This is a genomic window from Lunatimonas sp., from assembly GCF_020832325.1.
Classification (GTDB): Bacteria; Bacteroidota; Bacteroidia; order Cytophagales; family Cyclobacteriaceae; genus Lunatimonas.
This window is the reverse complement of sequence record NZ_JAFIEU010000047.1, coordinates 1-57,671: the sequence shown is the minus strand read 5'-3', so window position 1 is coordinate 57,671 and position 57,671 is coordinate 1. Positions and strand designations below refer to the sequence as shown.

General features: G+C 46.1%; 38 protein-coding genes (1 of these 38 running past the window's edge). 27 read left to right on the top strand and 11 right to left on the bottom strand.

The window, feature by feature from the left end; genetic code table 11:
- On the top strand, positions 1 to 829 hold the 3' portion of the coding sequence (locus JJU34_RS18165; RefSeq protein WP_228693839.1) for a M81 family metallopeptidase. Its footprint begins 650 nt before the window's first position; only the last 829 of its 1,479 coding nucleotides appear in the window; the start codon falls outside the window, past its left edge; its stop codon occupies positions 827 to 829.
- A 43-nt stretch (positions 830 to 872) separates the two neighbouring features.
- On the opposite strand, the gene JJU34_RS18160 is transcribed toward JJU34_RS18165, so the two are convergent.
- Positions 873 to 1,964: a bile acid:sodium symporter family protein gene (locus tag JJU34_RS18160; protein ID WP_228693838.1), complete on the bottom strand. Its 1,092-nt coding sequence runs from the start codon at positions 1,962 to 1,964 to the stop codon at positions 873 to 875.
- Between the two features lie 420 nt (positions 1,965 to 2,384).
- Between JJU34_RS18160 and JJU34_RS18155 the strand changes: the two genes are divergently transcribed.
- From JJU34_RS18155 to JJU34_RS18135, 5 genes are all read left to right on the top strand, one after another.
- Entirely contained in the window at positions 2,385 to 5,585 is a 3,201-nt protein-coding gene (locus JJU34_RS18155) for a SusC/RagA family TonB-linked outer membrane protein (RefSeq protein WP_228693837.1), read from the top strand.
- A gap of 60 nt (positions 5,586 to 5,645) precedes the next feature.
- Positions 5,646 to 7,130: a SusD/RagB family nutrient-binding outer membrane lipoprotein gene (locus JJU34_RS18150; RefSeq protein WP_228693836.1), complete on the top strand. Its 1,485-nt coding sequence runs from the start codon at positions 5,646 to 5,648 to the stop codon at positions 7,128 to 7,130.
- An 81-nt stretch (positions 7,131 to 7,211) separates the two neighbouring features.
- A complete protein-coding gene (locus tag JJU34_RS18145) occupies positions 7,212 to 8,954 on the top strand; it encodes a hypothetical protein (RefSeq protein WP_228693835.1) in 1,743 nt (580 codons plus the stop codon).
- Positions 8,944 to 10,536 carry a sulfatase-like hydrolase/transferase gene (locus JJU34_RS18140; RefSeq protein ID WP_228693834.1) on the top strand — a complete coding sequence of 531 codons (1,593 nt, stop codon included), beginning with the start codon at positions 8,944 to 8,946 and terminating at the stop codon, positions 10,534 to 10,536. Before JJU34_RS18145 ends, JJU34_RS18140 begins: the two co-directional genes overlap by 11 nt.
- A 65-nt stretch (positions 10,537 to 10,601) precedes the next feature.
- The gene (locus tag JJU34_RS18135; protein ID WP_228693833.1) at positions 10,602 to 13,331 is read left to right on the top strand and encodes a DUF6797 domain-containing protein; all 2,730 of its coding nucleotides are present in this window, start codon (positions 10,602 to 10,604) and stop codon (positions 13,329 to 13,331) included.
- A 135-nt stretch (positions 13,332 to 13,466) separates the two neighbouring features.
- On the opposite strand, the gene JJU34_RS18130 is transcribed toward JJU34_RS18135, so the two are convergent.
- On the bottom strand, positions 13,467 to 15,035 hold the full coding sequence (locus JJU34_RS18130; RefSeq protein WP_228693832.1) for an L-serine ammonia-lyase, iron-sulfur-dependent, subunit alpha: 1,569 nt from the start codon (positions 15,033 to 15,035) through the stop codon (positions 13,467 to 13,469).
- A gap of 191 nt (positions 15,036 to 15,226) precedes the next feature.
- Between JJU34_RS18130 and JJU34_RS18125 the strand changes: the two genes are divergently transcribed.
- From JJU34_RS18125 to JJU34_RS18100, 6 genes are all read left to right on the top strand, one after another.
- A complete protein-coding gene (locus JJU34_RS18125; RefSeq protein ID WP_228693831.1) occupies positions 15,227 to 16,102 on the top strand; it encodes an AraC family transcriptional regulator in 876 nt (291 codons plus the stop codon).
- A 254-nt stretch (positions 16,103 to 16,356) separates the two neighbouring features.
- Positions 16,357 to 18,594, top strand: a complete 2,238-nt coding sequence (locus JJU34_RS18120; protein WP_228693830.1) for a S9 family peptidase — start codon at positions 16,357 to 16,359, stop codon at positions 18,592 to 18,594.
- Positions 18,595 to 18,666: 72 nt separating this feature from the next.
- On the top strand, positions 18,667 to 19,602 hold the full coding sequence (locus JJU34_RS18115; RefSeq protein WP_228693829.1) for a dihydrodipicolinate synthase family protein: 936 nt from the start codon (positions 18,667 to 18,669) through the stop codon (positions 19,600 to 19,602).
- A gap of 28 nt (positions 19,603 to 19,630) precedes the next feature.
- Complete coding sequence (locus JJU34_RS18110; protein WP_228693828.1) at positions 19,631 to 21,031, top strand: aminopeptidase P family protein; 1,401 nt, start codon at positions 19,631 to 19,633, stop codon at positions 21,029 to 21,031.
- Positions 21,032 to 21,179: 148 nt separating this feature from the next.
- A complete protein-coding gene (locus JJU34_RS18105; protein ID WP_228693827.1) occupies positions 21,180 to 21,566 on the top strand; it encodes a hypothetical protein in 387 nt (128 codons plus the stop codon).
- A gap of 851 nt (positions 21,567 to 22,417) precedes the next feature.
- Positions 22,418 to 24,997 carry a TonB-dependent receptor gene (locus JJU34_RS18100; protein ID WP_228693826.1) on the top strand — a complete coding sequence of 860 codons (2,580 nt, stop codon included), beginning with the start codon at positions 22,418 to 22,420 and terminating at the stop codon, positions 24,995 to 24,997.
- A gap of 169 nt (positions 24,998 to 25,166) precedes the next feature.
- Here JJU34_RS18100 and JJU34_RS18095 read toward each other — a convergent pair whose 3' ends face one another.
- Together JJU34_RS18095 and JJU34_RS18090 are read right to left on the bottom strand one after the other, a co-directional pair.
- Positions 25,167 to 28,403, bottom strand: coding sequence for a carboxypeptidase regulatory-like domain-containing protein (locus tag JJU34_RS18095; protein ID WP_228693825.1), 3,237 nt, complete (start codon positions 28,401 to 28,403; stop codon positions 25,167 to 25,169).
- A gap of 175 nt (positions 28,404 to 28,578) precedes the next feature.
- On the bottom strand, positions 28,579 to 28,728 hold the full coding sequence (locus tag JJU34_RS18090; protein ID WP_228693824.1) for a hypothetical protein: 150 nt from the start codon (positions 28,726 to 28,728) through the stop codon (positions 28,579 to 28,581).
- A 79-nt stretch (positions 28,729 to 28,807) separates the two neighbouring features.
- Here JJU34_RS18090 and JJU34_RS18085 point away from each other — a divergent pair, with 79 nt between their 5' ends.
- Both JJU34_RS18085 and JJU34_RS18080 read left to right on the top strand, forming a co-directional pair.
- Positions 28,808 to 30,007 (top strand): DUF5009 domain-containing protein, encoded by a 1,200-nt coding sequence (locus JJU34_RS18085; RefSeq protein ID WP_228693823.1) that lies wholly within the window; start codon positions 28,808 to 28,810, stop codon positions 30,005 to 30,007.
- 25 nt (positions 30,008 to 30,032) lie between these two features.
- Entirely contained in the window at positions 30,033 to 31,160 is a 1,128-nt protein-coding gene (locus tag JJU34_RS18080; protein WP_228693822.1) for a family 20 glycosylhydrolase, read from the top strand.
- A 14-nt stretch (positions 31,161 to 31,174) separates the two neighbouring features.
- On the opposite strand, the gene JJU34_RS18075 is transcribed toward JJU34_RS18080, so the two are convergent.
- Both JJU34_RS18075 and JJU34_RS18070 read right to left on the bottom strand, forming a co-directional pair.
- A complete protein-coding gene (locus tag JJU34_RS18075) occupies positions 31,175 to 32,557 on the bottom strand; it encodes a sigma-54 dependent transcriptional regulator (RefSeq protein ID WP_228693821.1) in 1,383 nt (460 codons plus the stop codon).
- 75 nt (positions 32,558 to 32,632) lie between these two features.
- Entirely contained in the window at positions 32,633 to 32,968 is a 336-nt protein-coding gene (locus JJU34_RS18070; RefSeq protein WP_228693820.1) for a hypothetical protein, read from the bottom strand.
- 228 nt (positions 32,969 to 33,196) lie between these two features.
- On the opposite strand from JJU34_RS18070, the gene JJU34_RS18065 reads away from it, so the two are divergent.
- From JJU34_RS18065 to JJU34_RS18035, 7 genes are all read left to right on the top strand, one after another.
- Positions 33,197 to 35,197 carry a hypothetical protein gene (locus tag JJU34_RS18065; RefSeq protein WP_228693819.1) on the top strand — a complete coding sequence of 667 codons (2,001 nt, stop codon included), beginning with the start codon at positions 33,197 to 33,199 and terminating at the stop codon, positions 35,195 to 35,197.
- 30 nt (positions 35,198 to 35,227) lie between these two features.
- Entirely contained in the window at positions 35,228 to 36,097 is an 870-nt protein-coding gene (locus JJU34_RS18060; RefSeq protein WP_228693818.1) for a DUF2490 domain-containing protein, read from the top strand.
- A 17-nt stretch (positions 36,098 to 36,114) separates the two neighbouring features.
- On the top strand, positions 36,115 to 36,516 hold the full coding sequence (locus JJU34_RS18055) for a hypothetical protein (RefSeq protein WP_228693817.1): 402 nt from the start codon (positions 36,115 to 36,117) through the stop codon (positions 36,514 to 36,516).
- A gap of 25 nt (positions 36,517 to 36,541) precedes the next feature.
- Positions 36,542 to 37,180 carry a hypothetical protein gene (locus tag JJU34_RS18050; protein ID WP_228693816.1) on the top strand — a complete coding sequence of 213 codons (639 nt, stop codon included), beginning with the start codon at positions 36,542 to 36,544 and terminating at the stop codon, positions 37,178 to 37,180.
- Positions 37,181 to 37,420: 240 nt separating this feature from the next.
- A complete protein-coding gene (locus JJU34_RS18045) occupies positions 37,421 to 39,382 on the top strand; it encodes a hypothetical protein (protein WP_228693815.1) in 1,962 nt (653 codons plus the stop codon).
- A 14-nt stretch (positions 39,383 to 39,396) separates the two neighbouring features.
- Positions 39,397 to 40,224 (top strand): DUF2490 domain-containing protein, encoded by an 828-nt coding sequence (locus JJU34_RS18040; RefSeq protein ID WP_228693814.1) that lies wholly within the window; start codon positions 39,397 to 39,399, stop codon positions 40,222 to 40,224.
- Positions 40,225 to 40,251: 27 nt separating this feature from the next.
- Positions 40,252 to 40,725, top strand: coding sequence for a hypothetical protein (locus JJU34_RS18035; protein WP_228693813.1), 474 nt, complete (start codon positions 40,252 to 40,254; stop codon positions 40,723 to 40,725).
- Here the strand turns inward: JJU34_RS18035 and JJU34_RS18030 are convergent.
- Positions 40,710 to 43,550, bottom strand: coding sequence for a TonB-dependent receptor (locus JJU34_RS18030; protein ID WP_228693812.1), 2,841 nt, complete (start codon positions 43,548 to 43,550; stop codon positions 40,710 to 40,712). The two genes, JJU34_RS18035 and JJU34_RS18030, sit on opposite strands and share 16 nt — an antisense overlap.
- A 372-nt stretch (positions 43,551 to 43,922) precedes the next feature.
- Between JJU34_RS18030 and JJU34_RS18025 the strand changes: the two genes are divergently transcribed.
- Positions 43,923 to 47,075: an AsmA-like C-terminal region-containing protein gene (locus JJU34_RS18025; protein WP_228693811.1), complete on the top strand. Its 3,153-nt coding sequence runs from the start codon at positions 43,923 to 43,925 to the stop codon at positions 47,073 to 47,075.
- 16 nt (positions 47,076 to 47,091) lie between these two features.
- Here the strand turns inward: JJU34_RS18025 and JJU34_RS18020 are convergent, their stop codons facing one another.
- Entirely contained in the window at positions 47,092 to 47,592 is a 501-nt protein-coding gene (locus tag JJU34_RS18020) for a hypothetical protein (protein WP_228693810.1), read from the bottom strand.
- A 524-nt stretch (positions 47,593 to 48,116) separates the two neighbouring features.
- Here JJU34_RS18020 and JJU34_RS18015 point away from each other — a divergent pair.
- From JJU34_RS18015 to JJU34_RS18005, 3 genes are all read left to right on the top strand, one after another.
- Positions 48,117 to 48,692, top strand: a complete 576-nt coding sequence (locus JJU34_RS18015; RefSeq protein ID WP_228693809.1) for a zeta toxin family protein — start codon at positions 48,117 to 48,119, stop codon at positions 48,690 to 48,692.
- Positions 48,682 to 48,870 (top strand): hypothetical protein, encoded by a 189-nt coding sequence (locus tag JJU34_RS18010; protein WP_228693808.1) that lies wholly within the window; start codon positions 48,682 to 48,684, stop codon positions 48,868 to 48,870. Before JJU34_RS18015 ends, JJU34_RS18010 begins: the two co-directional genes overlap by 11 nt.
- Positions 48,871 to 49,423: 553 nt before the next feature.
- The gene (locus tag JJU34_RS18005; RefSeq protein ID WP_228693807.1) at positions 49,424 to 50,677 is read left to right on the top strand and encodes a dipeptidase; all 1,254 of its coding nucleotides are present in this window, start codon (positions 49,424 to 49,426) and stop codon (positions 50,675 to 50,677) included.
- 1 nt (position 50,678) lies between these two features.
- Here the strand turns inward: JJU34_RS18005 and JJU34_RS18000 are convergent, their stop codons facing one another.
- Together JJU34_RS18000 and JJU34_RS17995 are read right to left on the bottom strand one after the other, a co-directional pair.
- Positions 50,679 to 52,046, bottom strand: a complete 1,368-nt coding sequence (locus JJU34_RS18000) for a Gfo/Idh/MocA family oxidoreductase (protein ID WP_228693806.1) — start codon at positions 52,044 to 52,046, stop codon at positions 50,679 to 50,681.
- Between the two features lie 105 nt (positions 52,047 to 52,151).
- A complete protein-coding gene (locus JJU34_RS17995; protein ID WP_228693805.1) occupies positions 52,152 to 52,382 on the bottom strand; it encodes a hypothetical protein in 231 nt (76 codons plus the stop codon).
- A 199-nt stretch (positions 52,383 to 52,581) separates the two neighbouring features.
- Between JJU34_RS17995 and JJU34_RS17990 the strand changes: the two genes are divergently transcribed.
- Complete coding sequence (locus JJU34_RS17990) at positions 52,582 to 53,949, top strand: nucleoside hydrolase-like domain-containing protein (RefSeq protein ID WP_228693804.1); 1,368 nt, start codon at positions 52,582 to 52,584, stop codon at positions 53,947 to 53,949.
- Positions 53,950 to 54,043: 94 nt separating this feature from the next.
- The gene (locus JJU34_RS17985) at positions 54,044 to 55,525 is read left to right on the top strand and encodes a putative collagen-binding domain-containing protein (RefSeq protein ID WP_228693803.1); all 1,482 of its coding nucleotides are present in this window, start codon (positions 54,044 to 54,046) and stop codon (positions 55,523 to 55,525) included.
- Between the two features lie 88 nt (positions 55,526 to 55,613).
- Here JJU34_RS17985 and uxaC read toward each other — a convergent pair whose 3' ends face one another.
- The gene (gene uxaC, locus JJU34_RS17980) at positions 55,614 to 57,047 is read right to left on the bottom strand and encodes a glucuronate isomerase (protein WP_228693802.1); all 1,434 of its coding nucleotides are present in this window, start codon (positions 57,045 to 57,047) and stop codon (positions 55,614 to 55,616) included.
- Positions 57,048 to 57,671 lie beyond the last annotated feature (624 nt).

Sequence of the window (57,671 nt, the reverse complement as noted above, 5' to 3'; positions counted from 1 at the left end):
TCGTTTGGCGGATGAGGTTGCAGCTTTGCCTAGCGTTCTATCAGTCAGTGTTTTGCTGGGATTTCCGTATGCGGATGTAGCGGAAATGGGAAGCAGTTTCATCGTCGTTACAGATCATAATCCCTCCGAAGCTGCTAGATTGGCAGGCAGGTTGAAATCCTATTTAGAAACCTATCATCACCTGTTTTCCGGCAAAAAGATCGGATTACCTGAGTTGCCGGCCTTGATCGAAAAGGCCGAAAAGCCACTGTTGTTATTGGATATGGGCGACAATGTAGGCGGAGGTTCTCCGGGTGATAGCACGTTTCTGTTGGCCTTTTTGGAAGAAAGTGATTTTGGACGGGGTTTTATGTGCATTTACGATCCGAATGTAGTGGATCAATTTAGCCGGGTTCGTGTAGGCGATAGCTTGACTGTCGAGATTGGCGGCAAGACCGATCGGCTGCATGGAAGCTCGGTTGCTGTTACCGCGGAGTTGGGTGCGATGGTTGACGGGAAATTTTTTGAGTTTGAACCTAGGCATGGAGGGCAAGTATCGTTTGATATGGGACTGACGGCCATTGTTCAAACGACACAAAACAACACGCTGATGCTGACATCCCGGAGAATTGTCCCCTTCAGTTTACAGCAGCTTTTGGCCTTTGGCTTGGATCCAAACAGCTACCAGGTGATCGTAGCGAAAGGAGTTCATGCACCCTTGGCCGCCTATATGAGTGTTTGCAAAGACTTGATTCGGGTAAATACCCCCGGTGCAACGACCGCGGACATGTCCAGCTTACGCTACTCCAATCGAAGGAAGCCCTTGTTTCCCTTCGAACAAATTGGTTGATTCCGTTGCTGTTTTGCTTAGCTAAAGGTTCTGGTAAGGCTATTTAGGTCACACGGTCGTTTTCCTTGGCCGTATTCCAATAGGAGGCTAGGAGCGAAGAGGTGAACCCCATCAAGGGGCCACAGACAGCCGATGCCAGCCCTACGGTGGCGATCTTCCCCATGGTTTTGGCGATACCCGAAACCAAGCCTGCATTTTGCATGCCGGTGGTAATGGCGATGGTGCGGCAGTCCTGTGTTTCCAATTTGAAGAGTTTGGCCGCCCAGTACCCGGTTACATAACCCAGCACATTGTGAACGAGGACAGCGAGCAGTAGCATCATGCCCATGTTTAGTAAACTTTCCTGCCCCGCAGCCATGATGATTGCCACAATCAACACAATCCCGAACATGGACACGTAAGGCATTGCCTTATCCAACCAATCCGATTTTCCGGCAAGGAACTTGTTAAAAAATAGTCCAGCGCCGATCGGGATCAACACAATCTGAATGATATTCCACATCATGGCCATGGGGTTGATTTCGATATATCCTTCCGCCAGAAACTTCATCAAAAAAGGAATGATAAAGGGTGCGATAAGGGTGGAGATGGAGACGATCGTTATGGTCAAGGCGACGTTTGCTTTAGCCAGGTAACACATTACGGGGGAGGCGACCGAGGTCGGGGCACAGCCAAGTAAGATGATCCCTGCGGCTATCTCTTCCGGAAAACCAGTAAGAGACACAATTAGAAACGCCAGCCCGGGCATAAGAGTAAACTGGCATCCAACACCGATAAACACGGCTTTTGGGGATTTTATCAATGCCAGAAAATCTGCCAGCCCCATGGACGTTCCCATGCCGAACATGATTAATTGAATCAGCGGCGTGATCAATTCGGCCGTTTCAAAATCTCCAATAGTCAGGAAAAATTTGGGATAAAAAAGGGCAGCCGAAACTACCGCCAAAATCAATAGGGTAAAGGAAAGCCCCCGAAACCATTTAAAGCCTTTGACCCCAAAAGAGAGAGAAGCCAGTGCTGTGATCAAAAAAGGTCCCGCGGGCCGCAGATTTTCTGATGCAAAATAATACAATGCGAATGCTAGGGAAGCAATCGCAAAACCCAAGGAAAGACGGTATGCACTCGGAGTTTTCAACGGACTGAATACAAATAGAATGTGTTTGCCGTATAATGTAATGTGTTTTTTTCGAAATGTAATCCGAGTACCATACAATAGCTCATTTTACCATATAAGCGGAAAAATTGCGGGAGGCGGACTTTCTTACGGGTTAAAGAAAAACGTATTTCTTTCCTGATGATCGCTACTATTCGGAGAGTTGCCTTATTTTCAAGCCAAGAAGTGCCAAAACTTTCGATGGGTATCAGGATACGGTTCAAGGATAAGATACCATATTTTTTGGCTAACATGATGGACTGTTTCTGTTTTTATCTCCCTTAACTTTAATCTCCAATACAAATCTAACCAATTATGAAACCAAGCATGGTTTATGGATGGCACGGAGAGAAATTCTTCACCGTTCATGGTTCATGCCACTGTAACACAAAGTAAATACCTATGAAAGCAACATTTACCCATTTACAACGAAGCAGCCTGGTTGCCCTTGCGGTTTTCCTGCTGTTTATCTCCGGATTCGTGCCGGAAGCATTTGCCCAGCGGCGGGTCAGTGGATCCGTCCAAGACCAGTCAAACGTAAAATTGCCTGGAGTTACCGTTTTGGCCGTTGGTTCTACTGTTGGTACGGTTACGAATATTGACGGTCAATTCGATTTAACAGTGCCTGCGGGATCGGACAGGTTGTCTTTTTCCTTTATTGGATTTGAAACCCAAACGATTGAAATTGGCTCTCAGTCAGTTTTTAGCGTCACCCTTCGGGAGGACTCCAAAAGCTTGGATGAGGTGGTAGTGACAGCTCTAGGTGTGCAGCGGGAAAGAAAGGAACTCGGCTACACGGTACAAGCTTTGGGTGCGGATGATCTCTTGGCAACCCAGGACAATAATTTTTTGAATGCCCTTAGCGGGAAGCTCGCCGGTGTGCAGGTCAGTCAGAGTGGTTCGCAAATCGGTGCATCTACTCGAATAGTAATCAGGGGGAATGCTTCGTTTGCGGGAAACCAGCCTTTGTTTGTAGTGGATGGCGTACCGATGGATAATACCAGTAGTAATTTGGACGGAAACGGCGGCCGTGATTTTGGAAATGCCATTGCCGATATAGACCCGGAAAATATCGCCTCGCTGACCGTTCTTAAGGGAGCCAATGCAGCGGCATTGTACGGAAACAGAGCAGCTAATGGGGTAATCTTGATTGAGACCAAAAAAGGTAGCAAAGGTCGACAGGGCTTGGGTGTAGAGGTAAGTTCTTCCATGGTGTTTGATCAGCCGGCGTTTTTTATGAATTTCCAAAATGAGTACGGTATAGGTCAGCGGGGAGGAGAGTACGACTGGCAGATGTATCTGCAGAATAACCCAGGATCCAATCTTTCCTACAACGAATACGCCAAGCAGTTTAGCTATAACTACGTCAATGGCATTGGTGGCGGGGTGAACGAAAACGCAACCTCTTGGGGTCCTCGCTATGACGCTGGATTGCTCCTCGACCAGTGGATTAAGGGTCCAAATAGCCCTTGGGTCTCGAATCCCAATAATATTAGAAACAACTATTTCCAAACTGGAACGAACCACGTCAATCAGGTCGCTGTAACGGCTAGTGGAAAAGAAGCGCATGGACGCGTAGCATTTTCTAATAGAACCATGCAGGGTATATTCCTGAATACAGATCAGACCGTTAATACGTTCAATGCAAACTTCTCTCTGAATCCCCACGAGAGGCTGACAGTTGGGTCTACCTTTAACTATGTAAATAGAAAGAGTGACAACATTCCCGAGGTTTCCTACGGATCCATGACTCGCTTGGCTTGGGGAGCGTTTCGGCATATCCCGCTAGATGAAGTAAGAAAAGTATACGAAGAGCATGGAAACGAATTGGGTAGCGGATATAACCTGAATGTGAATAATTTCTTTTATGATTTGGATCAAACCAACTCGTTGAACAGGGAACGTTTCTTCGGAAATATCACGGCTGCCTATGAGATAAACGACTGGTTGGTAGCGAATACCATTGTAGGGCTGGATTATTACAACGAAGAGCGAAAGCTGATTACGCTGTCGCGAACACGGGCAAATATCAATAACCGAAGAGGCGGTCAGTTTTCGCAGTGGGATGAAAACCGGCAGGAATTCAACACCGATATCCGTCTGGATGTAAATAAGGATTTGAATAGTAAACTCAATCTGATTGGTCTGGTAGGTGGTAACTTCAGGTTAAACAAGTTTAACAGCATGTTTCTTAGCGCGCCGGATTTGATCGTGCCGGATTTATTTAACATCGGAAACGTACGGGGTACACCCGGGGTGGGCATGATCGACTACCGCAAAGAAAACTACAGTATCTACTCTTCAGCAACGTTGGGATATGACGGTTACCTCTTTTTTGGTGTGACAGCACGAAATGATTGGAGCTCTACACTTCCCGAGGCCAACAGATCCTATTTTTACCCTTCTGCCAACCTGTCCATCAGCTTGACCGATGCGTTTGATATTGGTTCTAAGAACTTTAACTACATGCAGTTTAGAACCAGTTTGGCCCAAGTGGGTGCAGATACGGAGCCCTATCAATTAATGGGTACCTACAGTACTTCCCTTTTCAACAACGTGGCGCTCTTTAATTCTCCGGCGGTGCGGCCTCCGGCCAATTTGAGACCGGAAATGACTACCTCATTTGAGGTTGGTGCCGATTTTAGGTTCTTTAGCGACCGACTTTCATTCGATGCGACTTACTATCGGCAGGTGACAGAGGATATGATCTTGAATGTTCCCACTGCCCGTTCTACCGGTTTTGCTTCCCAATTGATCAATGCAGCTAAGATTGAGAATACCGGTATAGAATTGATTGTGAGGGGACTGGTGATGCAAAAGGGCAGTTTTAGTTGGAATAGTACGGTAAACTGGGCAAGGAATAGAAGCTTGGTAGCCGAACTTTACGAAGGCTTGGACAACATTACCATAAGCCCCGGTTTTGGCGGTGCGCGATTGGTGGGCACACCCGGACAGCCATGGGGTGATATTAGCGGATTGCCCTTTGTCAGGGACAATGCTGGCAATATTGTTATTGCACCCAATGGTACCCCCGCAACTACCAATCAGCAGGAGATTTTGGGTAACGTCACACCAAACTGGATAGGTGGATTGCAGAACACCTTTACGTACAAAAACTTCGTTTTCGGAGCATTGTTGGATGGCCGTGTGGGCGGGGACTTCTTTAGTGGGACCTACTGGCATTCCTTTCCGACCGGTGCATTTGTGAACACGGTACAAAATAACGTTCGGGCAGAGGGTATCGTGGTACCAGGCGTGAAAGGAGACGGTTCACCAAACGACGTAAGGATTTCGGCCCAAGACTATTACAATGGCGCCTGGGTATGGAATAACCACGAGTACTCTATCATCGACGGTTCCTTTTTAAAACTTCGCGAGTTAACCTTTGGCTACACGCTTAGAGCATGGAAATTTCAAAACATGAACTTCTCTGTATTTGGTAGAAACCTAGCCATCCTGCACCGAAGTGCGAAGGCAAAAGAATTGGGACTGGATCCTGAGGCCGCTGCCCAGATGGGTGGAGGAGAGCGAGGTACTGGATTTGAAAATTTCATGGCGCCTACCACCAGGTCTTACGGGTTTAACATCAGGCTGAATTTCTAATTCGCTTATGTTTTCAGCATAAACGGTTTAGACATCTTGCCTATCTAAAATGAATTAACTATGAGAAGTTATAAAAACAATTTCATTCGAGCATTCTTCTTTTGCTCCTTATTGATCTCCACATCCTGTATGGATAGTTGGACAGAAATGAACATCAATCCTAACCAACCCTCTGTTGTTCCGGCTACCACCATATTTGGCTCCGGCATGACGGTGACGGCGGGTCAACTATTTGGAGAGCGGATCGGTATCTATTACGCCGGCACTTGGTCTGGACAGTTGGCTGCTATTGGCGCGGGAGATTATGAGTTTAGGGTGGACATCAACAATGGACAGTGGGACAACCTATACCGTGCGATGGCGTATTTTGCTGACGCGCGCAGAAACGCCTTAAGGGAAGGCAATACCAATCTTGCTGCTGTTTCCCTGATTATGCAGGCCTACACCGCCCATCAGGTGTCCGATATGTGGGGAGATATTCCCTACTCGGAGGCATTTAGACTACAGGACGATGACATCCTAAATCCCCGCTTTGACACCCACAAGGAGGTATATACCCATATTCTTAATGAATTGGAAGAAGCCCAAGGTTTGCTAAGCGCATCCGGCCCGGCCATCGGAGAGGGGGACTTCCTATATAGGGGAGACATCATGAAATGGAGAAAATTTGCCAATTCCATCCGTTTGCGGGTTGCCATGCGCATGTCTTTGGTAGAACCTGCTGCTGCAGCGCAGGTGCTAGGCCAAATATTCGGGAACCCTTCTGCTTATCCAATTTTTGAGAGCAACGCCGACAACGCGTATTTATGGTGGCCAGGTATTGCAACCAACAACTTGGAGCCTTGGAGGGCCCGATTGGGGGTGCCAACGAATAAGCAGGACCAATACCGCACAAACCACGACCTGATCCAGCCCATGTCTGATCTAAACGACCCTCGTCTACCCGTTTACGCTGATCTCAACCTGAATGGTTTTTTCAACGGATACCGAATGGGCATTGGCCAGACAGGTTTTCCCCTAAACAACAACCAAAATGTATCCCATATCGGCAACAGGTTCGGTTACGATGACAGGGGATTTTCACCGTTCATGCACGCAGCGCAAGTTTGGTTCATTCGTGCAGAGGCACTGGAGCGGGGGTTGATATCTGGAGGTAGCGCACGGGAAGCCTACGAGCAGGGAATACGTGTTTCCATGCAGGAAAACGGCATTTCCACCGAAGCTGCAAACGCATACCTACTGGAACCTGAAGTCGCATGGGGCGCCGGTACTAATTCAAATCTGGAAAAAATCCGGATGCAAAATTGGTTGAGCCTTTATAAGCAAAGTGTGGAGGCCTGGGCGGAGGTCCGAAGGACGGATGTGCCAAAGTTAGTGAATGTAACCAACGACTATGCCATGAGCCACAACCGTCCTCCATTTAAAATGGCTTATCCTGCGAATGAAATTGCGTTCAACGAAAATTTTCCAATCGACCGGGTTGTTGAAGTAGATATTTTCTATGGAAAGCAACTTTGGTGGGATACCCGAGAAGGGGTATTTTAAAAAAAACATACCGTCGTGTGTTCAATACGGGTTTTGGGATTATCCCAAAACCCGTATATTTCTATATCAAAAGACCGACTTATGATGCTTGATTTTCCAAGATATGTATTGATTTTATCCGTGTTATTCGTGACGGTAATACTGCCAGCGCGTTGGTTTTCCATCTCTGAATTGCCTATGGTGGACGGCAGCGCTGAAATATCCAAAGGAGGTAATGGGTTGCATGGCTACATAGGATATCAAACGCCCCGCCGCCCCGATGGATTTGGTGCCGGCATTGGTTTTTATACGGCGGTGTGGCCATTAGTGGAAAAGCCGCTAGCGGGATTTCAAATAGGATTACCAGGGAACTGGATTACTCCGGACAATCCGGACAATAAAGATATTCCTTGCTGCCCCGAGGGGACCATTGCCAGAACTTGGGCCCCTAGAGGACCCACTTGGTCCAGTGTGTTTCAGACACAAGAGGGAGGTCTGGGTTATTGGAGAGGAAATCGGTACCATTACGGTTCCCCCAAGTTCAGCATGAACGGTGTGCCGGATTGTTACAATTCAGAGATTGCGTCTCCTGGATGGCCGTTCTTTTATAGGGCAGAGGCATTGCCAGAAGAGCAGTTGGGCATTGCCCAATTGAGCAGCCGGATACTCGTGCCACCGGATGGAATCACCTTTGAAGGAGACCTTCAGGGTAAGTTCCTTGGCTACACCCATATGGCCCTGCCCCTTACCGAGGCAAAACCGGGACCACCGGCCACGGGAGATCACAGTTGGACGCTCTTTTTAAATGCTGAAAACTTCAAAGGTCCTGTGGCATTTTATATTCCTGAAATGTGGAGTCGTCTGTCCAAGGATTACCCAATCATTGAAGGCATGGGCCTGGATGCCCGCGAAGGCATCATGGGTGGAGGAGGTGCCATGGAAATCAATACCGTACCGTCATTTGAGTGGACGGACGAAAATGGCGAAGTATACGTTAAAATTCCCCGTCTACAATTTCCGTTAGATGAAAACGGCCGGTCGGTATTGGTTCAGGATGTGACCTATTACTCCAAAGACGCTTTGTTCAATTGCCTGTTGGAGTGGAAAAAATCCGGAAAGACTTACTCGGGTAAATTCGATGAAAATCATGCATGGAAACCAACACTTAGCCCTAGACCCATCAAATTGGATCAACGGGATGCTAAGGAAAATGCGCAAAAGGACCTAACCAATCTGGATGGGGTTTTTGAGACCATTACCACGGATTCCAATGCATTTGGGCTGGCCTGGAGGGATAATCCTTATGCCGAAGCGGGGCATTTCCCCCAGTATTTTAAACAGCATGGAAACGAGCGGGTACCTGTTCGATTGGATGAAGTACCGAAAGCCTTGGCGCAGATGGAGTTTCCCGGAGCGGAAACCGAAGCACAGTACATAAACTGGCGAAATGGCAATGAAATAGTGAAGGGGAACTTTATCATCGAAAAGGAGGCTCCGTATTCCACGCCGAGTACCGGAGGCTGGGTAAGCCCAGGTCCCGCATCGGAGGCCTTTACTGCCCTACTGAAAGATGGGTCCATGGTTACCTACAAATGGTATCGTTTTGTGGATCAGCCTTCCTTTCAGCATTTGGGTTGGTCGGATGCGGAAAAAAAGCGTCTTCAGGCTTTTGTGGAGCAGTTACATCGGTATTGGAGCATCGATCAGGAATATATGGCGCCTCCTTCAACAGGAAGCCTCGTAGCAATAGATCCGGCATTGATCGTAACTCCGCCGGCAGGTATGGAGTATGGCTACGTACCTATTGTCGTACGTCAAGAAAAAAGGTTGCTCAGTGAACACTGAAATTTCAAACCGAGCGACACAAACAGATCTTTCTGACTTGCATGCAGGTTGGATACTAGGGTTTTTCTGGGCAGTCGCCCAGTTCGCCTGTCTATTTCCAATTGCGGTAGTCGCAGCGCCTAGCAACGAAGATAGACCCAATATTTTGATTGTATTAGTCGACGACTTGGGTTATGGCGATTTGGGGTGTTACGGACATCCGATCATGAAAACTCCCCATTTGGATAGGTTTGCGCAAGAGGGGGTGAGGATGACGGACATGCACTCTGCTGCAACCGTTTGCTCACCGGCCCGGGCTGCACTACTTACTGGCAGGAATCCTTATCGTAGTGGATTTTACAACATTGCTGGTTTTTTTGGCACCACGTTGCAGCGAGAAGAAGTAACTTTGCCACAGCTGCTAAAGGAGGTGGGATATGAAACAGCTTTCTTTGGCAAGTGGCACCTATCCCGTTTAGAGTCAGAAACTGAGCTATCGGTCAATGAAACCGGGTTCGATTATTCGCTGGCTACCTCGGTAAACGCCTTTGGGACGGGGCCTAGAAACCCGGAAAAATTTATCCGCAATGGTCAGCCCACTGGAGCTCTTGAAGGATGGTATATTGATATCATTTCCGATGAAGCCATGGAGTGGATTTCCAATAAGCGGGATGACTCTAAGCCGTTTTTTATGGTACTTTCAAGTCACGAACCGCACACACCCATTGATCCGCCGGCGAGCTTTAAAGCGATGTATCCTGATCTTACCGAAGAACAGGTTCTAGCACTAGGTCATTATGGAGGTGTAACACGTCCAGATCAAATAGACTTGGAAAACCTCCGGGAGTATTATGGGACTGTTTCCCAACTGGACGCGACGTTTGGGAGATTGATGGAATTTTTAGAGGAGGAGGATTTGGCAGCAAATACCCTTGTGGTGTTTACCAGCGATAATGGTCCGGAATACCCCGTTACTTTTGAGGAATCAAAGGGAGCATGGGAGGACCCATTGCGTGATAAATGCTATGGCAGTCCGGGCACGCTTCGTGGAATGAAGCGATTTCCGTACGAGGGAGGCCACCGTGTCCCTGGAATTGTGCGTTGGCCCACTCGAATTCCTGCAGGAACAGTAAGCGACAAGCTATTTAACGGCACCGATTTTCTACCGACGCTGTGTGCGTTGGCAGGATCACCCCTACCTGAAGACCGAAATATAGACGGAGTGGACGCATTCAATGCATTTTTGGGTAGAGAGTATTTGCGGCCAATTCCTGCGGCATGGTTCTTCTTGCTAGATGCTTCCCATATGCCAGGGATGGCCCAGATGGCGATGAGGGTAGAGGAATATGTTTTGGTAGGTAAGTTTTCCCCACGAATGAGTGAAAATTTACCAGCAGAGGCTGGAACGTTTCCTGTCGTGGATTGGCTAAAGACGACGGTTCCTGTGGAGTTTGAGCTATTTGATATCCAGCAGGACCATGCCCAGCAAGTAGATTTGTCGCATTCGGAGCGAGAACAACTATTGCATTTGATTCCCCAGATGCAACGATTGTGGTTGGATATTCGAGATGAGGGACCTTGGTGGGGCAGATTGTCGGAATAATAAATTAATTTAACGGTATAGAAATTAAGTGTATAAAATTTGTAATGGTAAAACTAACTTTAAGTTTGATACGTGTAGTTGCTTGCTTCGCTTTGTTGGTTTCGGTCGCGGTACTGGTAGCATCCTGCGGTAAGGGGTCGGAGACGGACAAGGGTGAATCTGAGTCAGTGGGTAACTTTATTTTATCTATGGCAGACCTTCCGGATTATGAACGGGATATAGACCATAAAACCCTATTGGAAGGCCTCACCAATCGACAGGATGAAGCCCTTCGGGTGGGTGATTATATTTACAACAACAATTGCTTCAATTGTCACGGTGATGCGGATCAGGAAGGTTCGATCCCCACAGCGTTTAAGTTTTGGAATGAAGCATTCAAAGTTGGGAAGGATCCCTACTCAATGTATCAAACGCTCACCCGGGGTTACGGTTCCATGCCTCCCCAAACCCATCTGACGCCGTTGGAAAAGTACGATATTATCTACTATATCCGTGAACGATTTCTTAAAGAAGACAATCCGGACCAATATACGGAAATAAATGATGCTTACTTGGCGACGCTTCCTGAGGGAACCAATACCGGCCCTTTGCCGGGTGCATTTCATCCTTGGGCGGATATGGATTACGGAAATTTCCTGATTAATACCTACGAGCTTGCCGGACAGGATGCCCCGGTACGTCCCAGGTCAGGAGGTACACCGGCACCTCTACCGGACGAGGATTTTTCATATGCAAATTTTGCCTATAAAGGTATTGCCGTGCGATTGGACGAGGGAACGGGAGGCGTCGCAGCCGGAAAGGCATGGATGGCCTTCGATCACGATCTGATGCGAGTGGCCGGGGCTTGGACCGGAGAGGGCTTTATCGATTGGGAAGGAATTCTGTTTAATGGCAAACACAATATTTCACCCCGCACCATCGGGGATTTGCATGTAGAGAGTAAAACCCTTCCAGGATGGGCCCACCCCCAATCTGGAAGCTTTGACGACCCCAGGTTTACCGCAAGAGACGGACGTAAATTTGGCCCACTACCCCGTGAGTGGACACAGTACAAGGGCCTTTACCAGTACGGAGATAAGGTGGTGGTGTCCTACACCGTAGGAACAGCCAAGGTATTGGAAACCTTTGGGTTAAGGCATTTGGGTGATGAACTAGTATTTGTGCGGGAACTCGAGCTTACAGGTGTCGAGTCTCCATTAATGATGATGGTGGCAAAAGCCGGTACTGCTGTGGCCGTTGTGGGTGGCGGTACCGCATTGACAACCAACGAGGAAATGGTGGCCTTGGAAATACAGCCTGCAAGTAATCGAAGGATTACCGTCCTCATGGGTAAGCCCGGTCTGGGAGGACTGGATGAGCTAGCCAAAAACTGGGGGCAACAGCAATCTCTACAGGCCTACACAAAGGGATCCTCGGGTAGGTATCCACAGAAACTAACGACCAAAGCAATCGTGGGAGAACAGGATGGACCTTTTCAGGTGGACATCTTGAACCCACCTTTTGATAGCCCATGGAAAAACCAATTTCGGCTGAGTGGCATAGATTTTTTCAGTGATCCGAATAAAGGAGTGATTTGTTCTACAGACGGAGATGTGTGGTTGGTGGAGGGTTTCACCAAAACGCCTTCCACCCTTACGTGGCAACGTATCGCTTCCGGATTATTTCAACCCCTAGGGGTAAAGGTGATCAAGGGAGAGATTTTTGTTACTTGCAGGGATCAGATCGTACGTCTCCATGATTTCAATGGAGATATGGAAACCGATTTTTACGAAAGTTTCAACAGCGACCATCAGGTGACAGATCATTTCCACGAGTTTGCCATGGGCCTTCAGACGGACGATGAAGGAAACTTGTATTATGCCAAAAGCGCCCGCCATGCCAGGGAAGCGTTGGTTCCGCAGCATGGCACCTTGCTGAAGGTAAGCAGTGACGGGAAAAAGACCGAAACCATTGCTACCGGTTTTAGGGCTGCGAATGGCGTTTGCCTCAACCCGGACGGTACCTTTATCGTCACGGATCAGGAAGGACATTGGAATCCGATGAATCGGATTAACTGGGTAAAAAAGGGAGGTTTCTATGGAAATATGTTCGGCTATAATACACCTCCGGATAGCTCAAATACAGGTATGGTGCAGCCCTTGGTTTGGGTAGAGCGGGACATCGATCGATCCCCCGCGGAACTGCTGTGGGTGGACAGTAAAAAATGGGGTGCACTCAACGGCAAGTTACTGAACCTTTCCTACGGCTACGGCAAGATATTCGTGGTTCCCCATGAGAAAGTAGGGGGACAATATCAGGGCGGCGTGTTTGAATTGCCGATCAAGCGTTTTGCAACCGGAATCATGCGCGGACGCTTTAATCCAGGCGATGGGCAGCTGTATGCCTGTGGACTCTCTGCGTGGGGTTCCTCTCAACCACAGTTGGGTGGCCTTTATCGGATACGGGTTACTGATCAGCCCATGCATATTCCGGTTGACATCAAAGCGGAAAGATCGGGTGTCGTATTGACTTTCTCCGAAAAATTGGATCCGGCCAGTGTACAGCAAGTAGCCAATTATACCGTGAAAACCTGGGATCTGCTACGATCCAGAAAGTATGGCTCCGGACACCACAACGTCAAAGAATTATCGGTGTCAAAAGCCGAACTGATGGAAGATGGCAAGACGCTGAAGCTTTACCTGCCGGAAATCCAGCCCACCTGGGTTATGGAGATTGACTTTACCCTTTTGAATGATAGAGGCTCTGAGGTAAAGGGTTTGATCCAAAATACCATTCATACATTGGGGGAAGTTTAACCCTAAGGTAGATTTTGGAGTTAGTCCGAGAATAGTTGATCAAGCACAAAAAAGAGCGAATAGTTGTATGGAATACCTATTCGCTCTTTTCTCAATGTTACCGTTTGCAGCTCCTGGAGCTTATAGCAGCAGTGGTTAGCAGCTCTTGTAAAACTGCTGCTGTCCCAGTCTTTTTTCGATTTCCTTGGCAGTTTTTGTGATAGACAGACCGCCTAAGTTGGTACATCTAAGCGTATTGGGGATACTCTTACCTACTATATACATTGTCTCGATTACTTCGTCCAGTGGAATGAGGTGGTCGTAGTGGGCGAGGGCCATATTGGCGCAGGAAAGCGCGTTGGATGCTGCCATGACATTTTTGTTCAAGCAGGGCGCTTCCACGCGGTTGCCAATTGGGTCGCAGATCATGCCTAAGGAGCTTTGCAAAGCCATGGATGCAGCAGACAAGCTTTGGTTTAGATTTCCACCTGCCAAGCCTACGATAGCTGCTGCAGCCATGGAAGATCCGGAGCCACATTCTGCCTGGCACCCGCCGACCTCGGCAGCGAATGTGGAATGTGCTGCAATAAATATCCCAATCAGTCCGGCTACCATCAGTGCTTTTACGGTTTCTTCATTTGAGAGACCCAAAGTGTCTGCTACGGCCAATACCGCTCCGGGCATGGCACCGCAGGAACCAGCTGTTGGCGCTGCCACGATCACTCCCATAGAACTTTTTACTTCCATGATGGCCGAGACGTACATGATTATTTTGTTCAATACTTGCCCATCCACCAACTTTTTTTCTTCCATCATGGATTTGAAAGTCACCGACTGTGGCCCCAAAATACGGTCTTCAAAAGAAGTCCCCGCCAGTCCGGTCTCCACGGCATTTTTCAGTATAACCCGTATTTCCTCCATCTTGGCTAAAACTTCTTCCTCGGAAATTCCTCCCCGTATACTTTCGTACCGAACGGCAAGTTCCCAAAGGGATAAATTTTCCGTTTCGTTGTAGGCCAACATCTCTTCGCAGGTTATAAAGGGAACTTGGAGGTCCTTCCGTGCCCGTATAGGCAGAACAGGTTTGATTTCCTTTACTTCGTTTCCTTCCGCCAAATTGGTGATTTTATCTAAGATTGAAGGGTTTAGGAACTGCTGGGATTTGACTTCTATAAATGATTTTTTTCCCTGTCGAAGGTTCAGTTCATCGAAGGTACATGTGTCCTCAATGAACTTGATCAACGGTTCGGGATGATCGGTATATATCAAGGTTACGAAAAAGTCTCCGGCCAGAGAAACCGCTGCCCCGTCGATTTCGGTGATTTCGATCATGCCACCTCCAGTTGAAATCCCGATTACCTCGTGGGATTCCCAAGGGTTTTTCAAGTTGATCTTATAGGTATTGGGGTGCTCTGCACCAATATCGCGGATATGTATGTCGCATTGAATGCCAGCAGCCCCCAAGTGCATCTCCGAATGAAGGAGCCGTTCATCGTAGGCTTCCCAGCCTAGAAAACCCCCAAAAAGTCCCATGTCAGATCCTTGATCTTTGTGGGTAGTGGCCAGCGACCCGTTGGGGTCGAACTCAATCTCAATCTTGGAAATACTGCCTGACATCAGGTCGTGGCAAAAACGACCGATCCGCAAGGAAGCAGCACAGTGGGAACTGGATGGACCCCGCATCACAGGGCCTACGACGTCATTGAATATGCTTGGGTAACTCATGAATTGTCTCGTTTAGTATCGTTAGTTAAAAATAAGGCTTATGGCGCCATAAACACTTTCAAATTTTAGCCAATTTGTATACTATCTTATCATTTCAGTCTTTTTTTGTATACTTTTTTGCAAACATTCAAATTATTCGGTTAACTTGATGCATCGGATTATTTCTCCGTAGTTATGATTCATCCTACGTTATGCAGCCACTATACTTTAAAGTACCTAGATTAAAAGAAGAAACGGTTAGGGTTGAATGTTGGGATCTTGACAGTTTTTTTGAGCCGGTCCATTTCCACGAGGAATTTCAGATCACTTTGATCCTTCAAGGAGACGGGGCTTTGTTTGTTTCGGAAAGTATGGTCCCCTTTAAAAAGGGGGAAATCTACCTGTTGGGGAAGAATTTGCCCCATGTATTTCGCAATAAGGAGTTGGATTTTCTTACCGGACGCAGCAAAAAAGTTCAGGCAATCTCTGTGTTTTTCAATCAGGATGTGCTGAAAAATATACTGACCGATATTCCAGAAGCCTATGCCATTCAGAAGTTGGTCGATTCATCGATATATGGGATCAAAGTGTCCCAACAAAAGCAGGATGTTGTAGGTCAGCAACTAAAGGCACTGCCAGATAAGAAGCCTTTTGGTAAAGTGCTGGGTCTGTTGGAAATTTTGGAGTTGATATCCAAGGACAACAACTTGGATTTTGTGTCTTCCCTTGGGTTGCCGATTCACTCGGTGCAGGAAAATCTACCTAAAATAAACGTAGTGTTTGACTATGTACGGAACAACTACAATGAAAAAATCACCTTGAAGGAAGTTGCAGCCATGGTGAATATGTCACCAACTGCCTTTTGTAGATATTTCAAATACAAAAGCCAGAAGACCTTTTCAAGATTTTTGATTGAAGTGAGGATCGCTAACGCCTGTAGACTGTTGTGCCAGGATGATTTAAATACTTCGGAATGCTGTTACAGTTCCGGTTACAATAATTTGTCAAACTTCCATAAACATTTTAAGAGTGTGACGGGGATGACACCGTTGGAATTCAGAAATAGCTTAACCAAAAATCCGGATTGACGACAATCATCTGAGCGAATTCTTAACGAGACGTTGTTATTCTTTTACAGCCAGCCTCGAGAAGGGTATTGAGGATTTTTCGACTGCGGATTGATAAAACACATCACAACGTTAAAATATCACATGATTTGGATAAAATTATGGAATAGTTCATCGCGTCGATTCAGCTAACTTTATACCATGTTCTAGTGACCGCTCCTTTGGGAGTGGTCTATTTATCTTCTTTTAATATAGTACAACCGATTAGTAGCTTCATGAAAGGATTTCTGATACTGATACTTACTGCCATTTTTCAAATTGCAAGTTTTTGTGTGGCGTACTCCCAGTCCGAGCTTAGACTGGAGGATATTTTCGCAAACGGTACCTACAATCAGAACCGGTTTGGTCCCATTCGCTGGATGAAGGACTCCAAGGGTTACTCAAGTATAGAGACAAATGCCGAGGTAGGCGGTGACGACATGGTGATTTACGATGCCCGCACGGGAAGGCGCTCGGTGTTGGTGTCTGCCCAGGACTTGATCCGGGTAGGGGCTTCTTCCCCCTTAAAAATCGCAGATTATGAGTGGTCTGAGGATAATACCAAGCTATTGATCTTTACCAATACGCGAAAAGTATGGCGTTATCACACGAGAGGAGACTATTGGGTGATGGATGTCGCTACCAAGACGCTTCAACAACTTGGTAAGGGTTTGCCATCGAGTTCCTTGATGTTTACCAAATTTTCACCCGATGCCACCAAGGTGGCTTACGTAAGTGAACACAATATCTTCGTGGAGACGTTGGCAGACGGGAAGATTGTCCAGTTGACCTACGATGGGAGTGATGTAATCATCAACGGGACATTTGACTGGGTGTATGAGGAAGAATTGAACTGTCGCGACGGGTTCAGGTGGAGTCCGGATGGAGAAAGCATCGCCTACTGGCGTTCAGATGCGAAGGATGTGGGCACTTTCTACCTGATCAACAATATAGATTCCATTTATTCCAAGCCCATTCCATTGCCTTACCCCAAGGTGGGGGAGAAGCTATCCTCCGTTAAAATCGGAGTGGTGTCTGCTAGCGGTGGGGACACTCGGTGGTTTGATTTTCCGGGAGATCCTCAGAATAACTACTTGGCCAGGATGGAGTTTATTCCCGAGTCCCGAGAGATTATGGTGCAGCAGCTTAACCGCAGGCAAAACACCAACACGGTATGGGTAGGAGATGTGGATAGCATGGGTTTGGTAAAGATACTGGAAGATACCGACGAGGCGTTTTTGGATATTCACGATAATATACAGTGGTTGGACAATAACAACTATTTCACCTGGACCAGCGAGCGTGATGGATGGCTACATCTTTATAAAGTATCCCGCGATGGAAGTTCCTCTACGTTGATAACAAAAGGTGATTTTGATGTGGTTAGGATCAGTCACATTGACCCAACGGGAGGCTATGTGTATTTTATTGCTTCTCCAGAGAATTATACTCAAAGGTATCTTTACAGAAGTCCGCTAACTAAACCTGGAAAAGCAGAGCGTATCACCCCTGCTGAATATCCTGGGCAGCACGCCTATCAGATTTCGCCGGATTCCCGATATGCCATACAAACCTTTCAGAATGTCGATACACCTCCCCTATATTCCGTTGTCAGTCTCCCTAATCATCGTTTACTCCGTGTTTTGGAGGACAACCGTGAGCTAAAGGAGAAGTTCACGGCATTAAGGCTCAATCCCAAAGAATTTTTCAAAGTGGATATTGGGGAGGTTGTATTGGATGCTTTTATGATTAAACCTCAAGACTTTGATTCGTCTAAAAAGTATCCTTTGCTATTTTACGTGTATGGAGAGCCCGCAGGTGCTACCGTGCAGGATAGTTGGCAGAACGGAGATCTCTGGCATCATTATATCGCTCAGCTGGGGTATGTGGTTATAAGCATCGACAATCGGGGCACTAGGACACCCAGGGGCAGGGATTGGCGCAAGTCCATTTACGGACAAATAGGCATACTTGCCTCTGAGGACCAGCACAAGGCTGCCCAAAAGATTTTTGCTACCTATGATTTTATCGATTCCGACCGGGTAGGGATGTGGGGATGGAGCGGTGGAGGCCAGATGACGCTTAATTGTATGTTTAGGTACCCGGAAGTCTATAAGACAGGTATTGCTATCGCCTTTGTTTCCGATCAGCGCTTGTATGATGCTACGTATCAGGAGCGGTATATGGGGCTGTTGGAGGACAATGCGTGGGGATACAGGGAGGGATCACCGCTGCACCATGCAGAAAATCTCCAGGGTGACCTGCTGATCATGCATGGCACCGCCGATGACAACGTGCACTATCAAAGCTTTGAAATGCTGGTGGATAAACTGATTAAACACAATAAGATGTTTTCCATGATGTCTTATCCTATGCGGGCTCATGGAATCAACGAAAGGGAAAACACCTCCCTCCACTTACGCGAGACAATGACAAAATTTTTGCTGGAGAAGCTACCAAGTGGAGGTAGGTAGCATATTCTACAGTTTAAATACCCCAAAGAGTAACTAACTTAAACCGATTCGATAAACACAAATTTTAAAGCTATGTTAAAGTGGAAGGGAGTTTTTCCGGCAATAACTACGAAGTTTACGGCTACCGATAAGCTTGATATTGGAATGTTCTTGAAGGGGGTAGAGGCGCAATTGGAGGCAGGTGTAGACGGGATTATTTTGGGAGGCAGCCTGGGCGAGGCCAGCACGCTAACGGATTACGAAAAGGATGTATTGGTAAAGGAAACGGTCGATTTGGTGGCCGGCCAGGTTCCTGTAGTACTGACTATCGCCGAGCAATCGACCAAAAAGGCGGTTCAATTGGTGGAGCAGGCGGCTGATTCCGGGCTGGCCGGATACATGGCGCTGCCACCTATGCGGTACAAAGCAGATGAACGGGAGACCGTGGCATTTTTTACCGAAATAGCGGAAGCTACTGACCTCCCAATCATGATCTACAACAACCCAATCGACTACAAGATCATGGTGACCTTAGACATGTTTGAAGAGCTGGCACAGTGTGAAAATATCCTTGCCGTCAAGGACTCAACGAGGGATTTGAACCAGGTGACCAAGATGAAAAACCGCTTTGGGGATCGATTCAAAGTGTTCGGCGGCGTAGATCCTCTTGCGTTGGAGAGTTTGGTGCTGGGCGCTGATGGATGGGTGGCCGGCTTGGTATGCGCTTTTCCCAGAGAGACGGTTGCCATCTACCGATTGGTCAAAGAAGGCCGTATTGCCGAAGCGTTGACAATCTACCGATGGTTTTTCCCCTTGTTGGAGTTGGATATTCACCCCAAGTTGGTCCAGTACATTAAATTGGCAGAAGTGGCTACCGGACTCGGAACAGAATATGTACGTGCACCTCGTTTACCACTTATTGGAGAGGAGCGTCGGGAGGTCTTGAAAATCATCGAGGAATCGTTAATTTCGCGACCGGAGTTACCGGTTTGGGACAAGACTACAGTAGAGGCTGTATCAAAATCCTAAGGATTGAGCACCTTTTAACCAATCACCTATGAATCGCTTTCCAAAGGAGGTTTACATAGCGCGCAGGCAGAAGCTGAAGCAACTGATGGGCACTGGCGTACTGCTGTTTTTGGGCAATGAGGAGAGTTCCATGAACTTCAAAGACAATTGGTACCCCTTTCGGCAGGATAGCACGTTTTTGTACTTCTTTGGATTGGATATGAGTGGCCTGACTGGTATCATTCACGTAGACGAGGACCAAGAGGTGATTTTTGGGGATGATATCAGTACAGAGGATTCGGTTTGGTTTGGCACCCACCCGGCACTGCAGGAACTTGCGGATTCGGTGGGTGTAGATCGTACCCGGCCCAAACGCGATGTGGCTGAGGTCCTGAAAGATATTCCCCTGGAACACGTACATATTCTTCCTCCATACAGGCCGGAAAACCTGCTGAAATTGTCGGAGTGGCTGGGGATTTCTACCGCTGCCGTTTCTCAGCAGGTGTCGGAGGGGTTTATCCAGTCGGTGGTTGCGTTGAGGTCTATCAAGGCGGAAAGCGAAATCGAGGAAATTTCCCGGGCGGTAGACCTTTCTGTCAGGATGCACAAGGCGTTGATGCGCGAGGCCCGTGCCGGTATGTATGAATATGAATTGCTCGGCTTGGTATTGAAAGAGGCCGCCTCTGGTGGAGGATCCGTATCCTTTCCGCCCATCATCACTACTCGGGGTCAGATTCTGCACAACCACGACTATTCCCATCAGTTGCGGGAAGGAGGTATGTTATTGGGAGACTTTGGAGCCGAGTCAGCGATGCATTATGCCGGAGATATTACCCGCACCATTCCCGTAGGAAGCGTTTTTTCCTCCCAGCAAAAGGAAATTTATCAGATGGTGTTGGATGCCTATCAGGTGGCGGTACAGGCCCTGCGGCCAGGGGTGTTTTTTAAAGATGTACACTTACTGGCCTGTCGAACTTTGGCAGAGGGGCTAAAATCCATTGGACTTATGAAGGGTGATTTGGACGAGGCCGTGGTCCAAGGGGCCCATGCTTTGTTTTTTCAGTGTGGTTTGGGCCATATGATGGGCATGGATGTGCATGACATGGAAGACCTCGGAGAACCCTTTGTGGGTTATACCGATACACTGAAGAAGAGTACCCAATTTGGGCTTCGGTCCCTGCGGTTGGGAAAACAATTGGAGACAGGGTTTGTGCTGACCATTGAGCCTGGCCTATATTTTATTCCGCAGTTGATGGACCAATGGGAGGCTGCCGGCCTTCACAAGGATTTTATCGACTACAAGCAGGTGGCCCATTTTCGGGATTTTGGGGGCATACGGGTGGAAGATGCCTATCAGATCACTCCCGTTGGTGCCAAGGTCTTGGGTGACCCTTTGGAGATCACTGTATCTGAGGTGGAGACTTTGCGAAGCACAGTAGGAATAGAGTAACTATCATTCCTGTTTCATTTATTGACACATTGTTTTATTAGCCTGTAAAAAATATTAAAAATAAAAATATTTTTTTCGTTCAAGTTAGCCCGGTTTTTGAAGTTTGGCAACAATTAGTAATATTAATTGAACTTCTGCAAACCCATCTATGGCTATACAGGATAAAGTGAATCAAATTAAGCGGTTGGCTAAGATACGTGAAGAAATAGAGAAAGAAATAAGCTCTGAACTCCAAAAGAAATCTGACCTGTTGAAAACAGTTTTTCAGTTGAAGAACCAAGTTCAGAATATGAGAAGTAAGGTTTTACGTATAAAGCGGGATAAGCAAATAACCCACTTGCTGGAGGTAGTCAGGAGATGTGATTATCGGATTTCGTTCTTGCATAGGCAGCTAGAATCCAATCAGCTTCTGTGCAACCACAAGTTGCTTCAAATTCCTACCGTAAACGAAGAGATCGATAGATCGGCCACCTTCAATGAAGCAATGTCCATGTATCCCTTTGATTGGAAAGTTGTTTTGAGCTCTTTAAACTAAAGGCATACAGTTCTAAATTCTTCAATAATTCAATTCGTTGTAAGTATTGAAGATTCTGTGTTGGTCCGAAGTTGAGTAAACCGTCCCTAATTAACGTCAATGGTTCGAGAGCCATTTCAAATTTAAACTAGGTTTTCACGCGACCAATCTTTTGTGTGTTCCCTTGTCGATCTTATGCCAAGGACTCATGCACTTGCACCTTATTTTCAATAGAGCGACTGATGGTAGTGTGAACCATTTGCTTTTGAGATAGATAAGCACCATGAGAACATGATGAAGACGCTGGGTAATACCAGCTCTTCCCAAAAATAACATTTAGGAGAAGCCACGTTGCCCATTATCTATGTGCAGCACGGTGTTTTTGGGTGAATTAGGGAGATGTTTGCGTATTTTTTCGACACCATAATTTTATTAACATATTGATTTTCAATTGGTTTAAAGATAATTAAATTATTTAATCTATAAACCCTATAAAACATATAGGGATATTAGGAAATATACTATCGACCAATTACTTTTGCCTAGTAATCAAGGACTGGATCTTCGTGTTTCAAAACTCTTCTTTATGAATTAGAATAGGAATCGTTTACCGACCGCAAAGGGCGAATCCAATGCTTTCGGTGAGTTTTCTAAAGGAGAGATTGGTCTGTTGACAACGAGAAGCCCAGTGCAACAAACAACCTATAGCGTAATGGAAAACAAATCCCAGGAAAGGCCTAGGCGTCCCCATCTTGGTCCTTGAAGCGAAGGGACAGGTAGATAGCCGGGACTGAGCCACCAGTCCCGGCACATTGCCCAGGCCCTACTCGAAAGCCTCTTCAGCTTTTTTCAAACACCTAAACAACATCCAAATGTATCAAAAATTTTACACTTGGCGCTTTTTTGCGCCCTTGGGAATCCTATGGCTGTATGCCAATGCCGTTTTTTCACAAACCCATCAACCGGTTACGGGTACCGTTCGGTCTGCTAGCGGTGAATTGCTCACCGGGGCTACCGTTCGTATAGATGGTACCAGCCAGTTTGTTTTTTCGGGAGAGGACGGGAGTTTTGTCCTATCCCATCAGCAGCGCTATCCCATTACCCTTCAGGTTAATTTTATCGGGTTTGAAGGCCAATCATTACAGCTGTTGTCACCGCCCTCCGCGCCCTTGGAGATCCGTTTGGCAGAGGATAATCAGTTGAATGAAATCGTGGTAACGGCCAGACGGCGTCAGGAGGAAGTGCAGTCGGTACCCATCTCCCTCACCGTAGTGGGAGGCGCCCTCTTGGAAGATGCGCAGGCATTTAATGTCAACCGCCTTAAGGAATTGGTCCCCTCCGTGCAGCTCTACTCCTCCAATCCACGCAACACCACCCTGAACATCCGGGGCCTTGGGTCGACGTTTGGGCTTACCAACGACGGCATTGACCCGGGGGTCGGGTTTTATGTGGATGGCGTTTATTATGCCAGGCCGGCAGTAACTACCCTGGATTTCATCGACGTGGACCAAATAGAAGTCATCCGGGGCCCGCAGGGCACACTGTTCGGCAAGAACACCACCTCTGGGGCGTTCAACATCACTACGAGGCGTCCCAGATTTCAGCCGGATGCCGCGGTGGAGTCCAGTTTTGGTAACTTTGGCTTTGTGCAGACACGTGGCTCGGTAACCGGGCCGGTTTCCCAAAAGCTAGCCGCCCGCCTGTCGTATACGGGTACCAAGCGGGACGGGTTGATCTATAATCAAGCGACGCAGCGCCATACCAATACCCTAAACAACCTGGGATTGCGGAGCCAATTGCTTTACCTGCCTTCCGAAAAAGTGGAGGTGCTGCTGGCCGCCGATATCAGCCGACAACGCCCGGATGGGTATGCCCAGGTGGTCGCCGGGGTGGTGGAAACCAGACGTGCCCCGTTTAGGCAGTTTAACCAGATTATCGCCGACCTGAACTATTCGCTTCCTTCCGCCAACCCCTTCGACCGGGTCATCGACCACGATACCGAGTGGCGGTCCGGAAACGATATGGGCGGGGTATCTGTAAATGTGGATGCGGAAGTAGGGGGCGGTACCCTTACCGCAACCTCTGCGTGGCGATATTGGAACTGGGATCCTTCCAATGACCGGGATTTTACCGGGCTACAGGCACTATCTCTCTCACAGGCACCTTCCCGTCACGACCAATGGTCGCAGGAGGTACGCTATGCCGGTGATTTCAATAGCAAGCTGAGTGGCGTAGTGGGTGTTTTTGCCCTGTGGCAGGACCTGAAGTCCAGCCCCTACCATACCGAGGAGTCCGGCATCCATCAGTGGAGGTTTGTGCAGACGAACCAGAGTCCCCTATGGCAGACACCCGGTCTTCTAGAGGGATACGGCACCCAAACCCGCAACCGGTTGGAGAGTTTCAGCGGGGCGGTGTTTGGCCAATTGGACTGGAAGGTGACCGAAAGACTGAGTGTGCTCCCGGGCGTTCGGTGGAACTACGACGAAAAGCGGGTTGACTTCAACCGTACCACCTATGGAGGCCTTCAGACGGAAGATCCGGCGCTGATCGCCCTTCAGCAGTCTGTGTACAATGAACAGGCGTTCAATGCCCGTGTGGAGGAGTCGAACTTTTCCGGCCAGGTGACCTTGGCCTATAAAGCCTCCGAGCGAATCAACGCCTTCGGCACGGTATCCAGCAGTTTCAAGCCCATTGGCATCAACCTAGGGGGGCTCCCCCGCGAAAATGGGCGAACCATGACCGAGTTGGCCCGTATCGAGCCCGAAAACCTGATTCACTGGGAGGTTGGGGTCAAGACCAAGCCGACCAACACCTCGACGTTGAATCTGGTCTATCACCACTCGGATATACGCAACTTCCAAACCTTGGTGCAAACCCCGGACCTGTCCGTAAATCGCGGGTACCTGGCGAATGCGGAAAGAGTGGCCGTTTCAGGGTTGGAATTGGATTCAAATGTGCGTTTACACCGGAACTTCAGCCTGTTTACGGCACTTGCCTACACCGATGGCAAATACGTGAAGTTTACCAATGCACCGGTACCTTTGGAAGAGGTAGGGGGGGAGCCATTTAAGGATATTTCCGGCGGCAGGTTGCCAGGAATATCCAAGTGGGGCGGATCCTTGGGGATGGAGTGGACGAAGGACGCCACGCTGTGGGAGATGAAGGGCAAATTTTTTATCGCAGGCGATGGCTTTTTCAGGTCTGAGTTTTCCTCCAGTCCCTCACCTTCCCGCTACATGAACGTTCCAGGCTACGCCCTCGCCAACCTGCGTTCGGGATTTAGGACCAACACGGGCATTTCAGTCATTGTGTGGTCGAGAAATGTGCTGAACACCGACTACTTCGAGATGTTGCTGCCGGGTGCAGGGAATGCGGGCCATTACGCTGCTGTACTTGGGGATCAACGTACGTTTGGGTTTACGCTGCGGCACCAATGGCAAAAACATCCCTAGCAGCCCAGCTGAAATATCGTGTAAGGAAATTGCATTTTGTTTTTTTAAATAAAGCGACAAGCTGGTGCCACAAATGGTAGTGAAAAGGCTTTAGTAAGCAAACGTTCAAAAAAAAAGGGCTGTCCATGAAAACGGACAGCCCCTCATCATAGAAAAGATTGGTGGTTTACTAGTTAAAGATGTACCTAAGTCCCAGCTGCATTTGCCATACGTCGCCAATGTTGGCGGTGCGGGTAAATGTACTTGTAGGGAGATCCTCTCCCCGGGGATTGAGTTGATAGACAGGGACATTATTGGAGGGATTTATCTCCACGATGCCTATCGGCGATTCGTTCGCTATTATTTGTCCTACGCCCCATTTGTTGTTGATCATGTTTGAAATATTGAAAACATCAGCCCTAAGTTGCAGCGAGTTTGTTTTACCGCCTACGTTGATAAAAAACTCATGCATATAAGAAAGGTCCAAGCGGCCCACCACCGGAAACTGGACACCGTTTCTTAACGCATACATGCCCCGTCTTCCGCTTAGGTGAGGATCCTGTTCGATAAAATCATTAAACAAACTGCGCTGATCATTCGCTGAAAGCACCGAACCATTTACCGTTAGCGGGGCAAACTGCATTTCTGCCAGTTGACTTTCGGTTGGGATAAAAAGCAGGTCGTTCCCTGCTATCTGATCACCATTAATATCTGTATTGTATACATACGATTCAACCCCTTGATTTCTGGCCTCGTAAAACAGGGAAAGGGTACCTGCCATATTTCTGGTATACTGCTTTTTGTAGCTTAGCGATCCGATAAGGCGATGCCGTTGATCATCCAGCGAATACCCCAAAATTGGATAATTTCCGCCTCGGACGGAATGGATGTTTTCGTAAGACAGGAAGTGCTGGGTGTTGCCGTCTACCATGTTTTTTGCCACTGCGTAGTTGTAGGCCATCATCGCATAAAAACCCCTGGTAAAGCTCTTTTGAAGCTGAAAGGTGAGGCTATAGGAATATCCCTGGTTCGTGTTGTCCATCACTACGGCGTTGGTGATGTTTGGGTTGATACGGTTGGCCTCATCGGAGAATCCATAAAGCGGGCGATCGTCTGCGCCACCGAGGATTGATTGGGGAGGGGTTAGGTTGCTGTCATAAAATAGCAGATCGTGGACCTGTCTGGTGTAGATTGCCTCAAAGGTTCCCACGACTCCTGCGAAAAGGTCTTTGTCAATACCGATATTTGACCGCCAAACTTGTGGATTGCGAAACCCGGGATCGATGTAGGCGAGGTCGTAGGTACTGGGCAAGCCACCACCGACCGGAATATGGGCATTGACATCGGGAGAAAAGGGAAAGTTGGTGGTGTTGTCTTCGCGAATCTGCCCCTGCAGCATGCCGTTTGTGTTGACCATATTGGAGATGTTGACATAAATGGGGCGACCCGAAAAGAGCCCTGTGCCACCCCGAATCTGAAAGTTTCGATCGCCGTTTACGTCCCAATTGAATCCCATACGGGGGCTCCACATAAATTGCGGTTCCGGCAGTTGATCGGTGCGAATCTGCATTGGATCACCGTTTGGGCGACGAAAATCGAGGGACTCGACAGCCGTGTTTCTAAGCGCCGTTTGTTCATAAAACGGTACGTCTAGCCGCAATCCGAGGGTCAGCTTAAAATCGCTGGTAACGTTGATCTCATCCTGCACATAGGCACTGGCTATGTAGGCGTTTGTAACTGCGGTCGGTACTGATCCATCCGGCAATGCCGAAAACTGGCGCTGAAACCTTCTCAGTTCTACCTCTTCACCGCTTGCGTGGCGGTAGAAATCGTCCAAGGAGTTGTACACGTAGTGTCCAAAAAAGGTAGGAGTAAAGGTGTACTCAAAATTAAAGTATTCGAAATTCACGCCGGCCGTTAGGGTATGGTTGTCAAAATAGGCGGTAAAGTTATTTTGAAATTGCCAAGTGTCCGAATTTAACGCACGGTTTGGAGAAAGCAAATCGGTGCCAAGTGACATGTAATTTCTCCCATCCTGCAAAATGTCAATCATGGGGAAATTGCCGCCTTCCCAGCTCCGGAAATTACGGTTTGCCGTCAAACCAAACCGGAGTTCATTCGAAAACCGGTTGTTAAAATTGGAGTTTACCTCTACGATACCTGAGTAGATGTTATCATTTAGCAAGTAATTCGAATTTTGAAAATTAAGCGAAAACAAGTTTTGGTTCCTACCGCCAAATCCCAGGGAGGTTCGAGCCACTGGTCGGTCCATAGAGGAAATAAGGGTATTGAACCTAGCACTGATTTTGTGGTTTTTATGCGCATTGAAATCAAACTTCACCAAAAACTTGTCTGAAATAGTAGGCAGGTTGTACCCCTCATACATCCCGGGATCGTATTCAAAGTTATCCATTACGAAGTTGCGTACATCTTCCATGTCAGATTGAAGCACTCTGGTGACATTAGCTCCCGATCTACCAGGTGCATCTGCCACAAAGGGAGAGTTGGGATCACTGCGTCGCTCCGATTCCCCGCTGATAAAGAAAAAGAGTTTGTCTTTGATGATCGGACCACCTAGCCGGAATCCATATTGCTGTACATTAAATTCTTCCGTTACCACTTCCGTACCAAAGGCTCTGGTTCCTACCAGCGATTGGTTCCGAGTATTAAAGAAGGCCGATCCTCGGAACTCGTTGTCACCAGATCGGGTAATTGCGTTTATCCCTGCACCTGTGAAACCTCCCTGTGTAACGTCGTAAGGGGCTATGTTGACCTGGATTTCCTCAATAGCGTCCAACGAGATCGGAGTCGAATTGGTAGGTGCCCCGGGAATCGATCCGCTTAGTCCAAATGAGTTGTTAAAAATGCTGCCGTCCAATGAGAAGTTGATGGCTTTTGGATCCTGTCCGGCAAAGGATTCACCTGAAGATTGGGGGGTCAATCGCGTAAAGTCCTGTACACTTCTACTTAGTGTAGGCATGGAAGTAATAGCCTCGGTAGAGATCGTGGTGGAGGCGCCTGTTTTTTCATCGTTCAGTAGCGCGTCTTTTGATTCCGAAACCTGAACCACCTCCAGCTCGATTCCTTCGTCTGATAGCTTACTGTTCAGTGTGTAGGATTGGCCTAGCCGAAGCCGGATGTTCTCGTAGGTTTGGGTATCAAACCCAATAAATGAAATCGTCACCTTGTAGGGACCCCCCGTGCGCATGCCCTGTATGTTAAACCGTCCGTTGTCCCGGGTGATGTTGGTATAGGTCGTCCCCGAGGGAATGTGTACGGCCTGGATGGTCGCCCCTGGCAGTGGCAGGTCCTCCGAGTCTACCACCGTGCCTGTCATACTTGCCGTGGTGACACCCTGTGCATGTAGCTCGGAAACGAAGGCTGTCCATAGCCAGGTAGCCTGAAAAAGGATAAATGCATATCTCATGGTCGTATTTGGTTTGGAGTGGAAATTAGTTTTAACATCGTTTAACATTTCCCTAAATGCATACCAATCCATCTTACCGCATTTTCCCTCGCTGATTGCGCCAAAATTGGGGAATTATTCCGCAAAATGCTGCCTTTGTCAACAGGTTGTCCCGAACAGTAGCTTGCCTTTTACGTTACCTAATTCCCTCAAACTCCCTAATACCAGCAGTAGGATAGGGAGCTTCGAAGCCGCGCAACTCCCACTCACCGGGTGAGACCAGGGTGGGCGCTCCCTTGTACCAGACTTCCTGCTGGTGGGTGTTAAAAAAAAATATTTTGTACAAAAACTGGATTTGCGGTATAGCACGGCAGCGGAAAAATAACTAAATTCCAACCATGTAATCTGTTTCCTAACCCCATACGATGCAAGCAAAACCTGTTGCCGGTTTCCGGTCCTACGCGATTGATATCTTTCGGGCGCTCACCATGCTGTTGATGATTTTTGTCAACGACCTCTGGACACTTCGGGATATCCCCGAATGGCTGGGCCATGTCCCGGCCAAGGTGGACGGGATGGGATTGGCGGATGTGGTTTTTCCCGCCTTTCTGTTCATTGTGGGATTGTCCATTCCCTTTGCCCTTCAAAATCGCTGGAAGCGGGGAGAGGCTAATCAGGGGATTGTCTTGCACATTCTTTCCAGGTCATTTGCACTTCTGGTCATGGGGCTTTGTCACGTTAACTTGGAGTCTTATAATCGGGAATTGGCCATGTTGCCCAAGCCGGTATGGCAGATTTTGGCGACCATTGCCTTTTTTATGATATGGTTGGACTACCCAAAGGATGGGGCAAAGGCGAAGAAATATACGGGTCAGGCGTTGGGGTGGATCCTGCTGTTGGGATTGGTACTGGTGTATCAGGGAGGCACAGCAGACAATCCTAGCTGGATGCGGTTTTATTGGTGGGGTATATTGGGTCTGATCGGTTGGGCGTATTTGATTAGCTCACTGGTTTTTGTGGTGTTCAAAGGAAAAATTTCTGCCATGTGGGCGGTATTTGTGGGGTTTTTAGCCTTTAGCGTGCTATCAAAATTGGGTTGGCTGGATCCAATCAGGGTTGTCAAACCATATATCTGGCTGATCGATGACGGCGCTACCCCTGCGCTTGCTATGGCGGGAATCATCGCAGCCCTGTATTATCAGCCATTCCTGGAGTCTGGCAAATCCGGGAGGTTTTGGATGACGATGAGCCTAATGGCGGCTGCTTGTTTGGGTTTTGGATGGCTTACCAGGCCGCTATGGGGCATACATAAGATCGGTTCCTCACCTTCATGGGTCACTATCTGCATAGGCATCAGCATTGTCTTCTTTTGTTTTTTGATTTGGCTGGTGGAGCTAAAGGGCAAAAAGGAGTGGTTTAAGCTAATCAAACCCGCTGGCACCAGTACACTTACCTGCTACCTGTTGCCATATATCCACTATGGCTTGCTTTCGATTACAGGCCTAGCCCTGCCGTTGGTATGGAGGACCGGCGCGCTTGGAATCCTAAAATCACTGATTTATGCACTGATGATCATCCTGATCACCGGTCTGCTCGAAAGATGGCGGATTCGGCTGAAAATTTAACACATACCCAAAAACCTCATTTCAAATGAAAAAATTAATACTACTTGGATCGATTGTCGCGGCCATACTAGGCCTGTTTTCGTTTGAATCTGCCGCCATTCCCTTGGCAGATACATTACCGGTGAGAGGTTTTGCCATTGCAGCGCCCAAAAAGGGTCAGGTAGATCGTTTTGTCGGATTTATGGACACCGAGTTGCGGAGGAGGGGCGTAAATACCTTGGTGCTTCGAGTGGATTTCGACTATGCGTACGAGTCCCACCCCGAATTGAGAGGCGCCAACCCGTTATCCAAGGAAGATATTCAGCGATTGGTGGAGGCTGGTAAGCGGAATGGCATACAGTTGATTCCTCAGGTTAATTTGCTTGGCCATCAATCTTGGGCAGGTACTATTGGGAATTTGCTGAAGGTCTACCCCGAGTTTGACGAAACGCCCCATGTGCAAATGCCCGCTGAATACAAGTGGCCCAACGACGATGGATTGTACTGCAAGAGTTATTGCCCGCTTCATCCGGAAGTACACGGGGTAGTATTCGCTTTGGTGGATGAGTTATGCGATGCTTTCGAGGCCGACGCATTCCATGCGGGTATGGATGAAGTGTTTTACATTGGCGACGATAAATGCCCCAGGTGCGGTGGCAGGGATAAGGCAGCGTTGTTTGCCGGGGAAGTGACCAAGATCAGAAATCATTTAGCAGGTAGAAACAGGAAATTATGGATATGGGGTGATCGGTTGATCGACGGGAAGGAGACCGGCATTGGCATGTGGGAGGCGAGCATGAACAACACGCATCGAGCGATTGATATGATACCCAAGGATGTGGTGATTGCGGATTGGCATTATGTAAGGCCGGTGCAGACGCCGGTTTATTTTGCCATGAAGGGATTTGATGTGGTAAGTTGTTCTTGGGATCAACCCGAAGTGGGCGTAAAACACGTAGAGGATATGCTTACATTCCGAGCACATAACACCAATGCCATGAAAGACAGGTTTAAGGGCGTTATGTTGACGGTGTGGTCCAGCGCGGAGCAGTTTCTGGATGGCTTTGATAAGTATAAGGCCGAGCAGGGCAAGGAATTGAGCGAAGCCGAAGCGAAAAACCCTTGGGTTACGTTTGTGAAGATGTTTGAAAGGTTGGAGGCCTTAGCTAACTGAGGCTTTACCGTGTTTTAGGAATAGATCCCGTATTTTTCAATTTTGGCATAGAGGGTTTTCCGGTCCATTTTCAGGATTTTTGCCGCCTGGGATTTATTGTGACGAACGGATTCCAAGGTTTGGATTATCAGTGCCCTTTCCTGATCTTCAAAGCTGCCTCTCAGGTCTTCTGTGGAGGTGATAGGCTGCTTTTCAGGCTGGTGTTCTTGATCAGGCTGGGTTTCGGGAATAGCTGTAGGGGGTAGGGTTAGTTCTTCCGGAATGGCATCGAGTTGGATTTCGCCTTCTCCGGTGAGCAGGACGGCCCGTCGGACCACATTTTTAAGTTCACGGAGATTTCCAGGCCAGGGGTATTTTTTAAAACATGTGCTGACCTCTTCGCTGAGGCCAGTGACGTGTTTGTTGAGCTTTTCATTGCTTTGTTGGAGAAAGAGGGAGAGAATCCCATCGAAGTCTGCTGTCCGCTCGCGTAGCGGAGCGGCGTGAATGCTGAATTCGTTGATCCGGTAGTAGAGGTCTTCGCGGAAGCTGCCTGTAGAGGCGCTGTCGCGAAGGGCGTCATTGGTGGCAGCGATGATGCGTACATCCACGGGGATGTCTTTGTTTCCACCAACTTTTCGTATGCGGCGCTCCTGTATCGCCCGTAGTAATTTGATCTGGATTTCATAACTCAGGTTTCCGATTTCGTCCAGAAACAAGGTGCCCTTATCGGCTGCTTCGAAGTGGCCGGTTTTGTTTTCTACCGCACCGGTAAATGCTCCTTTTACATGCCCAAAGAGTTCGCTTGCTGCCAGTTCTGCAGACAATGCCCCACAGTCTACCGCGACAAATGGACCATCTTTGCGAAGGGATTTTTGGTGGATGCGCTTGGAGATAAATTCCTTTCCGGTGCCGCTTTCGCCGAGGACCAATACACTCATGTCCGTAGGTGCCACGAGGTTGATTTGTTTTTCGAGATTTTGCGCTTGCAGGCTTTCTCCCACAAAGTAGGATTCCCCTGCCGTCTTGGTTGATTTTTGGCTGGAAATAACCTGTTTAGGTATAGAGAGAGCTTCTTTTACCGTGAGCAGCAATTCATCCGGATTGATGGGTTTGGTGATATACTCTACTGCTCCCAGTTTCATGGAACGTACAGCGGTTCGGATATCGGAATAGTTGGTGATAAGGATCACCGGTAGGTCTGGCAGGTTTACATTGCAGTATTCTAGGAGTTCCATGCCTGTACCGTCTGGTAGCCGGTAATCGGTTATGACGAGGGAGAAAGTAATTTTTTTAAGCGCAAGGTGTGCCTCCTTTAGTGTAATTGCGGTCGTAACGGAAAAACTATTCTTCTCCAAAAATTTCCGGATCACCTTTGAGTAGGTTAAGTCATCTTCTATTAGTAAAATTCCGGACATACAGACTTGTAAATGGTTGTTGCGATAGCATCCCTTATTTTTGGAATACATTAGCTGTAATAAAGGAAATTGTCTTTAGTTTTCCAATTCGTATTTTACAATATTTCGGCCCGGCCCTATGATGAATCTTACAGCGGTGGCATTGTCGTAGTCTGATTCTCCAGATTCTCCCGAGGCCATGGATCTAGTGCCAGTTGTGCCAGGAAATTTGTCGGTAAAGCGGTCGTAAATCCAAATTGACATGATGCCATCCTTTTCTATTCGATCTGGTTCTCCCCACTTTTCAATCAGTTCGTTTTGGTTGGCTCCTATCCACTGACTGAGTGCCTTTCGGTTCGAAACGCAAGATTCAAGAAGGCAAATTATCAAAAAGATTGTAGTAATCAGAATAGCCGGATTGAATTTACACATGACCTTTTAATTGAGATGGAATTGGTGTAGATTTTTTTATTTAGAGCAAAAATAACAAATATTATTCCAAATTTGTTGGGAATGTGAATTTCATTCTAATTTAAATTAAAATCAAAAACAAGAACTAAATTCTGTTTGCCTAGGTTAATTATATTGTGTTTCGTAGTTTTACCGGTGGAAACATCAAAAAAACAGCGCCGTTAATAAATCCAATCGAAAGGGTATCATATGTTCAAAAGTATATTAAAAGTGTATTTACTGACCTGTTTTTTAATTTCCTGTTTCGATTTGGAAGCACAGGATATTTTTACCTATAAAGGATCATTTTCTCTTGGTGATGAGGTTGGCGAAGCTGAATATTCGTTTTTTGTTAGGGATTCGATAAATGTTTTTGATGGACCATTTTTTTATTCCTCCGAATATTTTGATGAGGCAGGAAGGTTTGTTCAGAGAAGGATATCAGGCATCTATGAAAATGGTAAGAAGCACGGCAATTGGATTTATAAAAATAATTTTTATGATATAACGGTAGAGACCGTAACAGATAATTTTAAAGCCGAGACAACTATAAATGGATTATCAACAAGCTTAAGGGCGGTATACGAATCCGGAAAGGCGATAGGAAACTGGGTATTCGAGGAGAAGGAAGTGGTGAATGGGAAAACTGGAAAGAACGCTAAGTCTTTGGAGGTTTTTTTTAGCGAGGGCATGAAAGCGGGACCATTTCGGTTTAGCATGGATGGTTCGGAAGGGCAAACGCTTGTTAGGGGAAATTTTAGCGCCGATAGTTTTTTTGATGGTGAGTGGTCGATGGAGTATTCAATTGATGCCGTAAAGTATTTTGAAACCCGCATGTACGATAATGGTTTTTTGACAAACCTTAGATTAGAAAATAGGAACGAATCGGTTGCGGTGTTTGATGTGGAATACGAAAGTGTAATTGAAAAGCTGGCTGCGTTGCAAAGGGAAGATAGTGATCTTGATTTTAAAATGGGAGATAGGTCTTTTGGCCTTGTATTCGATGACGGTTTTCCCAGTATTTCTGAGGAAGAGGCCTCTCAGTTTTTGGGAAACAAGGTACTTGGAGAAGCATTAAACGTCCTGAAAAGTAGAGAAATAGGGGGATTGGAGTTAGAGGGAATTGACCTCATTGATTTCGGAGCAACCCGTCGTTTTGAGTATACATTTACAAAAGCAGAAGAGGCAGCGTTAAGTGAAGCCGCTGATTTGATAGATCAAAGTATTTCTGATATTCAGAAATTCATCAATAACTCTTCCTTATCGTTGAACAGGCAGAAAAATGATAGTTTGGCGTTTTCTTTCAAGCTTTACGAGAATTCACTTGCCAAGTTTGAGTTGCTCAGTCAGGAGGTAGAGCGTTTAAAGGGAGATGAATTTAAGTACCAGAGTAGGGATTTTTACTATCAAGATGGTATCCAAGGGATTAATCGTGTTGACACCATTACTTATACATTTGACGGGGAATCAAGGTATCGCATCGTCGATAACGGTGCCTCTCTTGTAAACGGAGAAGGGATAGTTTTTAACATGCTCGCTTATGCGCAGCAAAAGGCAGAGTATATCAGCCGATTTGACTCGTTCTTACGTAATTCGCTATTGGAAATCGAGCGTGAAATTGCTAGTCAGCAATTGGAGGAGGATATTTTATCTTATTTGGACAGCCTTGAAGCGCGTTTCGATGTTGGTCGGGGCTTTGACGTGATGGATTCGGATGGTATACCACTTTCAAACTTCCTGCTTGGCCTCTATTATAACTTTAACAAAAAGCTTGATATCAGCAGGCAGGCCTATAGCAATGCAGAGGGTTTTCGTGCGAGGCAGGAAATCGGACTCGATATGATTGGTCTTATCCAGGCCTACCTTAAAGCCTACGAACCTATTGGAATGGTTCGTAAGAGAATGGAAATTCTTGACGAGGCTTTCACCCGGTATGATTACAATCCTTATATGGACAGGCACGATATAAAAACACGGACTAAGCGAAATATCTATTTGGCAGCCATGGAGTATTTGCTTCCAGACTATAGAAACCGGATAATTGAAGTCGAAGATTACCGAGAATTGTTGCCTTTGATTGCGGAAATGAATGACGCCTTTGACAGATTGGTGGAAATTGCGTCGATGCCTGACGCAGAAACGAGGACGATGGAGAGAAGACTTAGGCGGGAATCAAATCCTGACCGTATCCGAAGAGTCCTAGATCTATAAAAACCAACCTTATCAATACCAATTATCTTTATGAGAAGACATACGTACAAGTCATTATTTCTTTTGATGACTGTTTACATGTTGGCCCTGCCGCTTAGATCACAGATTTTGGACGAATTTCCAGTAAGTGATCGGCCAGATAGGAGAATGTTTGACGAGAGAGTGTTTTACTCCAAGTTTATTTTTTTAGACTATCTTTCGGATGCAAAAACATGGTTTTATTACTTTGATATCATACATAGACGACAAAGTGGTTTAGAAAACAATAACCTGTTTGAACAGCCTTTAAGGACCAGTATAAGACCGTATATTGCCTACCAATTTGGACGGTTTACGAGGGTTCACTTAAGTCCGCTGGCATTGTTTATCAGTGATCCTCGGCAAGGTCAGCCATCAGACGTGCAACAAATAGGCGATACCGAGTATGAACTAAGGACTACACTGGAAATTACCCAGGATGCATATATCAAAAAGGCTGGAAAGGAATGGATAAACATGACCCACCGTTGGCGATTTGAAAGTAGATGGAGAGGTGTGGACGATCCTTTCGGACCTGTTTGGAACTATCGTATGCGCCAGCGAACCAGATTTCGTGTTCCAATCAATGGAAAGCATTTTTATGACAATAATGTTCTTTACACAGTCAATTATCATGAGCTTCATCTAGAGTTTGGGCCGAACATGAATCTTAACCAGTTTGCCCAAAACCGAAATTTTGTGGGCATTGGTTATAGATTTTGGGATTGGGCTAGAGTTGATGTTGGTTATCTACATCAATACAATTTTCGAGGGGATGGTCGTACGATTGACATGTCCCGTGGACCCATGGTTTATTTCTTCATCGACTATTTTTCCAAGTTGCGAATCGGAAGAAGTAGGATCGATAACATCATTAATTGACATCAGATTTGTTAACTATGAGCGATAAAGCATGTTATTGGAGCGTGAAATCAGGTTTTCTTTTTGGATGGTTGATTTTGCTTTCATCTTGTAGCAATATATTGGAATTTGAGAGTATAGGCTCATGTGGTGTTTTTGATAATCAAGCACCCCTACGATCTTGGAACTCGGTAGATGGAATGGTAAGGTATGATCAAACAAGGATGGAGTTTTTCGTCGTCGCGCGGTTTCCCGGCGATTCGAATCTGTCGGTTTTGCGTGTATGTAATTTTCCTGCTGCTTACATGGTGGATGAATTTCCTATACGTTTTTTTGGAAGTGAGTTCGACTCAATTACAGAAGACAGGATAGAGGAGGATGGTAGGTCGGCTACGATTCGGCCATTTGAAATCACCTACATTGAACGGGTAAGAAAATAATATAATGAGCATGTTAAAGCGATGTTTGGAAACTAAGGAATTTAAGGCCGCATTGGTAATAAACTTATTACTTTGCTTTACATTCATAAGTAATTTCGCTCTCTCACAACAAGTTGGTGTTAGGGCTTTGGTTGGCTACAGGGTAGCTGGGAATGCAAAGACTCCCTCCGGTATAGTTATGCCAAGGGAAAGTATTAACTTTCAATTCGTTGGTTCATTTGAGTTAGAAAACGGGATTATATTGGATGCGTCGTACCTGACCAGTCCCAGTCATATCAAATTTAGAGCGGCTCCCATGGAAAATTGGCAACAACTTGGGGAAATTCAGGTTTCATCTTTGATGGTTGGTGGAGGTTTTCAAAGCAATGAACCGACTGCCGCAATCGTTCCGTTCGGGATATTTCGAATTGGCAGAATGAATATTTCCTCGTTGGAGGACAGGTTTTCGTCATTTGGAAAGCTGGCGTTTGCGATGGAAGGAGGTGTTAAGTTGCCGTTTTCTCAGAGGTTTGGGTTGGTAACGCAGATTAATATGATAATGCCTGTTCATGGTGGAGAGAAGGATTTGTTTGCTGATTCATTAGGTGTATATCAATTTAATCCTAATGTTGGAATAACATTGGTTCAATTTGCTTTAAATACTGGATTTTATCTAAAATTTTGATTCTGGAAATTGTTCCCAAATCTTTCTGGCATCATTTCATGCTTTAGTGATGTTCTTCTATTCTAAACTAGCTCATTTTTACGGGTTTTATGTTTCATTTAACTGTGAATTTAACTAGTTTTAAATTTTTGTAGGCGTTGAAATCCACTTCATAGTGCCTAAATGATCGGTTTGGTACATGAATTGTTTCTTATTCCTGCGGAAGCTGGTCGTTTAAGTGGTATTGATGATTTGTGAAATATGGTTAGATTTATACTTTTTCTTGCAATTTTATATTTTCAAGTTGATTCAATTAAAGCTCAAGTAACTACGGTGTTTGAGGGTAAAATTGAGTTTAACAGTTTTTTTGGTGATGCCATTTACGAATACAGGGAGGGCATTGACGGAAACATCATTTACGATGGATTTTTCAGATTTGACGCAAAGGAGATTGATTCCCTTGACCAAACACAGTTGACCAAGTTTAAGGTAACTGGCAACTTTAAGGACAATAAGCGAGATGGCAGGTGGCTTTTTGATCTAGAAAGGCATCGGGTCAATTTATTGGATGTGATAGACTACGAGGTAAAAAGTAGTCTGGAAAGTGAGGATGTAGAAATAAAGGGGAACTATGCAGGTTCCCTGCCACATGGTGCTTGGGAATTTACCGAGTCGGCCTTCAGTGACGGAGAAATAGTAGAACGCGCAAAATCTGAGGGGATTAAATTTGACCGGGGAGTTATGGTGGGGAACGTTTACTTCCGTCGGTTTGAAGGAGGGCGAACTCAGTTTATTAGAGGGGAAGTAAGCCCAGCTGGGCGTCTTCAGGGCGAATGGTCAATGGTTTATCTGGAGGATTCAACGATTGTTTCTGAGGTTAGAACTTATGAAGATGGATTTTTATTGGGGTTAGTACGCAGAGATCTGGAAACCGACGAGAAAATTAATGAGGTTATTTTTTATTCGACGATTGAAAAACTAAACAAACTTACAAATGGCAAGGATTTAGGATTTACGGTGTCAAGCAATTCCTTTGGAATAGATTTCAACGACGGATTTGTTTGGGATGCGGAAGAGATTGGGGCGCAAGCAGCCGGAAATGGTTTTATCAAGCGATTTGTTCGAGATTTGCTTGCGTTCGATGAGTCAGTAGACTCCGACGGTACTATACAAAGGAGTCCGCTTCAAACAAGACGATTCGAATTTGAGTTGTCTACAGAAGATGTATACCACATTGAGAACATTCCAATTCTTTATGAGAGCTTAAGAGATAGTATTTCAATGTATTCCGAAATGAATTCATTGAGATTGAATCAAAATAGAAATGATTCATTGGCTTTTTCCTACGCATATTTTACCTATGAGGCGCAACGATTGTATCTTGTTTCTGACTTAGTAGATTTGGTAAGAAGTGGAGAGATTAGGTATATGGATTTAGACAACCTAGAACGCGATGTGTGGGAAAGATTAGTTTTAGACGAAGAGTTGCCATATCTATTCAATGGAGATACTTTGAGCAAACTCATTCCGACCGAGTTTTCCCGTGATACGTCGGAATCTTTTTTTTCTAATTTTTTTCTTTATCTATCTGACAAATTGGAGTCCGTTTCGGACATGGGTAGCTATGTGAAAAAGGAGTTATTTGAGATTGAGGTCAACTCTCGATTGAGGGTTTTGGAATCAAGAATTGTTCAAAGAAAGGGAGAAATAGATTCGTTGTTTCAGAGCTACATTCCCCAAAGGGCGGAGGAACGTCAATTGCTACAAGCACTTGTTAGTAATTTCTTGGAGAGTGGGTTTGATAAATTAACGTCTGAATATGCTGAAATATCGGAATTTGAGTTAAAGGAAGAAAAAGGGATGGTCGTGCTTGATATGTTAGATGAACTTGAAAAGCGTTTCCCAAATATTTCTACTCTATTTGAAAGAATGGAAGAATTAGATAAGATATATCTGGAGGAAACCTTTAACCCATTTACCTACAGTCGATATGATGTGAGGGCAAAGGAACGACTTTTTGATGCAGGAATGACTTTGTTTAAGGAATATCTGAATAACTTCATTTTAGAAGAGGACTATACAGAGATAAAGAATCATATAAATTCGATTGTAAAACTGCAAGATCGGTTACATGAACTTAGAACCCAAGATACTCGGACATTGGAGCGCAGGTTGGGCAGAAGGAGCTCGGCTAGTCGGATAGAATCAGCTCTTAATTTATAAAATTGTACCTTGTTATGTTGAAAGTAAACTCGAATACGAGAACTTTGCTTCTTTTCGTTCTGATTCACGCTTCAGTCAGTGTTTTTGGCCAAATTCAACAGGAAGAACCGCCTGTTAGAAGAGGTCTAGCACCCACGACAGAATCTTGGAACGGGTTGTATTTGAAATTAAGGCTGTCTGATCGAGTATTTTGGTATCAGGAAAATCACTATAGAAGGAGAAATAGTGTAGAAAATAGGTCGGATTTCGTAGGCAGGATGAGCCAGATTTATAATCGCTTCGGTTTTGTGTACCTATTCAATGATCAATTTGAAGTTACGGTAGGCCCTACATTGGTTTGGAATTTTACACCTGATCCAGATGATCCTAGCTTCCTTAATTCTACATTAGAGCCCCGACTATGGCATCAATGGTTACTAACACAATCCATGTCGGGTATCAAAATTCTACACCAATTCAGGTTTGAGCACCGATTTAAGCGGGATAATTTGGTTGGTGCTGATTACATTTATACTGATAGATATAGGTATAAAATTACGGCCTATATCCCGTTGAATAAGCCAAAAATGGAAAATAAGACTTTCTTTCTGGCACCTTCAAATGAAATCTTTTTTGAGACAGGAAAATTTCAGCGCGATATCCTGGAGGAAAATAGGGTATACACTGCCATTGGGTATACCTATAATAATTTTATGTTTTTTGGAGGGCATATGTGGACCTACGGGCCGACTAATAACCCTGGGATTTATAGGAACCGGCATATTATACGGTTAAATGTCATGTACACCCTTGATTTTAGATCAAAAAGGACTCCGATAATTAGGAGTTTACCATCAATTTAGGTCAAATTTGCATTGAACTCGAATCTTATGAAAAGAATAATACTATTGGTGATCCTTTTTTGGTCTGTTGAAACAGAAGGGTTTGGGCAATACAAAGGTCAATATAGATTACAGTCCGGCAATGAGATAAATGTGCAAGCGGGACTATTTGGAATCAACTTTACAGGAGAAGCATTTCCCCTAGAGCACATTTCATTCACTCCCAGCTTAACCTTTTTATTGCCAGCTACCGGAAAGGCGACGAATGTGCACCTTGATTTTCGGTATTATTTTACAGAAGAGAAGTTTGAGTTTTATTCTTTGCTGGGATATGGGCTTTTCCGCCGCAGATTTGAGTTTTCGCTAGAACCAGCCGTAACAAATATCAATTCTGTAAACTTGGGTGCCGGTATGATTTATAAATTCTTGGATGAACTCGGAATCAATGGTGAAGTAAAATTTCAGCCTCAAAATAATGGCGAGGTAATTGTCAGGGTAGGATTAAGTTACTTCATCAATTGATTGGATTGGCGGGAACCAAGATGTAATTTGTCCCAAATTCCTTCTGCAGTAATTGAAAAGTAATAAAACCCGCCGATCTCAGGTCCTCCTACGTATTGCGTGTATCTTTCGTTTAACACGTTTGTGGCGCCGGCCTTTACTATGGCATTTAATTTTGGGAGTTTGTAGCTCAACTGTAGGTCAAGGGTATTGAATGAGGGTACCTGGCCGGTGGCTAATGGGGAATTCCAGATAAATGTACTCTGCCATCGCCAAGCGACGGAATATCCAAGTTTTTTAGAAAGTTCCCGATCCGTCAAGCTGAAGTTTACCGTGTGTTCTGGAGTATTAAAAGCTGTTTCTAAGCCCTCTAAATCACGCCTGTCTATCTTATGAAGTGTTGCATAGGTGTAATTGCCGGACAAAACCATCTTTTTAGCTAAATTAAGGGAGAATTGGGTAGAGTAGCCAAAGTTGTGATACCTGCTTTTTGAATTTGTCCACATCCTGTATTTGGTGTGGGAGTTGAGATCCTCCATTTGTGACCATATATCAGGGTTAGGTTCTCCGGATGCCGATCGGATTTCACCCCTGTTCGGAACCGCTATTTCAATTTGGTCAATAAAGTTATCGTACATGTTGTAGTAAAAATCGAAATCAAAAAACAGTTTGTTATAGAAGAGGGAGGCCCGATAACCGATATCCAATGCTTTGATTTCCTCCGGAATTAAATAGGTGTAGTTGTTCTCCATCAGCAGGTGGCCATTTTGAAGTATGGCGTTCTCCTTGCTCAATCCTTGATTAATGTCTGTAACGATCGCATCTTGGAAGCGTTCTACGGAACTGCGTAAATAGGAGTTTTCAAACAGCCGTTGATTTCCAGTCATTAATTCTGTACCTCCGTAACGGATAATTCCTCCATTATTTACCGCACTGAATCCTTCAAAAATTGTTGGGAATCGAAATCCGTTTTGGATCGATGCCCGGATGTGTTGGTGGTCATCAATAGAATATACGGCGGCAAACCGTGGGTTGAAGCGAATGGGGAAGAATTGTGCTTTGTCCACGCGCCCTGAAGCCATCAACTTAAGCCGATCTTGGTTCAGCGTTTTGCTCAGTTGCACAAATGCTCCGATTTTTCCGTAATTTAACGTCTCATCACCGCGGGTATAAGGATTGATAAAACTGTTTCCCTCTGGGTGAATAATGTAATCTCGATAGTCCGATCCAATTAAAATATCAACGGCTTCGATGCGATCCCGTAAGTTATATTGCCATTCAAAATGGAAAAGTTGGTGCTCCAATATCAACTGTGCGCCTTCATCCCAATTATTTATACGGATCAACTCATTTAATTTCGAATCAAATTCAGAAGTGCCAGGAAGAAGTCTACCTGAATCTGCGGTTTTCCGGGCCATTGAATGGGCCATTGCAGAAGGCAAACCCTGCTGAAATGACTCATTGAAAACACTAGAATACTCATTGAACCAAATGTTATCGCTTTTAAACGATTTGTCCATATTTTCAGCCAAGGGTCTCAAATTGTAACTGTCTCTCGTATTTTCTGAGAGATAGTATCCCTGCATAATCAGGTTTTCTGACTTGAATGCTATTTTATGTTGCTGGACGCGGTAGTCATCGAGTCTGATACGATTTCCTCGTTGGTATATGGCATCAGTAGAGCCGAAACGGTAGGTGTAAGACAATTCAGCATCGGGGTTAACCTTGTAATGGAGCGCAGCGTCCAACTTAGTGTTTCTTACGCCATATGCTTTGTTTACCAAATCTCTCTCAAAGTAACCGGTTCGTCTAACTTCATATCGCCTGCCGTCTGCTAAATCAAGCATTCTTCTGTTTTGGCTTTCGTTCCCATAGGAGTTAAGTGGGTCAAGTGCTGGATTTTCTGCCCCCACCAAACCTGTAGATAAATTCACCGCGGGTCTTAGATCCCGGTAATCCTGTACTACCCAATCCGTACCTCGAAAGTCTCCTGCGTTTATCTTAAAAGCAAATTTGTCGTTTAGCGCTTTTGCTATTCTGAAGGCATACTCAGTAGCTACTTGAGGGGCAAAGTCGATGCCGTCAATGTGGTTTACACCAGTCCTTTGGTAAAAGCTAATTCCCTCGTACACAAACGGGTTCTTGGTTACCATATTAAATGTCCCGTTAAGCGCATTCATGCCGTACAAGGCGGAGGTTGCTCCTGGGACAATTTCAATACTTTCAATATCCAATTCACTTGGCCCAAGACTATTTGCTATCGAGACGCCTAATCCAGGAGCCTGAGTGTCCGAACCATCAACCATCGATAAAAAGCGGGGATTGGTGGTATTGTTGAATCCTCTCGTGTTTGGGACCTTAAACCCGAAACTGACAGTGGTCATCTGTACTCCTTTGACGTACTCCATTGCATCGAATAGTGTCGCCGCCGGTGATTCCCGTAAGTCCCGAATTGTTAGCTTCTCTATTGCAACCGGTGATCGCATAATGGATTCTTCTAATCTTGAAGCGGTAAAAACCACTTCATTTACAGCTAATATGCTTGGAGAAAGTTCAACAATAATGTTGTCCGTATTTGCATCCACTACAATCTCCTGCTTCTTAAATCCAAGTCCAGATATTACCAGTGTAAATGGTAGGGATCTATTGAATTTGAGCGAAAACCACCCATCTTCGCCTGAAAGTACCCCGCCAGTAGCACCCTTGATGTACACATTCGCCCCCACTAAGGCTTCGCCCGTCTCGGATTCATAAACCTTTCCGTAGATCTCCTTAACTTGAGCGGTTGCTTCTTGGAAAACAAGGCTAAAAATTATTATTACTAAACAACCTGAAGATCGTATCATTGCCTTACTAGTGAATTGATTTTTGATGCAAAGAAAAAACTATTTTAACAGGCTTCATATGTGGGTTCTTTGCAAAAAAATTAATTAAACCAAAGTTGATATGTTTCAATAATTATAGGTAGAAAGCGTTTAAATGTACGGTAAATTTAGTGATTTTTCTTGAAAAGGAACAACTAGGCCTTCGTCTTTTTGGTTTTAGACTATGTTATTTAAATTTGGACTAATGCCTAAAAACGAAGAGAGAATCCATCAGATTTCCAGTCCAATTTACTTTTTCAAAAGAAGTATCGTGAGATCCATGTGTGCAGGAACCTTACCTGGCAATACCCCGTTAGTTTACCTGTTAAATAACCCAAGTCTATTCCCATACATATGCGAAAAAAAAGAGCGCTACTCATTGCGGGTATAATCAGCATACCGCTGCTGATTGGTGCCGCTGCGGTTATAGGAATTTATAAAAACCAACGGGCGCTTACCCAAATGGCTTTGGGGTCCATCAACGAACAGTTTGGCGGGCAGCTTTTGATCGAAGATTCCTATGTGGCACTTTTTGCGCAGTTTCCCTACATTTCCATTGACCTAAAAGGCGTCCGGTTTTTTGAGACGAAAGCAATGGATACGAATCCTATTTATCAGGCCGAAGATGTCTACCTGGGTTTTGACATCATCGAGGTTATCAAAGGCAATTTCCAGGTCCATTCGATCAAAGTGGCTAAGGGAAGCCTAGACCTGATCAAATACGGGGATGGCTCGATCAATCTCATGAGGGCCAAAAATATGGATGGAGAGAAGGAGTCAACCGAAGAAGCGCTCGCCTTTGAATTAAAAGAGCTTCGCTTCGACGGGTTTTCGCTTTCCTACCTGGATGAGACCATGGGGCAGCAACTAATCTCGGAGATAGGCAAACTGAAGTCCCTCATCCGCCTTAGTGAAGAAGGCGTATTTGTGGATGTGCTGACCGATATGGTGTTGAACATAGTCAAAGATGGAAAGCCCACCTTTTTTGCCAATAAATCCATTACGCTGGACTGGGAACTGGATTACCGGTCTGCCCAGAACCTGGTGCAGATATCCCCTTCCAGCCTTGGTATACAGGATGCCCTATTCACCGTAGAGGGAACGGTAAACCTAAACGATGATTTTGATACAGACATCAAGATATACGGCGAGAAGCCGGACTTTTCCATTTTTGCTGCTTTCGCACCGGAGGAGGTGGCTGAGACATTAAAGCGTTATCAAAATCGGGGTGAAATCTATTTTTTGGGTACGATAAGAGGCAAGGCGGGCAATGGATCCATGCCTTCTATTGCTGTGGAGTTTGGATGTGAGAATGCCTACTTTGTCAATACCCTAGCCGAGAAGCGAGTGGATGACCTTCGGTTTTCCGGTTTTTACACCAACGGTAAGGATCGTAATCTTAAGACCTCGGAGCTTCGCCTTCAGCAGTTTTCGGCCAAACCGGAGGAGGGTGAATTTCAGGGTCAGTTGGTGATTCGGAATTTTGAGGACCCCTTTATCAAGGTAAACTTGCACGCGGATCTAGACTTGGAGTTTTTGGGCCAGTTTTTTGAAATCGAGGGCCTCCGAAGAATTCGGGGAAATGTGCTGCTCGATATGGACTTTGACGAATTGATTGATTTGGAGATGCCTTCTGATCAACTGGCCAGATTGAAAGAAGGCTTGGACAGTGAGCTGACCCTGCGAAACCTTAGTTTCGAAGTTCCTGGTTTCCCACACCCTGTCTCCAATGCAAACGGTCACGCCGTCATGGAAAATGGACAAATCAAGCTAGAGTTTTTGCGGTTCAAAGTGGGTGGATCAGATTTTGAATTTTCCGGTCAGTTGAGTGACTTTCCGGCCGTTTTTCATGGCTGGGATGCTCCTGTCACGGCGAGTATACAGGCCAAGTCCAACAAGGTAATCTTCTCGGAATTGCTGGCATTCAACCCAACCCTTGCAGACTCAACGGATGAGGAGCTTTCGGATTTTTCCGTGTCTTTTTCACTGGATACTCAAGGAAGTGAACTGGTAAATTTCAACTACCTACCCAAGGGGAAATTTAAGGTGGAGGACCTTTATGGCAAGTTAAAGGATTATCCCCATTCCTTCCATGATTTCGATGTGCTGATTGAAATTGACTCAGACCGGCTGGTAGTGGAAAATTTTAGGGGATACATTGACACGAGTGATTTTCGGTTTTCAGGGATTTTGACCAATTACGACAAATGGTTCAAGGATGTGAAGACGGGAAAATCAAGGTTCGACTTTAACATGCAGTCGGAATCCCTGGTGGTCCGGGATCTGCTGAGCTATAACGGTGAGAACTACTTGCCAGACGATTATCGTGACGAAGTTTTGCGGGAATTCAATCTCCGAGGTGCTTTAGATCTGAACTACGATACGGCTTTTAAGTCGGCGGATTTGGTGATAGAGCGGCTGGATGGAAAGCTGAATGTTCACCCGCTAAAGCTAGAGGCTTTTTCAGGGCGGATCCATTTCGAAAAGGGGAATGTATTGGTAGAGAGGTTCGGCGGTAAGATGGGACAAAGTGATTTTGATTTGGATCTTGCTTACTTTTCCGGAAAGGACACTACCCTAAAGGTACGGGAAAATCATTTGGCATTTAGAGCTAAAGCATTGGATTTAGATGCCCTGTTGAATTACGACCCCTATTCGACAGAGCCGGTTTCCCACGCAGATACCTTTAATATTTTTGAGTTGCCCTTTAGCCACATGACGTTCATGGCAGATATCGAACGGGTAAATTACCATACCTATTGGTTCGAGGATTTCAGGGCAAGGCTCAGAACCACCCCCGATCATTATCTGTACGTAGACACGCTGTCAGTCCGACTGGCCGATGGGAGTTTGGCCATGAATGGGTATTTCAACGGTTCCGATTCTTCGAATATCTATTTTCATTCCACGATGGTGGCGGATAAGCTGGACCTGGACAAGATGATGGTAAAGTTTGATAACTTTGGCCAAGATGTAATGATCAATGAAAACCTGCACGGTAAGGTGAGTGGCACCATTGTCAGTACGTTTTTGGTGCACCCAGATCTAACACCTATCGTAAACAAAAGCGAGGCAAAAATGGATTTGGTCGTATATAATGGCAGCTTGGTGAATTTTACCCCCTTGCAAGCGATGGGGTCCTATTTCAGAGACAGAAACCTCAACATAGTCCGGTTTGATACCCTACAGAATACCTTTGACTTGAGAAATGGGGTACTTCACATACCCAAAATGAACATCAACTCGAGCCTTGGCTTTATCGAAATGTCTGGTAGACAGAGTCTGGACCTCAATATGGATTACTTTATCCGAATCCCCTTGGGGCTCGTTACCCAAGTGGGTTTTAGGTCGCTGTTTGGGGGCAAAGGGAGGGAAGAAGTGGATCCAGATCAAGAGGATGCGATCGTGTTTCGCGATCAGAACCGGCGGGTAAGGTTTGTCAATTTGAATATTTCGGGAGACCCGGAAAATTTCCGGGTGACACTGGGGCGTGATAGGGGGCAGTAAGCGGAGGATTGGCTCCCTATCGGGTCCGTCGTTGAAATGTCTGCTCATGTACGTAGCATCCAAACCCCAGTTCCAAGTTGCATGGATTGGAAATGAGGGTCAGTTCATTCCCGCCGTCTGCCATTCGGAGGGTATACTTAAACCGGTAAATACCGTCTTCAGCCGGCTGTAATTGGTCAAATGGGACATATCTATTTCCTCGGGCAGCATAATACGTGCCGTCCAGCAGGTACAGTTCTCCACCCAATACGGTAAATTTGCCTGATACCGCGGCCGCATAGCCCACTATTTCGTCGCTTTCAGGTTTGTGGAAATACCACACGATGCGGTACGTATGATCGGTATTAAAGTGAATGATTTGGGTTGATAGGAGCTCTTCGGAAACGTCTTGGGATAGGTGTTGCCATGTGCCGTAAATATGTATTGGTCTGTAGTCATCGTCTGATGCACAGGACCAAGAGCAAACAGCCCAACCAATTACCAACATTTTTGTAACCAATCCTTTTCTTAACTCCATCCTTATTTCTTGGGTCTTATGTCTTACATCTCCGAAATACGCCTTCGGTGATACTAAAATGATATATGCTTCGCGATATAAGTGGATATATGCCTTCGGCGATATATGGGGTTACGTTTAGGAAGTTAGGTTCGTTTCATTTTTTTCGGTTTTGTAGACGATGTAGGTTCGTGAATTTTGCGAGTCTCATGTCTCACATCTAACGTCTAACCGCTGCATCTTGAGTCTTGCGTCTTTTGTCTTAGATCTCCGATCCCGAAAATTACCCCGATCAGGGTATTTTTTGCGTTGGAATTAAGTCCTATTTTTATAAAAGGCTGTTGGCAGCAGATTCTTCGCCCTCTATCGAGGTACATGAAGGGGATAGGGTTTATCTGGAGGTCGGCGACGAGATAGAAGAAAACCAAACCAGACCAATTTAACAAAATCCGTAAGAAGGGTCTGGGGAGACCAGACCAATGGGGAAGTTGTGGGTAATATCCAGAGTCCACCATCAATGATAGAAAATCGTATATTAGCATGAAATGAAAATACTATACGTAATAGCTGGATGCAACGGAGCAGGAAAAACAACTGCTTCTTACACAATTCTACCAGAAATACTTGACTGTAAGGAGTTTGTAAATGCTGATGAAATCGCTAGAGGAATTTCTCCTTTTCGGCCAGAAAAAGCAGGAATAGAAGCAGGCAGATTGATGTTGAAAAGAATTAAAAGATTGTTAGAATCAGGAGAAAGTTTTGCCTTTGAAACTACTCTTTCAACTAGAAGCTATGTCCAATTTATCGATAGGGCAAAAGAAATGGATTACCAAGTAACTTGCTTGTTTTTCTGGCTAAATTCGGAAGAATTGGCTATTTCAAGAGTGGAAACAAGAGTAAAAGAAGGAGGTCATCATATACCGGAAGAGGTGATAAGGAGGAGGTATAGAAGTGGTCTTAAGAATTTTTTCAATCTATATCTTGCCAAGGTGGACAACTGGCTGTTTGTAAACAATTCAGGAGATACTTATGAGATAATAGCTGAAGGAGCATTGAAGGAAGAAACAATTAATAATGTTGAACAATGGGAAGATTTAAAAAGGAATTACTATGGGAACTAAAGAACAACTGAAAGAAGAACGGGATAAAATAGTCAAAGGCCTCGAAGAGGCATACAGAAGGCTGATCGAATACAAAAAGCAAAAGAAAAGTCCGATGATCGTGGTAAGGAACGGAAAAATTGTCGCTGTTGACCCAAATGAAATGCTACCCACAACATTGTATAAGCGTGATGCGTAGAATTACTCTTCGAAACACCTGTTGAGTATTTTGCTTGCGCTGAAAATCAGTATAATGGTAAAAAAATTAATTATCTTGTGAAGGGTTTCTACCTTTTTATCAGCCGATACCCTATACGTGTCTGAAGGTCGCTGGTTCCTCCCCAAAAAGCTAAATCACTCGAAGGCAAACGATAGGTTCGCGCTTTAAGTAGTGGTATGGGGTAGCGTGAAGGTAGTTTGAAATCACCTGCCGAAATGCCCAATAGTCTAAAAAAAGGGCCTGTTTATGACGCAGACCTTATTGGTTACAGGTGCTACTTCCGGTATTGGCCTGATAGTCGTAAATGAGCTTAAGAATAATTGTTTTAACGTTTTTGGAACAAGTCGTAATCCAGCGTTGCATCAAGGTAGTGTCTTTTGAATTGCTACTTGCCAAGTTGGTTTTGAAAATCATCTATTCAAAAAAATCCGTATTTTAGCTATCGGGTTGGAAGGTATGCAGCAATTCTTCCAATTATACAATTTGCGTTCGCAAAGCGGTTTGAATTCGGAACAAGAAAAAAATTCAACATTTGAAAGAACATATATTCTTTGGACTCCTGCTGATTTCCCTTTGGAGCTGTAAGTCCGAGCTTAGTACAGAGAAGATGGTACACCGTGTCCTACAAGAGGCACCTCTGATAGATGGACATAACGATCTGCTGATCCACTACATATGGTGCGGGGAATGCCCGCGGGAATTGGATGCCTATCCTTTGGACACGGCCACTTCGGGTCATATAGACCTGCCTCGGTTGCGAAAAGGCGGAGTAGGGGCTTTACTTACCAATATCTTTGGAAGGGGGCGACAGATGAACGAGTACCTCCAGGGTTGGGATTTGATCTATAGAATAGCGGAGAAGTATCCCGATGATTTTCAGTTGACAACTTCTTCCAAGGAAGTGAGGCAGGCGATGAAAGAGGGTAGGATAGGTATCATTCCATCTATGGAGCATACGTATCAGTTGGTGGATGACCTGGGAATGCTACGAACCTTATATCACCTAGGGCTGCGTTCGGTGATTCTGGCGTACGATACCAACAACATAGCGGATGGTGCCTACGATGAGCCAGTCCATGATGGGCTGAGCGCATACGGCAAAGAGATGGTGCTCGAAATGAACCGCCTGGGTATTATGCTAGATCTTTCACATATCACCGAAAAGGGCATGTTGGATGCCTTGGAGATAACGAAGGCACCCGTTATTTTCAGCCACGCCAACGCGAGGGCACTTACCGATACCCGGCGGAATGTCTCTGACGAGGTACTTTTGAAGCTAAAGGAAAATGGAGGTGTGATTATGTTGACCCCTGTCAATTATTTCACTACGCAGGAAGCTTATGATTACTTTTTTGTAGAGATGGATAGCGTCAGGAAGGTTTTTGACGAGAGGTACCCGGATCCCGACCAAATGACGGATGAAGAAATCGAACGGGCGGATGAAGAGTGGATGGCATGGGAGAACGCCAATCCACTACCGGTGGTTACGGTCAAAGACTTTGCCGATCACTTCGACTACGTCAAAAACCTCATTGGTGTAGACCATATAGGCATCGGAAGTGATTTTGATGGGATGACCTATCTGATTGAGGGAGTGGAAGATGCGAGTACATTTCCACATATTCTATCGGAGCTCGCCCACCGAGGATGGACGGAAAGTGAGTTGAAGAAAGTAACACAACAAAATTTCCTTCGGGTGTTTGAAGCCGTAGAGCAGAGATCAAAAGAATTGAAAATATCCACAAACCCTCGAATTGCCAAAGTTCCTACACAGGATGGTGAATGAATTATCCCATTTCCCCATACGGGTGCTTCCATGCGTCCCGGTAGGGTCTTTTCAGTAGTTGGGTGGCTTCGGCGTCTCCAACCACGATCCTCTTCTCCGGATCGTAAACCAAAGGACGTCCGAGCTCCATGGATAGATTGGCCAAGATACAACTTGCGGTGGAAATGTGCCCTTCTTCGATATCCGCCACCGGACGGCCACCTTCCTCAATGGCCTTGAGAAAATTCAGCATATGCAGGCGCGTAGCAGGGGCGGCGTTCAATTCAATATCGGCCTCGGTGAGGTCTTCGGGGTATTTCTCCCGCTCGTATACCACATCCCCACGCACAGCCTCTCCCTGTCCATGGGGGATAAAATCGTAGCGCATGGTGCTTCCCTTTAGTGTTCCTTTATCTCCATAGAGGACAAAGGCCCAAGGGTACTCCGGATCGGCTGGGGTTCCCCAGGATCGATGCTGCCACACACAGTTCAGTTCGTCGTATTCGAATGTAGCGGTTTGGGTATCCGCAATGGTGGATCTGCCGCCTTTTTGCACGTAAATCCCTCCGCTGGCATTTATTCGTTTGGGCCAGCCAAGGTCCAGCATCCAGCGCACGGTGTCAAACATATGCACACACATGTCGCCGGTGATTCCGTTGCCGTATTCCATCATGGTACGCCACCACCGCTTATGGGGCAGACCGGTATAGGGCAATAATGGGGCGGGACCGGTCCACATCTCATAGTCAAAAAAGTCAGGAACAGGTTCCACATCGGGGTTGCCGTTTGCCCGCATATGGTAGTAGCAGCACATATCTACATGGGATATTTTGCCGAGCATACCCGAATCCACAAACTTCTTTTTTGCCTCTATCAGATGCGGGGTGCTTTTTCGCTGGGTACCCACTTGAACCACTTTGTTGTATTTGCGGGCAGCGGCTACCATCGCTTCACCCTCCAATACATCCACGCTGATTGGTTTTTGGACATACACATGGGCACCCGCTTTCAGGGAGTCTATCGCTTGGAGTGCATGCCAATGGTCCGGACTGCCAATCACCACGATGTCCACCTTATTTTCGGCCAGCATCTTTCGGTAGTCGGAATAGGTTTTCGGAATCTTTCTCGATGCCTGCCTTTTACTGACCAGTTCTGCTGCATCTTTGAGCATATTGGCGTCGGGGTCGCATAGCGCCACCACATCTACCGAGGCCACCTGTATCAGTCGAAACAGGTCACTTTTACCATACCAACCGGCACCTATTAGGGCCACTCGGTAGGTTTTTGCGGTTGAAGTAGACGGAAAAGCATTGGTACCCAAGCTGGTAAGGGCAAGCAAGGCGGTGGAACCTTTGATAAAGTGGCGACGGTCAGTCGGAGGAGGGGTCATCGGTTTCTTCTTTTTGTGGGTTTATAGAATGAAAAGTACAACTACGACTTTCTTAATCCAATCAATATTACCGATAAAAACAGAGAAAATAAAATTTGCGGACGTTTAAAAGCCCACCGAAAATCCAGATCGGGCTTTGATCTGGGCAGATTCCGAATCCTGCCGGTGTTGGTCATAGCTCTTTAGGCCGTACTCCTTCAGAATATCGGCAATAGCAATCTCAGGGGAAAGGCTTTCGATGATGGACCACTCCTCTTCGTGAAAATTGGTGATGCGGATATGGCGTCCGGATTTTCCTGCGAATTGTTTGGGTTTAATTGGTTTAAATTTATACATTATTCCCCCAAAATCAAGTATCAGCGACTAAAATACAGGAGGCTGTTTAAGCGCTATTTTGGTCTTCTGTCTTTCGTGTAAATGGATAACAGGCGAGAGGGTGTTTGTATGTCCCCAAAGCCGAAAGCTGTTATAATTAGCAGCTTGGATCATTTAATGGGCATTTGAAGTGATAAAATACGGAGTTAAAATCAACTTTATGAAAATGGCACTACGGTTTTTGTGGAATGTTTCGTTCGTTTTTATATTGGGCTTGGGATTGGTGTTCGGACAATCCAAGCCCCAGGTTTTTCTGCTGACGGATATAGGCGGGGATACCGATGACGAGCAAAGCTTGACCCGATTTCTGTACTATGCAGATCACTTGGACATCAAGGCGCTCTGCGCTACTAGCCGCTTGGGGCATGGGCAGGATACCAAACCTGAACTCCTCCGTGCCCATGTGCAGGCCTACCGGGAGGTCTACCCAAATTTGCAGCTGCATTCCAGCGAATTTCCATCACCGGACTACTTGGAATCCATCATCAAAGATGGACGGGGTAACCATCAGCAGGTGGGGGAGGGCTTTGATTCGGAGGCTTCGGATTTTTTAATCCACGTGGTTGACGAGTCGACAGCAGTCGTGCATATACCTGTTTGGGGAGGCCTCAGGGAGCTTGCTCAAGCTCTATGGAAGGTGAAGAACAGCAGGAGCGAGGCAGAAGTTGAGGCTTTTTGCCAAAAGATCCTCGTACACGCTATTGGCGATCAGGACGGACACAGGGCGTGGATCCTCCAAAATTTCAAGCAGCTACCTTTTATTGCCAATGGGTTTGCCTGGCAGGGCAGTGCCGGAGTCCGGGAGTTGTCTGCCTTTCGGGGCATGTACATGACGGGAGATACCAGTATGCAGGACGGAGATTGGGTGAGGGGAAACATCCATGGGAATGGGCCGCTTAGCGATCGCTACCAGCTTCATGGGCACGGTACCAACGGCATGAAAGAAGGAGATAGTCCCTCATTTATGGGATTGTTAGCCAACGGGCTGAATGTTCCTGAAAACCCGGAATGGGGAGGCTGGGGAGGCAGGTACCGGCGTTTAAATCAGCAGCTTTACATCGATGTCCCGGATTTTATGGATGGAAAACTCAATGAGCGGCACACGGTGGCCAGGTGGCGGCCGGCATTTCAGCGGGACTTCATGGCAAGGGTCAAATGGGCTACGGAGTCTGTGGAAAACAGCAACCACTCTCCGCAGGTGGTGGTCAATGGGCAGGATGGAACGTTGCCCGTTTTTCTACACGCAAGGCCGGGTGAACTCATTGCATTGGATGCTTCGGCCAGCAAGGATCCGGATGGGGATGCGCTGAGTTTCCGTTGGTTTGTCTATGAGGAAATCTACAAACCCTCGGAGCCTGTCCAATTCCAATTTGTAGAAAATAGCAGGAAGGTACGCTTTGAATTTCCGGATATGCCCGTAGGAGAACAGCTGCATCTGATACTCGAAGTTACTGATAGCGGCCGGCCATCCCTTACGAGTTATCGACGCATTATTTTCACCGCCGAGGCCGGCAAGGCGGTTCAATAGACATACCGCTGGCAGGCGATGAATTTGATGGTTTAGCAAGATTACCTTTTGCGATAAGCGATTTTAGTTTCCTTCATATTAACCCAATAACACGATGAAAATACCTCAATGTCGTTTTGAATTGCTCAGCTTTTCGGGCCTGGTACCTGCCGCTATCGCACTCTTTTTGAATGGTATGATATACTCCTGTGATACAGCTGAGAACCGGGAGCATGCTGAAAACTCCGACGCTTGGCTGAAACCTTATGCCGAAAACCCCCATTATTGGGAGTATCAACGTAAACCAGTTCTTCTTTTGGGGGCAACGGACGACGATAACTTGTTTCAAATGAATGGGTTGGAGGAACATTTGGACCTGCTTCGACAGGTGGGGGGTAACTACATTCGCAATACGATGAGTTCCAGAGACTCCGGAAATGTCTGGCCATTCTATCAGCAAGTAGACGGTCTTTATGATTTAGACCGGTGGGGAGACGAGTACTGGACGAGGTTTGAGTCGCTTTTGAAACTTTGCCATGAACGGGATATCATCGTGCAGATCGAGGTGTGGGATCGGTTTGATTTTTCCAGAAGTATGGGTATCGATGGGGCCTGGGATGTGAACCCCTTCAATCCGGTAAATACGATTACCTACACGCTGGAAGAAACGGGATTGGTAGAAGAATACCCATCTCACCCAGCTTCCGACCTTCAGCCATTCTTTCATACAGTTCCGGGTATGGCAAACTATGACCCTAAACTGGATCTGGTAAGAAAATACCAGGAAAAATTTGTTGACAAAATGTTGTCCTACACCTTGGACTTCGGCAATGTGCTTTATTGCATGAACAATGAAACCAGTACGCCGGTGGAATGGGGGAATTACTGGATCGATTTTATTCGTGCCAAAGCGCACGAAAAGGGTAAGGAGATAGCTATCACTGATATGTACGACTCTTTCTATAAAGTGAATGAATGCGAAAAGTGCCTGGACATGATCGCAAAACCGGAATACTATACCTTTTTGGATATTTCGCAGATCAATAGCCGAAACTTTGGACAGGCCCACTGGGATACCCTTCAAGTAATTATGCAAAAGCGCAATCAGTATGCTCCCCGACCGGTAAACCATACGAAGATATACGGGGGAGGTAATTATGGTTTTGGGTCCGGTTCGAATGAGGATGGGGTAGAAAGGTTCGGTAGGAATTTACTAGGAGGAAGTGCCTCAGTGCGGCATCATCGTCCTCCCCATGGAAATGGCTTGAACGACAAGGCAATCGGAATCATTGAAGCCACCAGAAAAGTAGAAGAAAGGGTCAGATTCTGGGACGTGGAACCCGCTATGGAGCTGCTTTCAGATAGGGAGGAAAATGAAGCGTATTTGGCTGCCAAACAAGGAGAAGGTTATATTCTTTATTTTCCAAAAGGAGGATCGGTAAAACTGGATTTAAGTGCGTACTCCGAGCGATTCTCCGCAGCGTGGGTTTCCGTAGCTACGGGTGAATGGGGAGAGGAGTATGCGGTAGAAGGAGGGGATTTTAGGGATGTGACTACACCGGACGATAGTGGTTGGTATCTGGTGATTAGCGAATAAACAAAGCCAAAGCACCATCAAGTCTTCCCTACCATTGGTGTAAGTACAGGCTGATGGTGCTTTATTATTATGGAACTACCGGTTCTAGTTACAGTTCGTAAAACCCAAAATAATCCCTCGCATTTCGATAGCAGATGTCTTCTACCATCTGTCCCAGCCATGCTTCGTCCGCTGGAAGTTCCCCGTTGGCCACGTCTTTGCCGATGAGGTTGCAGAGAATCCTTCGGAAGTATTCGTGTCTTGGGAAGGAAAGAAAGCTGCGGGAGTCTGTCAGCATACCCACAAAGCAGCTCAATATTCCCATATGAGAAAGAGCGTTGATTTGCTTTTCCATGCCGTCCTTTTGGTCCAGGTACCACCATCCGGAGCCGAATTGCACTTTTCCCTTTACGGATCCGTCGTTGAAGTTGCCCACCATGGTGGCCATCACTTCGTTATCGGCGGGATTCAGGTTATATAAGATGGTTTTGGCGAGCTGATCGCTGTTGTCGAGGTTGTTCATGAACTTGGCCAAGGCTGTCGCTTGGGTAAAATCGCCGATGGAGTCAAACCCGGTGTCGGGTCCGAGTACCCGTAGCATGCGTTCGTTGGTGTTTCGCAGGGCTCCCAGGTGATACTGTTGGGTCCATCCCTTTGCGTGGTACATCTTTGCCAGTGCGGTCAGTGCTTCGAACTTAAAGTAGGCGATTTCTTCGATAGACAGGGTGTTTCCGGCCAAAACCGAGGCAAAAAGCTTTTCTATAGGGTATTTTCCGTGTGGAAAGAAATACAGTTGCTCCAGCCCATGGTCGGACAGGCGGCCGCCGTTTTCGTGAAAATACGCCACGCGGTTTTCCAGCGCGGTCAATAGGTCTTCAAAGGTTCGGATGCTGATGCCTGTTACGGCTTCCAGTTTTAGCAGATAGGCATGGTAATCCGTAGGGTTTTCTACCGCATAGGCTTTATCGGGCCGGAATGCGGGAAGCAGTTTCAGAGCGAGTCCCTCTTTTTTGGCTAGTTGGTGGTATTCCAAGCTGTCGGTGGGGTCATCTGTGGTGCAGACCACTTCGACGTTCATCTTGTGGAGCAGTCCCCTGACTCGGAAGTCCTCCTCCTGCAACTGGTAGGATGCCGACTCGTAGATTTCCGGTCCGGTTTCGGCAGTCAGCAGTTTATCCACGCCGAAATACCGCTGAAGCTCCAGGTGGGTCCAGTGGTAGAGGGGGTTTCTCATGGTATAAGGCACCGTGTCTGCCCATTTTTGGAACTTCTCCTGATCGGTGGATTCCCCTGTAATGAATTTTTCCGGTACGCCCAAGGTACGCATGGCCCGCCATTTGTAATGGTCTCCTGCGAGCCATACCTCTGTTAGGTTGGTAAATTGCCGGTTATGCGCGATATCGTGGGGAGAAAGGTGGCAGTGATAGTCGATGATAGGCATCTTGGCTGCATGCCCGTGGTAGAGTTTTTTTGCAAAATCCGATTGAAGTAGAAAATCCTCGGATAGAAAGGTGCCGGTCTTTGGCTTCAGTAGATGTTCCATGTGTTTGCTTTGTGAGACAATAACCCGTGCATTGGTAGGCCAGGGGGACTAAACAATCGATTGCACAAATTACGTAATTTTTCCCAAAAAAAAGGCCTGGTTCCGTAATTCTAGGCATTTATTGCGTAAGTCACTCAAAGGTTTGCGAGTAGGCGGGTAATTTTGGTTCAAATTCTCATGATGTAACAGGAGAGACGATATTTCTGAGGAAACCAGTCACCTTTTTCCACAATCGTAGCCAAAAATACCCCTATCAGGGTATTTTTTTCAATGAACGAAAGCCTTATCTTTAGCGATGAGGTATGGCCTATACGCTATGACCGGAGTACATTGGCTAGTAAGTTGGGTGTTGCTTGTGTTAAAGTGGGCCGGGAAGTGGGCCAGAGGCAACCGACTTGCGGCTAGGTAGCTAAACGAGGAAAGATAGGCGCAACCGAGTAGCGCCAATGCAACCAAATTCGGACACATAGGCGCAACTGAGTAGCGCCAATAAATAAGTTGAACAAAACCTCCTACGTCGGTAGTTTTTGACTTTTCATCTATTAACGTTCTTATTTTTAGATAAATAGCTTATTTTTATTTCATGTACAATCTTTAAACTCTATTAATCATGGAAAAAAAAGC

Coding starts and splice junctions, on each gene's coding strand:
- JJU34_RS18155 (WP_228693837.1), top strand. CDS start 2,385: ATGAAAGCAACATTTACCCATTTACAACGAAGCAGCCTGGTTGCCCTT.
- JJU34_RS18150 (WP_228693836.1), top strand. CDS start 5,646: ATGAGAAGTTATAAAAACAATTTCATTCGAGCATTCTTCTTTTGCTCC.
- JJU34_RS18145 (WP_228693835.1), top strand. CDS start 7,212: ATGATGCTTGATTTTCCAAGATATGTATTGATTTTATCCGTGTTATTC.
- JJU34_RS18130 (WP_228693832.1), bottom strand. CDS start 15,035: ATGAGTTACCCAAGCATATTCAATGACGTCGTAGGCCCTGTGATGCGG.
- JJU34_RS18125 (WP_228693831.1), top strand. CDS start 15,227: ATGCAGCCACTATACTTTAAAGTACCTAGATTAAAAGAAGAAACGGTT.
- JJU34_RS18120 (WP_228693830.1), top strand. CDS start 16,357: ATGAAAGGATTTCTGATACTGATACTTACTGCCATTTTTCAAATTGCA.
- JJU34_RS18115 (WP_228693829.1), top strand. CDS start 18,667: ATGTTAAAGTGGAAGGGAGTTTTTCCGGCAATAACTACGAAGTTTACG.
- JJU34_RS18110 (WP_228693828.1), top strand. CDS start 19,631: ATGAATCGCTTTCCAAAGGAGGTTTACATAGCGCGCAGGCAGAAGCTG.
- JJU34_RS18105 (WP_228693827.1), top strand. CDS start 21,180: ATGGCTATACAGGATAAAGTGAATCAAATTAAGCGGTTGGCTAAGATA.
- JJU34_RS18100 (WP_228693826.1), top strand. CDS start 22,418: ATGTATCAAAAATTTTACACTTGGCGCTTTTTTGCGCCCTTGGGAATC.
- JJU34_RS18095 (WP_228693825.1), bottom strand. CDS start 28,403: ATGAGATATGCATTTATCCTTTTTCAGGCTACCTGGCTATGGACAGCC.
- JJU34_RS18085 (WP_228693823.1), top strand. CDS start 28,808: ATGCAAGCAAAACCTGTTGCCGGTTTCCGGTCCTACGCGATTGATATC.
- JJU34_RS18080 (WP_228693822.1), top strand. CDS start 30,033: ATGAAAAAATTAATACTACTTGGATCGATTGTCGCGGCCATACTAGGC.
- JJU34_RS18075 (WP_228693821.1), bottom strand. CDS start 32,557: ATGTCCGGAATTTTACTAATAGAAGATGACTTAACCTACTCAAAGGTG.
- JJU34_RS18070 (WP_228693820.1), bottom strand. CDS start 32,968: ATGTGTAAATTCAATCCGGCTATTCTGATTACTACAATCTTTTTGATA.
- JJU34_RS18065 (WP_228693819.1), top strand. CDS start 33,197: ATGTTCAAAAGTATATTAAAAGTGTATTTACTGACCTGTTTTTTAATT.
- JJU34_RS18060 (WP_228693818.1), top strand. CDS start 35,228: ATGAGAAGACATACGTACAAGTCATTATTTCTTTTGATGACTGTTTAC.
- JJU34_RS18055 (WP_228693817.1), top strand. CDS start 36,115: ATGAGCGATAAAGCATGTTATTGGAGCGTGAAATCAGGTTTTCTTTTT.
- JJU34_RS18045 (WP_228693815.1), top strand. CDS start 37,421: ATGGTTAGATTTATACTTTTTCTTGCAATTTTATATTTTCAAGTTGAT.
- JJU34_RS18040 (WP_228693814.1), top strand. CDS start 39,397: ATGTTGAAAGTAAACTCGAATACGAGAACTTTGCTTCTTTTCGTTCTG.
- JJU34_RS18035 (WP_228693813.1), top strand. CDS start 40,252: ATGAAAAGAATAATACTATTGGTGATCCTTTTTTGGTCTGTTGAAACA.
- JJU34_RS18030 (WP_228693812.1), bottom strand. CDS start 43,550: ATGATACGATCTTCAGGTTGTTTAGTAATAATAATTTTTAGCCTTGTT.
- JJU34_RS18025 (WP_228693811.1), top strand. CDS start 43,923: ATGCGAAAAAAAAGAGCGCTACTCATTGCGGGTATAATCAGCATACCG.
- JJU34_RS18020 (WP_228693810.1), bottom strand. CDS start 47,592: ATGGAGTTAAGAAAAGGATTGGTTACAAAAATGTTGGTAATTGGTTGG.
- JJU34_RS18015 (WP_228693809.1), top strand. CDS start 48,117: ATGAAAATACTATACGTAATAGCTGGATGCAACGGAGCAGGAAAAACA.
- JJU34_RS18010 (WP_228693808.1), top strand. CDS start 48,682: ATGGGAACTAAAGAACAACTGAAAGAAGAACGGGATAAAATAGTCAAA.
- JJU34_RS18000 (WP_228693806.1), bottom strand. CDS start 52,046: ATGACCCCTCCTCCGACTGACCGTCGCCACTTTATCAAAGGTTCCACC.
- JJU34_RS17995 (WP_228693805.1), bottom strand. CDS start 52,382: ATGTATAAATTTAAACCAATTAAACCCAAACAATTCGCAGGAAAATCC.
- JJU34_RS17990 (WP_228693804.1), top strand. CDS start 52,582: ATGAAAATGGCACTACGGTTTTTGTGGAATGTTTCGTTCGTTTTTATA.
- JJU34_RS17985 (WP_228693803.1), top strand. CDS start 54,044: ATGAAAATACCTCAATGTCGTTTTGAATTGCTCAGCTTTTCGGGCCTG.
- uxaC (WP_228693802.1), bottom strand. CDS start 57,047: ATGGAACATCTACTGAAGCCAAAGACCGGCACCTTTCTATCCGAGGAT.